The 54646-nt window shown below is 60.0% G+C and carries 57 protein-coding genes and 2 pseudogenes (2 of these 59 cut by a window edge); 32 read left to right on the top strand and 27 right to left on the bottom strand.

Going from position 1 to position 54646, the window contains the following annotated elements:
- The 6 genes from rpmA to TX24_RS14120 all read left to right on the top strand — a co-directional run.
- On the top strand, positions 1-23 hold the end of the coding sequence (rpmA, locus tag TX24_RS14145) for a 50S ribosomal protein L27 (protein ID WP_003176049.1). It extends 235 nt beyond the left edge of the window; only the last 23 of its 258 coding nucleotides appear in the window; its start codon lies beyond the left edge, outside the window; its stop codon occupies positions 21-23.
- Between the two features lie 192 nt (positions 24-215).
- The gene (gene cgtA, locus TX24_RS14140) at positions 216-1439 is read left to right on the top strand and encodes an Obg family GTPase CgtA (RefSeq protein ID WP_003194084.1); all 1224 of its coding nucleotides are present in this window, start codon (positions 216-218) and stop codon (positions 1437-1439) included.
- Between the two features lie 109 nt (positions 1440-1548).
- Positions 1549-2667, top strand: coding sequence for a glutamate 5-kinase (gene proB / locus TX24_RS14135; protein WP_003194083.1), 1119 nt, complete (start codon positions 1549-1551; stop codon positions 2665-2667).
- A gap of 16 nt (positions 2668-2683) precedes the next feature.
- A complete protein-coding gene (locus TX24_RS14130; protein ID WP_003194082.1) occupies positions 2684-3148 on the top strand; it encodes a CreA family protein in 465 nt (154 codons plus the stop codon).
- Between the two features lie 102 nt (positions 3149-3250).
- Positions 3251-3733 carry a glutathione peroxidase gene (locus tag TX24_RS14125; RefSeq protein WP_003194081.1) on the top strand — a complete coding sequence of 161 codons (483 nt, stop codon included), beginning with the start codon at positions 3251-3253 and terminating at the stop codon, positions 3731-3733.
- A 186-nt stretch (positions 3734-3919) separates the two neighbouring features.
- Positions 3920-5023 (top strand): NADH:flavin oxidoreductase, encoded by a 1104-nt coding sequence (locus TX24_RS14120; protein WP_057710539.1) that lies wholly within the window; start codon positions 3920-3922, stop codon positions 5021-5023.
- Between the two features lie 47 nt (positions 5024-5070).
- On the opposite strand, the gene TX24_RS30845 is transcribed toward TX24_RS14120, so the two are convergent.
- The 3 genes from TX24_RS30845 to cysZ form a co-directional block, all read right to left on the bottom strand.
- Positions 5071-5250, bottom strand: coding sequence for a hypothetical protein (locus TX24_RS30845; RefSeq protein ID WP_003194079.1), 180 nt, complete (start codon positions 5248-5250; stop codon positions 5071-5073).
- A gap of 147 nt (positions 5251-5397) precedes the next feature.
- The gene (locus tag TX24_RS14115; protein ID WP_057710538.1) at positions 5398-6576 is read right to left on the bottom strand and encodes a glycosyltransferase family 4 protein; all 1179 of its coding nucleotides are present in this window, start codon (positions 6574-6576) and stop codon (positions 5398-5400) included.
- A gap of 54 nt (positions 6577-6630) precedes the next feature.
- Positions 6631-7395, bottom strand: coding sequence for a sulfate transporter CysZ (gene cysZ, locus TX24_RS14110; RefSeq protein WP_003194077.1), 765 nt, complete (start codon positions 7393-7395; stop codon positions 6631-6633).
- 294 nt (positions 7396-7689) lie between these two features.
- Between cysZ and trxB the strand changes: the two genes are divergently transcribed.
- On the top strand, positions 7690-8652 hold the full coding sequence (trxB, locus tag TX24_RS14105; RefSeq protein ID WP_003194076.1) for a thioredoxin-disulfide reductase: 963 nt from the start codon (positions 7690-7692) through the stop codon (positions 8650-8652).
- Between the two features lie 167 nt (positions 8653-8819).
- On the opposite strand, the gene TX24_RS14100 is transcribed toward trxB, so the two are convergent.
- From TX24_RS14100 to TX24_RS14075, 6 genes are read right to left on the bottom strand one after another with little or no spacing between them, the layout of a single operon-like run.
- Positions 8820-9158 carry a HopJ type III effector protein gene (locus TX24_RS14100; RefSeq protein WP_057710537.1) on the bottom strand — a complete coding sequence of 113 codons (339 nt, stop codon included), beginning with the start codon at positions 9156-9158 and terminating at the stop codon, positions 8820-8822.
- Positions 9151-9447, bottom strand: coding sequence for a DUF1244 domain-containing protein (locus tag TX24_RS14095; protein WP_003194074.1), 297 nt, complete (start codon positions 9445-9447; stop codon positions 9151-9153). Before TX24_RS14095 ends, TX24_RS14100 begins: the two co-directional genes overlap by 8 nt.
- 15 nt (positions 9448-9462) lie before the next feature.
- Positions 9463-9834: a dihydroneopterin triphosphate 2'-epimerase gene (gene folX / locus TX24_RS14090; protein WP_003194073.1), complete on the bottom strand. Its 372-nt coding sequence runs from the start codon at positions 9832-9834 to the stop codon at positions 9463-9465.
- Between the two features lie 2 nt (positions 9835-9836).
- Positions 9837-10397 (bottom strand): GTP cyclohydrolase I FolE, encoded by a 561-nt coding sequence (folE, locus tag TX24_RS14085; protein ID WP_003194072.1) that lies wholly within the window; start codon positions 10395-10397, stop codon positions 9837-9839.
- A 20-nt stretch (positions 10398-10417) separates the two neighbouring features.
- Positions 10418-11128, bottom strand: coding sequence for a dihydromonapterin reductase (gene folM, locus TX24_RS14080; protein WP_057710536.1), 711 nt, complete (start codon positions 11126-11128; stop codon positions 10418-10420).
- 57 nt (positions 11129-11185) lie between these two features.
- A complete protein-coding gene (locus tag TX24_RS14075) occupies positions 11186-11743 on the bottom strand; it encodes a putative antibiotic biosynthesis monooxygenase (RefSeq protein ID WP_057710535.1) in 558 nt (185 codons plus the stop codon).
- Positions 11744-11956: 213 nt separating this feature from the next.
- Here TX24_RS14075 and TX24_RS14070 point away from each other — a divergent pair, with 213 nt between their 5' ends.
- Complete coding sequence (locus TX24_RS14070) at positions 11957-12925, top strand: MerR family transcriptional regulator (RefSeq protein ID WP_057710534.1); 969 nt, start codon at positions 11957-11959, stop codon at positions 12923-12925.
- Here the strand turns inward: TX24_RS14070 and TX24_RS14065 are convergent.
- Together TX24_RS14065 and TX24_RS14060 are read right to left on the bottom strand one after the other, a co-directional pair.
- Positions 12916-13521 (bottom strand): hypothetical protein, encoded by a 606-nt coding sequence (locus TX24_RS14065; RefSeq protein ID WP_003194068.1) that lies wholly within the window; start codon positions 13519-13521, stop codon positions 12916-12918. The genes TX24_RS14070 and TX24_RS14065 overlap by 10 nt on opposite strands.
- Positions 13522-13579: 58 nt before the next feature.
- On the bottom strand, positions 13580-14047 hold the full coding sequence (locus tag TX24_RS14060; protein ID WP_003194067.1) for a PAS domain-containing protein: 468 nt from the start codon (positions 14045-14047) through the stop codon (positions 13580-13582).
- A gap of 129 nt (positions 14048-14176) precedes the next feature.
- On the opposite strand from TX24_RS14060, the gene TX24_RS14055 reads away from it, so the two are divergent.
- From TX24_RS14055 to TX24_RS14025, 7 genes are all read left to right on the top strand, one after another.
- Positions 14177-14632 carry a flavodoxin gene (locus TX24_RS14055; RefSeq protein ID WP_003194066.1) on the top strand — a complete coding sequence of 152 codons (456 nt, stop codon included), beginning with the start codon at positions 14177-14179 and terminating at the stop codon, positions 14630-14632.
- Between the two features lie 175 nt (positions 14633-14807).
- Positions 14808-15590 carry a class II aldolase/adducin family protein gene (locus TX24_RS14050; RefSeq protein ID WP_003194065.1) on the top strand — a complete coding sequence of 261 codons (783 nt, stop codon included), beginning with the start codon at positions 14808-14810 and terminating at the stop codon, positions 15588-15590.
- Positions 15590-16492 carry an alpha/beta fold hydrolase gene (locus TX24_RS14045; protein ID WP_003194064.1) on the top strand — a complete coding sequence of 301 codons (903 nt, stop codon included), beginning with the start codon at positions 15590-15592 and terminating at the stop codon, positions 16490-16492. Before TX24_RS14050 ends, TX24_RS14045 begins: the two co-directional genes overlap by 1 nt.
- A 118-nt stretch (positions 16493-16610) precedes the next feature.
- A complete protein-coding gene (locus TX24_RS14040) occupies positions 16611-17522 on the top strand; it encodes an SDR family oxidoreductase (RefSeq protein WP_057710533.1) in 912 nt (303 codons plus the stop codon).
- Positions 17523-18002: 480 nt separating this feature from the next.
- The gene (locus TX24_RS14035) at positions 18003-19793 is read left to right on the top strand and encodes a DUF1302 domain-containing protein (protein WP_003194062.1); all 1791 of its coding nucleotides are present in this window, start codon (positions 18003-18005) and stop codon (positions 19791-19793) included.
- Between the two features lie 27 nt (positions 19794-19820).
- Entirely contained in the window at positions 19821-21179 is a 1359-nt protein-coding gene (locus TX24_RS14030) for a DUF1329 domain-containing protein (RefSeq protein WP_057710532.1), read from the top strand.
- Positions 21180-21785: 606 nt separating this feature from the next.
- The gene (locus TX24_RS14025; protein ID WP_057710531.1) at positions 21786-24281 is read left to right on the top strand and encodes a LuxR C-terminal-related transcriptional regulator; all 2496 of its coding nucleotides are present in this window, start codon (positions 21786-21788) and stop codon (positions 24279-24281) included.
- Here the strand turns inward: TX24_RS14025 and TX24_RS14020 are convergent.
- Positions 24278-25153 carry a helix-turn-helix domain-containing protein gene (locus tag TX24_RS14020; protein ID WP_057710530.1) on the bottom strand — a complete coding sequence of 292 codons (876 nt, stop codon included), beginning with the start codon at positions 25151-25153 and terminating at the stop codon, positions 24278-24280. The two genes, TX24_RS14025 and TX24_RS14020, sit on opposite strands and share 4 nt — an antisense overlap.
- Before the next feature lie 136 nt (positions 25154-25289).
- Here TX24_RS14020 and TX24_RS14015 point away from each other — a divergent pair, with 136 nt between their 5' ends.
- Entirely contained in the window at positions 25290-26228 is a 939-nt protein-coding gene (locus tag TX24_RS14015) for a DMT family transporter (RefSeq protein WP_003194058.1), read from the top strand.
- 63 nt (positions 26229-26291) lie between these two features.
- Here the strand turns inward: TX24_RS14015 and TX24_RS14010 are convergent.
- The 3 genes and pseudogenes from TX24_RS14010 to norR form a co-directional block, all read right to left on the bottom strand.
- Positions 26292-26531: pseudogene (locus TX24_RS14010) on the bottom strand (helix-turn-helix domain-containing protein); the annotation flags it as partial.
- A 130-nt stretch (positions 26532-26661) separates the two neighbouring features.
- Positions 26662-26901, bottom strand: a pseudogene (locus TX24_RS14005) (helix-turn-helix domain-containing protein); the annotation flags it as partial.
- Positions 26902-27031: 130 nt separating this feature from the next.
- The gene (gene norR, locus TX24_RS14000; protein ID WP_003194057.1) at positions 27032-28579 is read right to left on the bottom strand and encodes a nitric oxide reductase transcriptional regulator NorR; all 1548 of its coding nucleotides are present in this window, start codon (positions 28577-28579) and stop codon (positions 27032-27034) included.
- 147 nt (positions 28580-28726) lie between these two features.
- Here norR and hmpA point away from each other — a divergent pair, with 147 nt between their 5' ends.
- From hmpA to queC, 8 genes are all read left to right on the top strand, one after another.
- Positions 28727-29908, top strand: coding sequence for an NO-inducible flavohemoprotein (gene hmpA / locus TX24_RS13995; RefSeq protein ID WP_003194056.1), 1182 nt, complete (start codon positions 28727-28729; stop codon positions 29906-29908).
- A gap of 222 nt (positions 29909-30130) precedes the next feature.
- Positions 30131-30637 (top strand): disulfide bond formation protein B, encoded by a 507-nt coding sequence (locus TX24_RS13990; RefSeq protein ID WP_003194055.1) that lies wholly within the window; start codon positions 30131-30133, stop codon positions 30635-30637.
- 794 nt (positions 30638-31431) lie between these two features.
- Entirely contained in the window at positions 31432-32373 is a 942-nt protein-coding gene (gene cyoA / locus TX24_RS13985; RefSeq protein ID WP_003194054.1) for a ubiquinol oxidase subunit II, read from the top strand.
- A gap of 3 nt (positions 32374-32376) precedes the next feature.
- Positions 32377-34395, top strand: a complete 2019-nt coding sequence (gene cyoB, locus TX24_RS13980) for a cytochrome o ubiquinol oxidase subunit I (RefSeq protein ID WP_003194053.1) — start codon at positions 32377-32379, stop codon at positions 34393-34395.
- A gap of 3 nt (positions 34396-34398) precedes the next feature.
- Positions 34399-35025, top strand: coding sequence for a cytochrome o ubiquinol oxidase subunit III (locus TX24_RS13975; protein ID WP_057710527.1), 627 nt, complete (start codon positions 34399-34401; stop codon positions 35023-35025).
- Entirely contained in the window at positions 35025-35360 is a 336-nt protein-coding gene (gene cyoD / locus TX24_RS13970) for a cytochrome o ubiquinol oxidase subunit IV (protein WP_003194051.1), read from the top strand. The genes TX24_RS13975 and cyoD overlap by 1 nt, the downstream gene beginning before the upstream one ends.
- Before the next feature lie 11 nt (positions 35361-35371).
- Positions 35372-36259, top strand: a complete 888-nt coding sequence (gene cyoE / locus TX24_RS13965; RefSeq protein WP_003194050.1) for a heme o synthase — start codon at positions 35372-35374, stop codon at positions 36257-36259.
- 135 nt (positions 36260-36394) lie between these two features.
- A complete protein-coding gene (queC, locus tag TX24_RS13960) occupies positions 36395-37093 on the top strand; it encodes a 7-cyano-7-deazaguanine synthase QueC (protein ID WP_044268318.1) in 699 nt (232 codons plus the stop codon).
- A 107-nt stretch (positions 37094-37200) separates the two neighbouring features.
- Here queC and TX24_RS13955 read toward each other — a convergent pair whose 3' ends face one another.
- Both TX24_RS13955 and TX24_RS13950 read right to left on the bottom strand, forming a co-directional pair.
- The gene (locus TX24_RS13955; RefSeq protein WP_003194048.1) at positions 37201-38064 is read right to left on the bottom strand and encodes a queuosine precursor transporter; all 864 of its coding nucleotides are present in this window, start codon (positions 38062-38064) and stop codon (positions 37201-37203) included.
- The gene (locus tag TX24_RS13950; protein WP_003194047.1) at positions 38051-38656 is read right to left on the bottom strand and encodes a helix-turn-helix transcriptional regulator; all 606 of its coding nucleotides are present in this window, start codon (positions 38654-38656) and stop codon (positions 38051-38053) included. Before TX24_RS13950 ends, TX24_RS13955 begins: the two co-directional genes overlap by 14 nt.
- A 212-nt stretch (positions 38657-38868) precedes the next feature.
- On the opposite strand from TX24_RS13950, the gene ptaA reads away from it, so the two are divergent.
- The 3 genes from ptaA (at position 38869) to TX24_RS13935 (ending at position 42119) form a co-directional block, all read left to right on the top strand.
- A complete protein-coding gene (gene ptaA / locus TX24_RS13945; protein ID WP_003194046.1) occupies positions 38869-39951 on the top strand; it encodes a pyoverdine biosynthesis transaminase PtaA in 1083 nt (360 codons plus the stop codon).
- Between the two features lie 121 nt (positions 39952-40072).
- Positions 40073-40744, top strand: coding sequence for a helix-turn-helix transcriptional regulator (locus TX24_RS13940; RefSeq protein ID WP_186354260.1), 672 nt, complete (start codon positions 40073-40075; stop codon positions 40742-40744).
- A 175-nt stretch (positions 40745-40919) separates the two neighbouring features.
- On the top strand, positions 40920-42119 hold the full coding sequence (locus TX24_RS13935) for an MFS transporter (protein ID WP_169878756.1): 1200 nt from the start codon (positions 40920-40922) through the stop codon (positions 42117-42119).
- A gap of 49 nt (positions 42120-42168) precedes the next feature.
- Here the strand turns inward: TX24_RS13935 and TX24_RS13930 are convergent, their stop codons facing one another.
- The 9 genes from TX24_RS13930 to TX24_RS13885 all read right to left on the bottom strand — a co-directional run bounded on the left by TX24_RS13930 (position 42169) and on the right by TX24_RS13885 (position 51853).
- Positions 42169-42885, bottom strand: coding sequence for a hypothetical protein (locus TX24_RS13930; RefSeq protein ID WP_003194043.1), 717 nt, complete (start codon positions 42883-42885; stop codon positions 42169-42171).
- A 100-nt stretch (positions 42886-42985) separates the two neighbouring features.
- Positions 42986-43240, bottom strand: coding sequence for a Txe/YoeB family addiction module toxin (locus tag TX24_RS13925; protein WP_057710526.1), 255 nt, complete (start codon positions 43238-43240; stop codon positions 42986-42988).
- On the bottom strand, positions 43237-43491 hold the full coding sequence (locus tag TX24_RS13920; protein WP_003194039.1) for a type II toxin-antitoxin system Phd/YefM family antitoxin: 255 nt from the start codon (positions 43489-43491) through the stop codon (positions 43237-43239). Before TX24_RS13920 ends, TX24_RS13925 begins: the two co-directional genes overlap by 4 nt.
- A 144-nt stretch (positions 43492-43635) precedes the next feature.
- Positions 43636-44889 carry a 2-aminoadipate transaminase gene (locus TX24_RS13915; protein WP_003194038.1) on the bottom strand — a complete coding sequence of 418 codons (1254 nt, stop codon included), beginning with the start codon at positions 44887-44889 and terminating at the stop codon, positions 43636-43638.
- 110 nt (positions 44890-44999) lie between these two features.
- The gene (locus TX24_RS13910; RefSeq protein ID WP_003194037.1) at positions 45000-46013 is read right to left on the bottom strand and encodes a sensor domain-containing diguanylate cyclase; all 1014 of its coding nucleotides are present in this window, start codon (positions 46011-46013) and stop codon (positions 45000-45002) included.
- Between the two features lie 135 nt (positions 46014-46148).
- Complete coding sequence (locus tag TX24_RS13905) at positions 46149-48050, bottom strand: alkaline phosphatase D family protein (RefSeq protein WP_057710525.1); 1902 nt, start codon at positions 48048-48050, stop codon at positions 46149-46151.
- Between the two features lie 388 nt (positions 48051-48438).
- Positions 48439-50667 (bottom strand): ATP-binding protein, encoded by a 2229-nt coding sequence (locus TX24_RS13895; RefSeq protein WP_057710524.1) that lies wholly within the window; start codon positions 50665-50667, stop codon positions 48439-48441.
- Complete coding sequence (locus TX24_RS13890; RefSeq protein ID WP_019817490.1) at positions 50664-51278, bottom strand: biliverdin-producing heme oxygenase; 615 nt, start codon at positions 51276-51278, stop codon at positions 50664-50666. The genes TX24_RS13895 and TX24_RS13890 overlap by 4 nt, the downstream gene beginning before the upstream one ends.
- 212 nt (positions 51279-51490) lie before the next feature.
- Positions 51491-51853, bottom strand: a complete 363-nt coding sequence (locus TX24_RS13885; RefSeq protein WP_003194033.1) for a response regulator — start codon at positions 51851-51853, stop codon at positions 51491-51493.
- A 163-nt stretch (positions 51854-52016) separates the two neighbouring features.
- Between TX24_RS13885 and TX24_RS13880 the strand changes: the two genes are divergently transcribed.
- The 4 genes from TX24_RS13880 (at position 52017) to TX24_RS13870 (ending at position 53478) form a co-directional block, all read left to right on the top strand.
- Positions 52017-52448: a bleomycin resistance protein gene (locus tag TX24_RS13880; protein WP_057710523.1), complete on the top strand. Its 432-nt coding sequence runs from the start codon at positions 52017-52019 to the stop codon at positions 52446-52448.
- 30 nt (positions 52449-52478) lie between these two features.
- Positions 52479-52853, top strand: coding sequence for a c-type cytochrome (locus TX24_RS13875; protein WP_003194031.1), 375 nt, complete (start codon positions 52479-52481; stop codon positions 52851-52853).
- A gap of 200 nt (positions 52854-53053) precedes the next feature.
- Positions 53054-53248: a T6SS effector amidase Tae4 family protein gene (locus TX24_RS30820; RefSeq protein WP_235369362.1), complete on the top strand. Its 195-nt coding sequence runs from the start codon at positions 53054-53056 to the stop codon at positions 53246-53248.
- Positions 53245-53478 carry a hypothetical protein gene (locus TX24_RS13870; RefSeq protein WP_057710522.1) on the top strand — a complete coding sequence of 78 codons (234 nt, stop codon included), beginning with the start codon at positions 53245-53247 and terminating at the stop codon, positions 53476-53478. The genes TX24_RS30820 and TX24_RS13870 overlap by 4 nt, the downstream gene beginning before the upstream one ends.
- Before the next feature lie 152 nt (positions 53479-53630).
- Here the strand turns inward: TX24_RS13870 and TX24_RS13865 are convergent, their stop codons facing one another.
- A complete protein-coding gene (locus TX24_RS13865; RefSeq protein ID WP_003194030.1) occupies positions 53631-54002 on the bottom strand; it encodes a PH domain-containing protein in 372 nt (123 codons plus the stop codon).
- A 155-nt stretch (positions 54003-54157) separates the two neighbouring features.
- On the opposite strand from TX24_RS13865, the gene TX24_RS13860 reads away from it, so the two are divergent.
- A protein-coding gene (locus tag TX24_RS13860; protein ID WP_057710521.1) for a LysE family translocator crosses the window boundary here: on the top strand, positions 54158-54646 show its 5' portion. The gene runs 147 nt beyond the window's last position; 489 of the gene's 636 nt are visible here — the first part of the coding sequence; its start codon is at positions 54158-54160; its stop codon lies beyond the right edge, outside the window.

Genomic DNA, 54646 nt, shown 5'->3' with positions numbered 1-54646 from the left:
ACGTGAGCGTTGTCGCAGCTTAATTGCGAGATCGCTGGAAAAGCCCTGTCTTGCGACGGGGCTTTTTCGTTTGTGGAGTGAGTCTCTTGCAAAGCTGTCTGTGATGAGCTCAGGCGCTGGTTTGCGGTCGCTGATTGAGGTCGCTGCGCTCATTTTTGCAAGAGTCTTATGTCTTGGTTTCTTAAGCTCGTCCATGCGGCGAGAGGCGTTTTGTTATGAAGTTCGTTGATGAAGTTTCCATCCGAGTAAAAGCAGGCGACGGCGGTAACGGTTGCATGAGTTTCCGTCGCGAAAAATTCATCGAAAACGGTGGCCCGAACGGCGGTGACGGCGGTGACGGCGGTTCCATCTACATGATGGCCGACGAGAACCTCAACACTCTGGTCGACTACCGTTACACCCGGCACTTCGATGCCGAGCGTGGCTCCAACGGCGGCAGCACCGACTGCACCGGTAAAAAAGGTGAAGACCTGGTACTGCGCGTACCGGTCGGCACCACGATCATCGACTCCGCGACCCAGGAAGTAATTGGCGACCTGACCAAGGCCGGCCAGAAACTGATGGTTGTGCAGGGCGGCTGGCACGGTCTGGGTAACACCCGCTTCAAGTCCAGTACCAACCGTGCACCGCGCCAGACCACGCCGGGCAAGCCCGGCGAGCAGCGTGACCTCAAGCTGGAAATGAAAGTACTGGCGGACGTGGGCCTGCTGGGCCTGCCGAACGCGGGTAAAAGTACCTTCATTCGCTCGGTATCGGCCGCCAAGCCGAAAGTTGCCGACTACCCGTTCACGACCCTGGTGCCAAACCTGGGTGTGGTCAGCGTAGACCGCTGGAAAAGCTTCGTGGTTGCCGACATTCCTGGCCTGATCGAAGGCGCTTCCGACGGCGCAGGCCTGGGTATCCGCTTCCTCAAGCACTTGTCCCGCACCCGTTTGCTGCTGCACCTCGTCGATATGGCGCCGCTGGATGACACCAGTGCCGCCGATGCCGCCGAAGTCATCGTCAGCGAACTGACCAAGTTCAGCCCGGCCCTGGCCGAGCGCGATCGCTGGTTGGTACTGAACAAGTGCGACCAGATCCTGGAAGAAGAGCACGAAGAGCGCGTCAAGGAGATCGTTGATCGCCTGGAGTGGGAAGGTCCGGTCTACGTCATCTCGGCCATCGCCAAAGAAGGCACCGAGCGCCTGACCCGCGACATCATGCGTTACCTGGAAGACCGTGCCGACCGCCTGGCGGCCGACCCGGTGTACAAGGCCGAACTCGCCGAGCTCGACCAGCAGATCGAAGACGAAGCCCGCGCCCAGTTGCAGGCCCTGGACGACCAGCGTGCCCTGCGTCGCAGCGGCGTGAAGTCGGTCCACGACATCGGCGACGATGATTGGGACGAAGAAGACGTGGATGATGAAGACGGTCCGGAAATCATTTACGTGCGTGACTGATCCGTTGCGATAAACTTGAACGCCGCTCCCTGGAGCGGCGTTTTGGTATCCGGGTATAACGTTATGGGCAGCGCTGGGTCGCGCGGCCCTCACTCTAAGGTTGAAGATGATGCGGAGCAAAGTGACAGGTGCGCAGCGTTGGGTCGTGAAAATCGGCAGTGCGCTGTTGACGGCGGATGGCAAAGGTCTGGATCGCGCAGCCATGAGCGTCTGGGTCGAGCAGATGGTGGCCTTGCATGAAGCAGGCGTTGAGTTGGTGCTGGTGTCGTCCGGAGCGGTTGCCGCCGGGATGAGCCGCCTCGGCTGGACCGCGCGACCCAGCGCGATGCACGAACTGCAAGCCGCCGCCGCCATCGGCCAGATGGGCCTGGTGCAAGCCTGGGAATCCAGCTTTGCCGAGCACGGCCGCCACACGGCGCAGGTGCTGCTGACCCACGACGACCTGTCCGACCGCAAGCGCTACCTCAACGCCCGCAGCACCTTGCGCGCGCTGGTGGAGCTCAAGGTCATCCCGGTCATCAACGAGAACGACACCGTGGTCACCGACGAAATCCGCTTCGGTGACAACGACACCCTGGCCGCCCTGGTGGCCAATCTGGTAGAGGCCGACCTGCTGGTGATCCTCACCGACCGCGATGGCATGTTCGACGCCGACCCGCGCAACAACCCCGATGCCCAGCTTATCTATGAAGCCCGCGCCGATGACCCGGCGCTGGATGCGGTCGCCGGCAGTGTCGGCGGTGCCCTGGGTCGCGGTGGCATGCAGACCAAGCTGCGCGCTGCGCGCCTGGCCGCGCGTTCGGGGGCCCACACCATCATCGTCGGCGGGCGCCTGGAGCGCGTGCTCGATCGCCTCAAGGCCGGTGAGCGCATCGGTACGTTGCTGTCGCCGGAGCGCGGCATGCTGGCGGCGCGCAAGCAATGGCTGGCCGGTCATCTGCAAACCCGTGGCACCCTGGTGCTGGACGCAGGCGCAGTAGCGGCGTTGTCCCAAGGCAACAAGAGCCTGCTGCCGGTGGGTGTGAAGTTGGTGCAGGGCAGCTTCCGCCGTGGCGAGATGGTGGTGTGCGTTGCGCCAGACGGTCGCGAGATTGCGCGCGGCCTGGCCAACTACAGCGCCCTGGAAGCACAGAAGATTATCGGACAACCCTCCGACGCCATTGTCGGACTCTTGGGTTATATGGCAGAACCGGAACTGGTTCACCGCGACAACCTGATCCTGGTCTAACCATAGGAAATACACGATGCGCGTGATGAAGGGATTGCTCGGCCTGCTGTTGGCCATGCCACTGCTGGCCTCGGCCGAAGAGGTCGGCCAGGTGTCGACGGTGTTCAAGTTCGTCGGCCCCAACGATCGGATTGTGGTCGAAGCGTTTGACGACCCCAAGGTCGATGGCGTGACGTGCTACCTGTCCCGCGCCAAGACCGGCGGCGTAAAGGGCGGCCTGGGCCTGGCCGAAGACCGTGCCGAAGCCTCGATCGCCTGCCGCCAGGTGGGCCCGATCCACTTCAAGGGTGAGCTCAAGGACGGCGACGAAGTGTTCAAGGAGCGCACCTCCCTGGTGTTCAAGACCATGCAGGTCGTGCGTTTCCTCGACAAGAAGCGCAACACCTTGGTGTATCTGGTCTACAGCGACCGGCTGATCGAAGGCAGCCCGCAGAATGCGGTGACGGCGATTCCGATTTTGCCCTGGCCGACCGCTCAGTAACCTGCAGGCGAGTTTCGTCATCGGCGTCTATGATTGCAGCTTTGCCGGTTGTAAGCTCCGAAGGGCTGCAATGCAAAGAACATGGGATATCTGGAGTTCGTCATGAGTGCTTTCCACGATCTGAAACTCAAAGCCTTGGACGGACAAGCGCTACCGCTGGCGCCTTTCAAGGGCCAAGTCGTGCTGGTGGTCAATGTGGCGTCCAAATGTGGTTTGACCCCGCAATACGCGGCGTTGGAGAACCTCTACCAGCAGTACAAGGGCCAAGGGTTTACGGTGCTCGGCTTGCCGTGCAATCAGTTTGCCGGTCAGGAACCGGGCAGCGAGGAAGAAATCCGCGAGTTCTGTAGCCTGAACTATGGCGTGACCTTTCCACTGGGCAGCAAGATCGACGTCAACGGCCCTGATCGGCACCAGTTGTACCGCTTGCTGGCGGGCGAGGGCGCTGAATTCCCCGGGGATATCACCTGGAACTTCGAGAAATTCCTGTTAGGTAAAGATGGCCGCGTACTTGCGCGCTTCTCACCCCGTACGCCCCCAGAAGATCCCTCCATCATCCAGGCCATCGAAAAAGCCCTGAGCTGACGCCAGTGACGGCCTGATCGTTCCCACGCTCTGCGTTGATCGTTCCCACGCTCTGCGTGGGAATGCCACCCTGGACGCTCCGCGTCCCGCTTTTACCCCTTAATCATTTAGATCAATAGTGCTACTCAGCGCTGCAAGCTCTCCATATTATCCGCATCATAAATTCAGTCCCCCGTGGAGCGTTCCATGCCCGTCCAAGCCTTGTTCAAACCCTTCCAGCTCGGTGCATTGCAACTGTCGACCCGCGTGGTCATGGCGCCCATGACCCGTTCGTTCTCCCCAGGTGGCGTACCCAACTCCAAAGTCATCGAGTACTACCGTCGCCGTGCCGCTGCCGGTGTGGGCTTGATCATCACTGAAGGCACGGTGGTCGATCATCCAGCCTCCAACGGCTACCCCAACGTGCCGCATTTTTACGGTGAAGCCGCCTTGGCTGGCTGGAAGAAAGTGGTCGATGCGGTCCACGCTGAAGGCGGCAAGATTGTCCCGCAGCTGTGGCATGTGGGCAGTGTGCGCCGTATCGGCACCGAGCCTGACGCCAGTGTGCCGGCTTATGGCCCGATGGAAAAGCTCAAGGACGGCAATGTCGTTGTGCACGGCATGACCAAACAGGACATCAAGGAGGTGATCAACGCCTTCGCCCAAGCCGCCAAGGATGCCCAGGCCATCGGCATGGACGGCGTGGAAATCCACGGTGCCCACGGCTACCTCGTCGACCAGTTTTTCTGGGAAGGCAGCAACCAGCGCACCGACGAATACGGTGGCAGCCTGGCCAACCGCTCGCGCTTTGCCATCGAACTGATCCAGGCGACCCGCGCCGCTGTCGGCCCGGATTTTCCGATCATCTTGCGTTTCTCCCAGTGGAAGCAGCAGGACTACACCGCGCGCCTGGTACAAAGCCCTGAAGCGTTGGGTGAGTTCCTCAAGCCATTGTCTGACGCTGGCGTGGATATTTTCCACTGTTCCACCCGTCGTTTCTGGGAGCCGGAATTTGAAGGCTCGGACCTCAACCTGGCCGGCTGGACGCGTCAGCTCACCGGCAACCCAACTATCACGGTGGGCAGCGTGGGCCTGGATGGCGAGTTCCTGCAGTTCATGGTCAACACCGACAAAGTCGCCCAGCCTGCCAGCCTGGAGAAACTGCTGGAGCGCCTGAACAACGATGAGTTCGACCTCGTGGCAGTGGGCCGTGCATTGCTGGTGGACCCGGATTGGGCGGTGAAGGTGCGCGAAGGGCGCGAGGGTGACATCTTGCCCTTCAGTCGTGAGGCGCTGACAACGCTGGTGTAAGGGAAGTGCTCCCTGTGAGGGTCACAGGGAGCACTTCGCCTCAGTGATTAATACTCTGGGCGCTTGTTCAGCTCTTTGCTGTGATCAGTCTTGAGTGCGTCTTTATGCCCTGGCTGGCCGTAAGTTGACGGCTCTGCGCGGGATTGATCCAGCCATTGTTGCTGTTGGGTCCATTGTGCCGTTGGCATGTTCACGCCATTGCGTACACCCATTCCATAAATTGCCATTTCGCGGTCTCTCTATTCGTTGAAAGGCCTGCTCTATTGCAGGTGCTTCTGATTGGCACCGCACGGCTGCTGGTTCCTATTTTAAATATTAGGCAAAACTTAAAGGGCGTACCCCAGGCGCTTCCCTGCCTGTTGCGAAATACGCCTTCAAGGCACGTAAGGTTGCGCTGAGAGGGCATAACGCTGCGCACACACACCGCGTAACTGCTGCTCGAATTGCTCGATAATCGCCGGCCAGCCCTGGCGGCTGGCATGCTGGCGGGCGTTCAGTCGCATACGGCGTAAACCTTCTGCATCCTCTAGTAGCCAGTTGGCGGCTTCGCAAAACGCACGCTCATCCCCTGGCATCGCCAGCACGCCGTTGTAGCCGTGGCGTAGATGCTGGCTTGCGGCAGCCTGGTCATAAGCTACTACTCCAAGCCCCGACGCCATGGCTTCCAATACCACGTTGCCGAAGGTTTCGGTCAGGCTGGGGAACAGGAACATATCGCCGGATGCGTAGTGCCGCGCCAGTTCCTCACCGCGCAAGGCACCGCAGAAAACCGCTTCGGGCAGGTCCTTCTCCATCATGGCCCGCTGCGGGCCATCGCCGACGACGATCAGTTTCATCTGGCGTAGCGGGTACCTGTCCTGCAGGGTGTCGAAGCAGCGTTTGAGCAAGCCCAGATTCTTTTCCTGGGCCAGTCGCCCGACATGCAGTACGGCGATCTGGTTACTGCTCAACCCCCAGCTTTCACGTAGTGTGTTATCGCGCTTGGCCGGGTGGAACAATTGGCTGTCGACCCCCCGGGACAACAGGTCCAGGCGCTCAAAATGCCGGCGCTCCAACTCCAGGCGCTGGCTGGCACTTGGCACCAGGGTCAGGCTTGAGCGGTTATGAAACCAGCGCAGGTAATGGGTGACCACGCGGCTCAACAGGCTCAAGCCATACTGGTTCGAATACTGCTGGAAATTGGTATGAAAGCCGCTGACCACGCTGATGCCCAAGCGCCGTGCGGCGCGCAACGCCGAGAGCCCCAGCGGCCCCTCCGTGGCGATATACAGCACATCGGGGCGCTGGCGCGTCCAGCGTCGCAATAACTTACGCATTGACGATTGGCCCCATTGCAGCCCTGGGTAGCCCGGCAGTGGCCAGCCGCGGCACAGCAGCAGTTCATCGTCGCTGGGGCGGGTTTGGTCGGCACTCTGGCGTGGGCGTACCAGCTCGACCTGATGGCCGCGTGAGCGCAAGCCCTCGCACAGGCGGCCAAGGGTATTGGCCACCCCGTTGATTTCCGGCGGGAAGGTTTCGGTAATGAGGGTGATGTGAAGCGAGGCTGTCGTCATGACCCACAGTGTCGGCGTGGGCCATGTCGCCATTGTGTCAGTGCGATGATGGATTTATGACTTGACCACCGCTTGCTGCGCCATCGCTTCGGCGCCTTGCTCACGCACCCAGAACAACGTCGCCCCGGCCACCGCCGCTGGCATCATTAACAGGTTGACCACCGGCACCAGCAGCACCAGGTAAACAATGCCGCCAAAGCTCATGCTCTGCCAGCGCTTCTGGCGCAGCCAGGCGAGCATTTCGTTCCAGCCCAGCTTGTGGTTGTCGGCCGGGTAGTCGATGTACTGGATCGCCATCATCCACACGCCAAACAACAGCCACAACGGCGCCGCGATCAGGTTGACCACTGGGATGAACGACAGGATAAACAGGCCGATGGCACGTGGCAGGAAATAACCCAGCTTGCGCATCTCCCGCGCCAGGGTGCGCGGAACCATAGCGGCCAGTTCAGCCCAACTGAACGGCGGGAAGTCATCGGTGCCACGTACCACGACCTCAACCTTCTCGGCGAGAAACCCGTTGAACGGTGCGGCGATGATATTGGCGAGCATGGTGAAGGTGAAAAACACCATCAGCACCACCAGCACCACAAACAGCGGCCACAACAGGTAATTCAAAAAACCTAGCCAGTGGGGCAGCGTCGGCATCAAGCTATCGACCCACAGGCTGAACTGATGGCCGGCAAAATAGATCAACCCGACGAACAGCACCAGGTTGATCGCCAACGGTAGCAACACGAACAGGCGCAGGCCAGGGCTCAACACCAGTTTGAGGCCTTCACGCAGGTATTGCGGGCCAGAAAGGGCAGGGGCGGGCATGGAATACTCCGAGCAAAATGGCGAACGCGCCGACCTTACCGGCTTTGCACCTGATGTGAAAGCTCCGGCAGGTAGGCGACACCCAGGGTTACAAAGGGGTCGATTAACTCAATCGCGCGCATAGAGAACACCTATGAGCTGGATTGTTAATGCGTATTTCCTTAATCTTGCCCCCCTCGATACGCTGCACCCATTATTTTTCAGGACCTGGCGAGTCAAAGCCTTCCCCAAGTGCTTCGCCGTCCTTTTTTATTCCCGCCGCCCTGTGGTCTGGGCGGTCGGTAGGAGTGAGTCATGTCTGATACCCGTCATTCCCGAGTGATTATTCTCGGTTCCGGCCCTGCCGGTTACAGCGCCGCTGTCTACGCTGCCCGGGCCAATCTCAAGCCGCTGCTGATCACCGGCATGCAGGCGGGCGGTCAGTTGACCACCACTACTGAAGTCGACAACTGGCCTGGCGATGTCCACGGCTTGACCGGCCCGGTGCTGATGGAGCGTATGAAAGAGCACGCCGAGCGCTTTGAAACCGAGATCGTCTTCGACCATATCAACAAGGTCGACTTCTCGAAAAAGCCTTATAGCCTGACCGGTGACAGCGGTGTGTACACCTGCGATGCGCTGATCATCGCCACCGGCGCCAGTGCTCGTTACCTGGGCCTGCCGTCGGAAGAAGCGTTCATGGGCAAGGGCGTTTCGGCCTGCGCCACCTGCGATGGTTTCTTCTACCGCAACAAGCCGGTTGCCGTGGTCGGCGGTGGCAACACTGCCGTTGAAGAGGCGCTGTACCTGGCCAACATCGCCAGCACCGTGACCCTGGTTCACCGCCGCGAGACCTTCCGCGCCGAGAAGATCCTGATCGACAAGCTGCACGCCCGTGTCGCCGAAGGCAAGATCATCCTCAAGCTCAACGCCACCCTGGATGAAGTCCTGGGCGACAACATGGGTGTGACCGGTGCCCGCCTGAAAAACAACGACGGCAGCTTCGACGAGCTGAAAGTCGACGGCGTGTTCATCGCCATCGGCCACACCCCGAACACCTCGCTGTTCGAAGGCGTGCTGGAAGCCAAAGACGGGTACCTGGTGGTGCAAGGCGGCCGTGAAGGCAATGCGACCGCGACCAACATCGAAGGTATCTTCGCTGCGGGCGACGTGGCAGACCACGTTTACCGCCAGGCCATCACCTCGGCCGGCGCCGGTTGCATGGCGGCCCTGGATGCCGAGCGTTACCTCGACGGTTTGAAGGACGCTTCGTTCTAAACCCGCTGACTAAAAAAAACCGGCGAAAGCCGGTTTTTTTATGGTGCGATCTAACCTACTCCGCTAAACAAATGTGGGAGCTGGCTTGCCTGCGATAGCGGTGTGATAGTCACCACCGCCATCGCGGGCAAGCCCGGCTCCCACATTGAGCGGGGTTGGTTATGAAATCAGCGGCGGGTCAGAGGCTGTTCAGCAAATTTCACTGCGGCCAACCCATGGGCAATCAACGCTCGAATATTGCCATGGTCACTGCCCTCAGGCGTCGCCACCACCGACCGGTAATGCTCACCAAACGCCAGCAGTGCTTCCTTATCACTCAACCCTTCCAGCAGCGCCAAACCCAGGGTCTTGCACGAACCTTCGTTCTGCCCGGCAGCGTTTTCCACACCGCCGTTGGTGAAAGCTTGCGGCTGGTAGTCATAACCGGCAGCGACAAATGCCAACGTGTCGGCAAAAACGTGTTCGCCACTGTTGAGGCTGGCGCGCAGGGTGTTCAAATCAGTCATGAGGCTTTCCTTTGGCAAACGCGGCCTGTTGGTCGGCGTTGGCTTCTTGCTGGTATTGGGCTTTCCACTCGGCGTACGGCATGCCGTACACCACTTCACGGGCGTCATCGAGGCTGAGCTCGATCTGGCGTTCGTCGGCTTCGGCCTTGTACCACTTGGACAGGCAGTTGCGGCAGAAGCCGGCAAGGTTCATCAGGTCGATGTTCTGCACATCCTTGCGGCTGTCCAGGTGGGCTACCAGTCGGCGAAAGGCGGCGGCTTCGAGTTCGAGGCGTTGTTGGTCGTTCATAGGGCTCACTTGCTATCAGCGGCTGGCGGCCAGAGTGATCGAAACCGACTCGGCAAAACGCAGCGCGTGGGGTTTGTCTACTTCGACTTCGGCGTACAGCACCGATTCGTTGCTCATCACCAGGTCCAGCAGTTCCTGGGTCAGGCGCTCCAGCAGGGCAAAGCGATTGCCTTCGACGTGAGCGATGATGGCCTTGGTGATGGTGCGGTAGTTCAGGGCGTGGTCGATGTCGTTGTCACGTACGGCTTCCTGGGCGGCATACAGGATGGTCAAGTTGATCAGCACATCCTGCTTGTTGAGGATCTCGTCCTCGTTGATGCCGATAAAGGTGCGCAGGCACAGGTCCTTGACCCGGATACGCGCCATGCCTGGTTGAAGTTGTGGCATTGCTACTTGCTCCGTCCAATCAGTTGCAGGAACTCCATGCGGGTGGTGTTCGACTCGCGAAAGGCGCCGAGCATCACCGAGGTGTTCATGGTTGAATTCTGTTTCTCTACGCCGCGCATCATCATGCACATGTGCTTGGCTTCGATCACCACCGCCACGCCGGCGGCCTGGGTCACGTCCTGGATGGCGTCGGCGATTTGCCGCGTGAGGTTTTCCTGGATCTGCAGGCGTCGGGCGAACATGTCGACAATGCGCGCCAGTTTTGACAGGCCCAGCACCTTGCCGGTCGGAATATAGGCCACATGGGCCTTGCCGATAAAGGGCAGCAGGTGATGCTCGCACAACGAATACAACTCGATGTCCTTGAGGATCACCATCTCGTCATTGTCCGACGCAAACAGCGCGCCGTTGACGATTTCTTCCAGGTTCTGCTCATAGCCATGACACAGGTACTGCATGGCCTTGGCCGCGCGCTTGGGCGTATCGAGCAGGCCCTCGCGCTGCGGGTCTTCGCCCAGGCCCTTGAGGATTTCGCGATAGTGGTGGGGCAGGGATAAGGTCATACAACATCCTCAAAAACGGCTTACTTGATATGCCGCCCACCGTTGACGGTCAGGGTGGTACCGGTGACATAGGGGTTGTCCAGCAGGTAACGCACGCTCTGGTAGATCACCTCGGGCCCGGGCTCGATGCCCAGGGCCGACTTGGCCAGGACCTTGGCGCGATAGGTTGCGTCATCGCCTTCGTTGAACATCACCATCGCCGGGGCAATGCCGTTGACCTTGATCAGCGGCGCAAACTGCGCGGCAAACGATAACGTGAGGCTGTCGAGCCCGGCCTTGGTGGCGCAATAGGCGATGTGCTGCCGGCTGCCCTTGCGCACCACGTCATCGCTGATATGCACGATATCGGCGGGTGTCGAGCGTTGCAGCAAAGGTGAACAATGCAGGTTGATCAGGTACGGCGCAAGCATGTGCACGCTGAACATGTCGATAAAGGCACGGCTTTCGTCGCCCGGGGTTTCGGCGACCCAGGCGGAAGCGTTGTGGATGATCGCCCGCAAGTTTTGGGTATGGGTTTTGACGGCGCCAATGAAAGCCAGCACTCCGGCTTCGCTGGAGAAGTCGGCAAACACGCCGATGGCGCCTCGCTCACGCAGCGCCTGCACGCCGGGGCGTTCGCTGCGGTAGCTGAACATCACCGATTGGCCCTCATCCAGCAGGCGCTGGGCGCAATGCAGGCCGACACGCTGGCCGGCACCGGTGATCAGGATCGGAGCGTTGGTTGCATTCATGGGAGGCTCAAGTCGCTGGCAGGCTCAAACTATACCAGCGCCCCGGCCTCCCTGTACTCAAGCGGCGGCTTCGGTGACCTTGCGAGGGGGCGAGGGGTGCAGCCAGTTCGCCAGCAGGTGGGTCGACAGCGGTATAAAAAGGTAAACCATCAGCGGGGTCAGGGCAGCGGTGCTCACCAGTACACGGCTGAACAGGTCCAGCTCATTGAGCAGCGAGCCCAGGCCGAAGTTGAACAGCAGCGATACCGGGAAAAATGCCAGCCAGATGGCCACGGCCTGTTTCCAGCGTGGCGGGCGGGCACCTACTGCGCCAAACCAGCCATCGATACCGCTGACACGGTGCTCCGACGGGTCGGCAAACAGCTCGCTGCCACGGCTTAGCCACGCGCCGCGCGAGGCTGAGAATTCCCACGCATGCAGGGTTTTTTCATCGGCAAAGCGGAAGATGATCTGGAACTCATCATCATGAGGCGGCGGGGCCAGCACGCCGGAACCCAGGTAACCGGGGAAGTCAGTCGCCAATTGCTCGCCTTCGCGCAGCCAGGCCATCAACTCTTCGTAGCGACCCTTGGCCACGCGGCGCGCAACCATCAAGGTGACGGGTGAGGTAGACATCGTATATCTCCAAATCAGCAAGTGCGCCGAGCCGGGTAGGCTGTGCACGGACGAAGCTGCGGGGTGGTGCAGCGACGCAAAAGAACAGGCAAGGATTATTCCGGATTTGCCCAAATACGCCAGAAACTTCGGATGGATCGCCGTAGATCTTGAATCATGCAGTTCAATCGGCGTTAAATGGTATTCAAATTCATACAAGTTTTTAGACCGCTGATGCCCGAAATCACTGCGCCTCTTCGCGAAACGACACCCGACAGCCACACTGACTGCGAGGGGCTGTTTCCGATTCGTGAAGTGGCAAGACTCACAGGTGTGAACCCGGTGACGTTGCGTGCGTGGGAGCGTCGCTACGGTTTGATCCAGCCTTTACGCACCGAAAGTGGGCACAGACTTTACTCAAGCACCGATATTGAAACCGTGCACCGCATCCTCGACTGGATCGAGCGGGGCGTGGCGGTGAGCAAAGTCGGCAAGCTTTTGGCACGCGACCCACAGCCCAACGAGCCGGCTACCGCGTCACGCAGCGATACCGAACTGGAGTGGCGCCAATGGCAGGCGCAACTGCGGCAGGCCATCAGTGCTTTTGATGATCGTGAGCTCGACCGGTTGTACGGCCAGATCTTCAGCGTCTATTCGACGACCGTGGTGTTCCAAGACATTTTGGTCCCGCTGTGGAAGCAGTTGTTACGTCACCAAGGCCGCTTTGGCCAAGCCAGCGAGTGGCTGTTCTTCGACAATTTCCTGCGCTCGCGCGTCGCACGGTGCCTGCAAATGGCCTGTGCCTCGCCAGCGCCCCGGGTATTGCTATCAGCCATTGGCGGAGAGTGCCGTGAGCTGGAGTTGCTGGTGGCGGGCTTGTTGATGTCGAGCGATAAACTGGCGGTCAAGGTCTTGGGCGTTGGTCAGCCACTGGATGAGTTGACGCTGATCTGCGAGCGCACTCGACCGCAAGCCCTGGTGCTGTTTTCCAACCATGCCCCTGGCGCAGAGTTGGCGTCACGGCTCAATCGTCTGGCCTTCACCCTCGATTGCCCGTTGTTGCTGGCTGGAGAGGCGTCGGACCTGGCAGAGCACAGCCTGGCGGATTCGTCGATTGGTTGCCTGGGCAATGACGGACGCTTGATGCCGCGCCGCTTGCAGCAACTGCTCAGCGGCCATCTGGAGCCCGAGTCTCAGGCGTGAACGTGCGGATGCACCAGGCGGTGTTGGTGCAGGATGAACTGGCGTAGCCGTTCGATCTCATCGGCATCGCTTTGGCTCAGGCGATAGGCGAACAGGCCGCGGGCGGTTACCCGCTCCAGCGTACCGCGCAGGGCGATGCGTTCGTAGCCGGAAGGGCTGAACCACAAAGAAAAGGTCTTTGGCGGTTTGACCCGGCCACGCACTTCTACCAGCACCCCTTTGAATGACACTTCGTGCACCCACAGCGCGCTGGGGTAGCCCTTGATGTTTTCCAGCGCCACCGGCGTTTCAAGCGCCAGGCGCCATGGGCGGATCATCGGCCCATCTTCAAAAATACTCGGTACGCCCAGGCGCAAATGCACAGCATGAAACTCATCTTCCACCAGGTGCAACGGGAAGGTGAGTTGCTGGTTGTCGAACTGCGCCTGGATGGTGACCTGGTCGTGGGCGGCCAGCCGCGTGAGCAAATCGCGAATCTGTGCGCCGCCATTAACCGTCAGGCTCGACCATGCATCCCGCAGGTTGAGCTGCGGGTTGTGTGTCATGTCCTGGATAAAATCCAGCTCGTCCTGCGTCAATAGCGTGTCGCGTTGCATTGATCTAGCTCAAGGCTGAGGCATTAAAAAGCCATTATCGCTCTAAAGACCGCGTTTTTTACAGTTTGTTAAATCCACTCGTCGCCTTGAGTGTGGCGATCTCACTTTTGAGCTCGGCTAACTGGGCTTCCAGTTGGGCGACGCGCTGCTGTGCCTTGACTTGGGTGGTGACGTCTTTTTGCACACCAACGAAATAGGTTTGCTTGTCGACCTCGTTGTACACGGTTGAAAGCGATAGCTCGTTCCAGAAAGGCGTGCCGTCCTTACGGTAGTTACGCAGTATCTCTCGGCAGGCGCCGCCGCTGTCGAGCGCATCACGAATGGCGATCAAGGCCGGTTGGTCGCGGTCCCCCGCCTGCAGGAAGCGGCAGTCCTGATAGAGGATCTCGTCCAGCGTGTAGCCGGTCAGCCGTTCGAAGGCAGGGTTGACGTAGATCAGCGGTTTTTCCCGGCCTTCGCGCTCGGCAACAACGATTCCGTCGTTGGACGCATTGACGACCATTTGCAGCAGTTTGGCGTTAATCATAGAGCGGTCCCTGGCCTGGTTTTGACCCTGCCAGTTTATGGCAAGTCTTGAATGTTGCACGGTGCGCACTGAAATATTGGCACAGGCTGCTAATATCCCACGCTTTCACTCAACTACAGGATCAGATTGATGAAAGTCGCCATCCTCTCCGGCTCGGTCTACGGTACGGCTGAAGAAGTCGCTCGCCACGCGGAAAAAATCCTCAAGGACGCAGGTTTTGATGCCTGGCACAACCCTCGTGCCACGCTGGCAGACGTGCAGGCCTTTGCTCCCGATGCATTCCTGGCAGTGACCTCGACCACCGGCATGGGCGAGCTGCCCGACAATCTGCAGCCTCTGTACTCAACCCTCCGCGACCAACTGCCCGCCGCCTGGCGCGGCCTGCCGGGAGCGGTCATCGGCCTGGGCGACGCCAGCTATGGCGATACCTTCTGTGGCGGCGGTGAACAAATGCGCGAATTGTTCGCCGAAATGGGCATCCGCGAAGTGCAGCCGATGCTGCGCCTGGATGCCAGCGAGAGCGTTACCCCGGAAGCCGACGCCGAGCCTTGGCTGGCCGATTTGATCACCGCGTTGCGCGGTTGAATCCCAAGGAGCGCCGTTGTTGACGGCGCTTGTCTGACACGTATTTGTACTATTCTCTTGACTGACTCGCTCAGTCATCAAGCTGGCTGCTAAGGAAACTCCTTACGCCTCGGCGTCTGACTAGACTGGCTCTCACTTTAGACACCATAAGAAGTGCGCCAAGGAGGTCATTGCCATGAGCCTAGCCCCTGCTCCATCGCCACAAAACGTCAAAGCCCAGGTCAGCCCCGCTGAATGGCAAACCCGTGTGGACCTGGCGGCCTGTTATCGGCTGGTGGCCATGCACGGCTGGGATGACCTGATCTTCACGCATATTTCGGCGAAGGTGCCGGGCACTGAAGATTTCCTGATCAACCCCTATGGGCTGATGTTCCACGAGATCACCGCGTCGAGCCTGGTCAAGGTTGACCAGGCCGGCAATAAGCAAATGGACAGTTCCTACGAGATCAACCCCGCGGGCTACACCATCCACAGCGCCATCCACGAAGTGCGCCACGACGTGACCTGCGTGCTGCACACCCACACTGCTGCGGGCGTGGCGGTGTGTGCGCAAAAGCAGGGTGTGTTGCCCATCAGCCAGCAATCGCTGTTCGTGCTGTCGAGCCTTGGCTATCACGCCTATGAGGGCGTGGCGCTCAATCACGAGGAAAAGGCCCGGCTGCAAGCGGATCTGGGCCAGAACAATTTCCTGATGCTGCACAACCACGGCCTGCTGACCTGCGGCGGCACCATCGCCGATACCTTCCTGATGATGTTCACCTTCCAGCGCGCCTGCGAGATCCAGGTGCTGGCCCAGAGCGGCGGCACCGAGTTGATTGCCATCGAGCCGCAGATTCTCGCCGGTGCCAAGGCGATGGTGGCAGCTGTCACAAAAAGCGCCCAAGGTATGGGTGGTGCGCTGGCCTGGCCGGCGCTGCTACGCAAATTGGACCACCAGGACCCCGGGTATAAAAGCTGATGCCACTCGCCGAGATACCGCTCAGAGCCTGGCGCAAGCGGGGCCAGGACTTCGTCTTTCGTGGTCACTCCGTGCGGTATTGGGTGGCCGGGCAGGGCGAGCCGTTGCTGCTGATTCATGGTTTCCCCACGGCCAGTTGGGACTGGCATTACCTGTGGCAGCCCCTGGCCCAGCGCAACCTGGTAATTGCCTGCGACATGCTCGGCTTTGGCGACTCGGCCAAACCCTTGAACCACGACTATTGCCTGCTGGAACAGGCCGACTTGCAACAGGCGCTGCTTGAGCACCTGCGGGTAGAGCAGCCAGTGCATGTATTGGCCCACGACTATGGCGACAGCGTCGCCCAGGAATTATTGGCCCGGCATTACGAGGGACGATTCCAGATGGCGAGCTGCGTATTTCTCAACGGCGGCCTGTTTCCCGAAACCCATCGGCCGACGCTGGTGCAAAAGCTGCTGCTCAGTCCTCTGGGCTGGATGATCGGGCGGGCCTTTGGGCGCAATGCCTTGGCCAGCAGTTTCAACCAGATCTTCGGCCCCCAGACGCGGCCCAGTGAAAGCGTGCTGGATGACTTCTGGAGTTTGATCAGTTGCAATGACGGCCCGCGTATCCTGCACAAACTCATCGCCTACATTCCCCAACGCCGCCGCCTGCGCGAGCGCTGGCTGGCGGCCATGCAGCAAGGCGAAGTGCCGCTGCGGGTGATCGACGGCGAGGTAGACCCGATTTCCGGTGCCCATATGGTCGAGCGTTATCGCCAACTGGTGCCCGATCCCGACACGATATGGCTGGCCCATATCGGCCACTACCCGCAGATCGAGGCGCCGGTCCAGGTGCTCAGGCACTACCAAACGTTTCGTGAGCGCATCGGCCAGCCTTCACCGCGTGCGGCCTATTCCTGAGCCTGCGCATCATCCCGCTGCCTTATCAGGCACCATTCAGCCGTGGGCGTCTTTATTGTGACCAAAGGCTGCGTGCGTGACACTCTGCCTATTCCCATTGTCGCCAGCGGAGTTCGGTATGAGTGAGTCAGTGCAGTTCCAGGATAAGGTCGTGATCGTCACCGGCGCCGGTGGTGGCTTGGGCCAGGCCCATGCGCTGCTGTTCGCCAAGCACGGGGCCAAAGTGCTGGTCAACGACCTGGGTGGCTCAACCCAAGGCGAGGGGGCCAATGCCTCGGCGGCTGACCGGGTGGTGGCGCAGATTCGCGCGGCGGGCGGCATTGCCGAAGCCAACCATGACTCCGTCACCGACGGCGACAAAATCGTACAGAACGCCTTGGATGTTTTCGGCCGGGTCGACGTGGTGGTCAATAATGCCGGGATCCTGCGCGACAAGACTTTCCACAAAATGGACGACAGCGACTGGGACCTGGTTTACCGGGTGCATGTCGAAGGCGCCTACAAAGTCACCCGCGCCGCCTGGCCGCATTTGCGCGAGCAGGGTTATGGCCGGGTGATTTTCACGGCGTCGACGTCCGGTATCTACGGCAACTTCGGCCAGTCCAACTACGGCATGGCCAAGCTGGGCTTGTATGGCTTGACCCGCACCCTGGCGCTGGAAGGGCGCAAGAACAACATCCTGGTCAACGCGATTGCTCCTACCGGTGGCACGCGCATGACCGAAGGGCTGATCCCGCCGCAAGTGTTCGAGCGCCTCAAGCCGGAACTGGTCACCCCATTGGTGGTGTTTTTGGGCAGTGAAGCCTGTGAAGAAACTGCCGGCTTGTTTGAAGTGGGGGGCGGCTGGATCGGCAAGACCCGCTGGGAGCGTAGTCTGGGTGTGGGTTTTGATCCAGAGGCCGGTTTTTCGCCGGAAGATGTGGCCGCGCACTGGCAGCAGATCTGCGATTTCGAAGGGGCTGCGCACCCCAAGGACAACATTGAGGCGTTGAAGGAAATGATGGCTAACTTGCAGAAGTTCAGCCTCTGATCATTGCCGGTAAATCAATGAATCCCACGGGGCGTCGATGACGCCCCGTTTTATTTGGGGCATAAAAAAGGCCGCTGCATAGGCAGCGGCCGAAGTAAGACGTTGGATCAAGGAGCGACAAATCAACGTCAGTGAACACCGGGAACAGACTGATTACTGGATCAATCCGTTATAAATCGGCTTTTCTCCCCGATGCGGGAGCGGGCGTTTGCCCTGAAAGCCAAGTAAGAATAATCGGTTGTAACAGAATGAGTAATAGCAGTTCGGGACAAGGACTGTTACCAAATCGACAATAATTGCTCGTCGCCATCGATTCCTCTGATAAGCCTTCATCCATCCCATGCATGGCCCCGGCCGAGCGCCCTGCCATCGAACCCCTTCATCCTTTCGAGCGACAACACGAATACCTCCTTGGTGCGCTTATCGCTCCTCAAGGGCGGCAGTAGGGTGGGGCCTTCTGTCACTCACCGGGGAAGACGCATGACAAAAACAATAATGCGCGCCATCTTCACGCCACAGGCGCTGGCCACTGCGGTTGCGCTGGGCTGCTGTGCCCAGGCGCAGGCTGTTTCGTTCAATATCGGCGAGATCGAAGGGCAATTCGACTCCTCGCTGTCCGTCGGCGCCAGTTGGGGCATGCGCGATGCCGATAAAAGCCTGGTCGGCACGGTCAATGGCGGGACGGGCCAGGCGTCCACCGGGGATGACGGGCGCCTCAACTTCAAGAAGGGCGAGACCTTCTCCAAGATCTTCAAGGGGCTGCACGACCTTGAGTTGAAGTACGGCGACACCGGCGTATTCGTGCGTGGCAAGTATTGGTACGACTTCGAGCTCAAGGACGAAGGCCGCGAGTTCAAGCCCATCAGCGACCACAACCGTAAGGAAGGCGCCAAGTCCAGCGGTGCGCAGATCCTCGATGCCTTCGTCTACCACAACTACTCCCTGGGCGACCTGCCCGGCACCGTGCGCGCCGGCAAGCAGGTGGTCAGTTGGGGCGAAAGTACCTTCATCGGTAATTCCATCAACAGCATCAACCCGATCGACGTGTCGGCGTTCCGCAGGCCCGGTGCCGAGATCAAGGAAGGCCTGATCCCGGTGAACATGCTGTTTGCCTCCCAGAGTCTGACCAATCAACTGACCGTGGAAGGTTTCTACCAACTGGAATGGGACCAGACGGTGCTCGACAACTGCGGCACCTTCTTCGGCGGGGACGTGGCGGCGGACGGCTGCACCAATAACTACACCGTCGGCAGCCCAGCGATCCGACCGCTGCAACCGGTGGCGGCTGCCTTTGGCCAAGGGTTTGGCGTGACCAATGAAGGGGTGATTGTACGGCGTGCCGGTGACCGCGATGCGCGCGACTCCGGCCAGTTCGGCGCGGCGCTGCGCTGGTTGGGCGATGACACTGAGTACGGCCTGTACTTCATGAACTACCACAGCCGCACACCGACCGTCGGCACCCTGACCGCCAATACCAACCTGGCGACCATCGGGCGCATCATCAACACCGCCAACGCCCTGGCGCCTGGTTCCGGGGGCGGTTTGGCGCAAAGCACCATGCTTGGCCGTGGCCAGTACTACCTGGATTACCCCGAAGACATCCGCCTGTTCGGCGCTAGCTTCTCCACCACGTTGCCCACGGGCACGGCGTGGACCGGCGAGATCAGCTATCGGCCCAATGCGCCGGTGCAGCTCAACACCACTGACCTGACCCTGGCCCTGGTCAACCCCATCGCGGGCCAACTCGCTTCACCCATCCGCAGCAATTTCGGCGATGACAACAAAGGCTACCGCCGCAAGGAAATCACCCAGATCCAGAGCACCATGACCCAGTTCTTCGACCAGGTACTGGGCGCCGAGCGCCTGACATTGGTGGGCGAAGCGGCGGTGGTGCACGTCGCCGGCCTGGAAGACAAAAGCAAACTGCGCTACGGCCGAGACTCGGTATACGGCGCCTATGGTTTTCAAGGTGACACCGACGGTTTTGTCACCTCCACCTCATGGGGCTACCGGGCGCGGGCGATCCTTGACTACAACAACGCCATTGCCGGTGTGAACCTCAAGCCCAACCTGTCCTGGTCCCATGACGTGGCCGGTTACGGCCCCAACGGCCTGTTTAACAAAGGCGCCAAGGCCATCAGCGTCGGCGTGGATGCGGACTATCGCAGCACCTACACCGCAAGCCTGAGCTACACCGATTTTTTTGGCGGTGACTACAACACCCTGACCGACCGCGACTTCCTCGCCCTCAGCTTCGGCGTGAACTTCTGATCTGGCTTAAAAGAAGGACAAGACCCTATGCGTAAGATGATTGCAGTGTTGGCCCTGAGCGTATTGGCCGCCAACGTAATGGCGGCAGTATCGCCCGAAGAAGCCGCCAAGCTCGGCACCACCCTCACCCCGGTCGGCGCCGAAAAAGCCGGCAATGCCGACGGCTCGATCCCGGCCTGGACCGGCGGAATCCCGAAAAACGCCGGCGCGGTGGACAGCAAGGGTTTCCTGGCTGACCCCTTCGCCAACGAAAAACCGCTGTTCGTGATCACCGCCGCCACGGTGGACAAGTACAAGGACAAACTCTCCGACGGCCAAGTGGCGATGTTCAAGCGCTACCCAGAAACCTACAAGATCCCGGTGTATCCCAGCCACCGCACGGTCAACTTGCCGGCGGACATTTACGAGTCGATCAAGCGCAGCGCCGTGAATGTGAAGGCGATCAACGATGGCAACGGCCTGGAGAATTTCACCGGCAACCGTTACTACGCGTTCCCTATCCCCAAGAATGGCGTGGAGGTGCTGTGGAATCACATCACCCGTTACCACGGCGGCAACCTGCGGCGCATCATCACCCAGGCCACGCCCCAGACCAATGGCAGCTACACGCCGATCCGCTTCGAAGAAGAAGTGGCGGTGCCCCAGGCCATCCCGGATATCGACCCGGCCAAGGCCGCCAACGTGCTCAGCTATTTCAAGCAGTCGGTCACCGCCCCGGCGCGGCTGGCAGGCAATGTGCTGCTGGTGCATGAAACCCTTGACCAGGTGAAGGAACCCCGCCTGGCCTGGATCTACAACGCCGGCCAGCGCCGTGTGCGGCGCGCGCCGCAGGTGTCCTACGACGGCCCAGGCACCGCCTCCGATGGCCTGCGTACCACCGACAACTTCGATATGTTCTCTGGCGCGCCCGACCGTTATGACTGGAAACTGGTGGGCAAGAAGGAGATGTACATCCCCTACAACAGCTACAAACTCGATTCGCCGAGCCTCAAGTACGACGACATCATCAAGGCCGGGCATATCAACCAGGACCTGACCCGTTATGAACTGCACCGCGTGTGGGAAGTGGTCGGCACCGTCAAGCCCAACGAACGGCACATCTACGCCAAGCGCCACATGTATATCGACGAAGACAGCTGGCAAGTCGCCCTCGTGGACCACTACGACGGCCGCGGCCAACTGTGGCGCGTCGCCGAAGGCCATGCGCAGTTCTACTACGACCACCAGGTGCCGGCCTACACCGTGGAAACCCTGTACGACCTGATAGCCGGGCGCTACATCGCCCTGGGCATGAAGAACGAAGAGAAAAGCAGCTTCGTGTTCGGCTTCGCGGCCAAGGCGGCGGACTACACCCCGGCGGCACTGAGGACGGAGGGTGTTCGCTGACTCCGCATCGAAGTAGTGAGGTTGAAAAGGTAGGAGCTGGCTTGCCTGCGATAGCCATAGGTATCTACACAACGCTGTAACGGTGGACGGTAACCACGATGCGAAGCGAGTCGCTCTTGATTGGCTCTTGATCTTGATCTTAGGCGCCCCGTTAAACCACGCTGGCGGATTACGGGCACACCGAGCCTAAGCGAGGTGCCGAGTGGTGGGGCAAGAGCGCTTTGCTTACTTTTGTCTGGGCCGGCATTCCGGCTTTTCGAAAGTGAGCCGCCGTCAGGGCGGAACCCTAGGTGGCCGTTACCTAAATAACGGATATGTACCCGGTCCAACTGTGTTGACTGTTAGGCCGTCTTCGCAGGCAAGCCAGCTCCCACATTTGGACCGCGGCGCGTCAGCTAGATCAGCGTCGGCTATTAGGCCGCCACAGGATCAGCGTCGTACCGAAGTGGTGTAGATACCGATGGCCATCCCAGGCAGCCCAGCTCCCACACTGAATGGTGTCTACCGCGATTTTTATGGTCTTCAATCACCCCGCTGAATACTTCTTCAACAACCGCCAACCACAGGTCTAGGGTGACGCAACAATAAAAACAGCAGGATGCAGCAATGACCGCCATGACCCGCTGCCTGGACCGTCCTGGATGCATGCCACGGCTGTCCGCCCACCACCTGTTGCGTCCGCGCTTGTCACAGCCTTTGCTCGCGGCGCAGGCGCGTGTGAGGTTGCTGTGCGCGCCGGGTGGCTGCGGCAAGAGTGCGCTGCTCGCCGAGTGTGCATTGCAGGCGCCGGCGGGATGCCTGGTTCATTGGATGCCGCTCCATGGCGCAGCACTCAGCCCATTGGAGTTGTGCACACGGCTGGCGCAACAGCTGGGCCTGGTGTTTATCGATGAAGCCACCTTATTGCTCGACCTCAGCCGCTGGCCCAATCCTGCGTGGCTGTTTCTGGATGACTTCTGCCGCCTGCCGGGCCCCGAATTGGACGCGTTGCTCGACCGTCTGCTCAGCGCCAGCAGTGCGCAACTGACGTGGTGGCTGGGTGCGCGGCGGCGCCCGGTGTGCAACTGGCCGCGCCTGTTGCTGGAGGATGAATTGCTGGAGTGCAGTGAGTTGTCGTTCAGCGCTGCGGAGGTCCAGGCGCTGCTCGCCCCAGGGCAGAACGTCGACAGTGTGATGCAATTCAGCGGCGGTTGGTGTGCCGGTGTGCGCATCGCCGCGCTGGGCGATAACCACCCTGATAAGACCTTGCTGGATTACCTGCAACACGAACTCTTCAGCACCTTGTCGGCGCCACTGGCCGAAGCCTGGCGTGTACTGGCTCACTTGCCGCGTTTTAACCTGAGCCTGTGCGAACACCTGTTCGGCTATGGCGACGGCGATCAGTACCTGCGCGAGCTACAGGCGCTCGGGGCGTTTATCCAGCCCTGGGAAGACACCAGCGACTGGCTGCACATCTTCCCGCCGTTGGCGCGCCTGCTGCGCGACGAACCCTGGCCGGCCAAGCGTTCGTGGCACCGCCGCGCCTGCCAGTGGTTCAGCGCCGAGCGCGACTGGCAAGCCGCCTTCGAGCAGGCGTTGCTGGCGCAGGAATATGAAGTGGCGGTGAGCCTGTTGCAGCACTTCAGTTTCGAGGATTTGTTTCGCCAGCAGAACGCCGTGTTGCTGTTACGCCTGCATGAACAGCATGGCGATGAGTTGATGTTGGGTTCCGCGCAGTTGGTGGGGCTGCTCACGGCCGCGTTGTTGTTCGCCGGGCGATTCGAACAGGCGGCCTTGTGCATCGAGCAACTGGCCCGCTTTGCCCCGCAACCGACGGCCGCCGCGCAACGCTATCTGCTGGCGCGCTGGCAGGCGCAATGGGGCTGGTTGCTGCATTTGAGCGGCGATGCCGAACGCTCCCGTGAGCACTTTCTCGAAGCCCTGCAAGCGCTGCCTGACAGCGCCTGGACATCACGGCTGATGTGCCTGTCGGGCCTGACCCAGCAAGCCTTGCTGCGCGGTGAGTTGGAGGCCGCCCAAGGCTTGAACCGTGAAGCGCTGTGCCTGGCCCGGGCTCACGGTTCGCTGGTATTGGAGGCCCTGCTGGAGTTGGACCACGCCCAGTTGCTGGAGCAGCGTGGCGCGCCGTACCGGGCACAGAGCCTATTGGAGAAGGTGCAGGCGATGTTGGCCGGGCAAAGTCTCACCGCCGGGCCGTTGGTGGGGCGTATTGTCCTGCGGCGCGGGCATCTAGCCTTGCGTCAGGGCCAGGACGGTTTGGCCGCTGAATGTTTCGAGGCTGGCTTGAGCATGTGCCTGCAGAGCCAGGACAAGCGCGTGCTGTATGGCTTTCTGGGCCTGGCGCTGTTGGCAGCCAATCGTGGCGACTACGCCCAGGCGTTCATTCAATTGCGCGACGCCGAGCGCCTGATGCAGCAGCGTCAGGTACCCGACACGGTGTACCGCGCGGTACTGCTATTGGTCAGTGGGCACTTCTGGTTGCAGCAAGGCCGCGCTGAATTGACGGTGCAAGCCGTGCGCCGGGTGTTGCGCCACTTTCGCGGGCCTTGCGCCAAGCAGGCACCGCCGGCCACCTTGGAGCTGATCCCGCGCCTGGAGTATTTGCTGGTGCTGGCCGAGGTCAAGCTGGGCTGCGCCGAGCAACCCATTGCGCGGCTCAATGCCTTGCTCGACACCTCACGGCAACGCGGCATGCTTTGCCTGGAAACCGAATTGCACCTGGTGCTCGGTGAAGTGACCTGGCAGCTTGGCGACCCGGCGTTGGCGCGCCGGTCGCTGCAAGCGGGCTTGGCGCTGGCAGAGCGTTGCCAGGTGCAGCAGGCGGTCCGCGAGTTGCGTTTACGCGCGCCGGGGCTTTTGAGTGAGCTGGGCCTGGAGCCCCAGGCCGCGCCTGCCGGGGCGGCGCAAAACCCGCTGAGCCAGCGTGAGCTGGAGGTGCTGCAACTGATCGCGCTCGGCAACTCCAACCTGGAAATCGCTGATCGCCTGTATATCTCCCTGCACACCGTCAAGACGCATGCGCGGCGTATCCACAGCAAACTGGGGGTAGAGCGACGCACCCAGGCGGTGGCCAAGGCGAAGACGTTGGGCTTGATGGTCTAGGCGCAGAATGCCTGGCGGTATTGGCTCGGCGTGGCGCCCATGGCGTGGCGAAAGCGCTGGTTGAAATGGCTGGCGCTGGAAAAACCGCACAGCAAGGCCACCTCACTGATCGCTAAAGCACTGCTGCGCAGCAGGTTTTGCGCGCGCGCCAGACGCCGTGCCAGCAGGTATTGATGGGGCGGCACACCGAAGCTTTGGCGGAACATCCGGGCGAAATGGTATTCGGACAGCGCGCACATGGCGGCCAACTGGCCGAGGCTGATGGCGTCTTCCATATGCTGGTCGATGTACTCTACCAACCGCCGCCGTTGGTGCGCGGCCAACCCGCCTTTCAAGCGCAGGCCTTCGCGGGCGCCGACCTGGCTGAGCAAGGTATGGCTGAGCAGTTCATGGGCCAGGCTGCTCGTCAGCAGTCGCTCGCCGGGCTCGTGCCAGTTGAGGCTGACCAACTGGTGAAAACGCCGGGCCTGGAAGGGGTCTTCAAGGAAGGTGCCCTCACGCAATTGCAACTCCCGTGGCTCACGGTCCAGCAGGGTGACGCAGCCGAGGGCAAATTGTTCCGGGCTGAAATACACATGGGCCAGGCGTATCTCGCCATTGATCACCCACGCCGACTGGTGCTCGGCCGGCAGTATGCACAATTTGTCGGGGCCGCCCTTGGTGCCTGGCCGGTCACGGCGAAAGGTGCCCGTGCCGCCGCCGATATAACAGGACAAGGTGTGATGGCTGGGCGCCTGGTAGTCCTGGGCATCGTGGTGGTTGCTCCACACGGCCGCAGACAAACCGTCACCGAGCTCGGCGCAGGCTTCCAAGCGTGCGTGAGGCGAGCGGTTGAGGGATTGAAAGACGTGCAGCGATTCCAGCTCTGGCATGGTGTGTTCTCCGACGTCTTGCATCCTACTCCCGGCGGCGGGCGCTGTGAGCCCATCGCCCGACAAAAGCGCAAGAATGTGCAAGAACCTCAGGGTGGTTGAAGGCAACACTGTGGCTCAAACGACGGAGCCTGCTATGAACCTCTTCCTGTATTTACTCACGGTGCTGATTTGGGGCACCACCTGGATTGCGCTCAAATGGCAGCTGGGCGTGGTGGCGATTCCTGTGTCGATTGTCTATCGCTTCGGCCTGGCCGCTCTGGTGCTGTTCGTGCTGTTGCTGCTCAGCCGCAAGTTGCAGGCGATGAACCGGCGCGGGCACCTGATCTGCCTGGCGCAGGGGCTGTGCCTGTTCTGCGTCAACTTCATGTGCTTTCTCACCGCCAGCCAATGGATCCCCAGTGGCCTGGTGGCGGTGGTGTTCTCCACGGCGACCTTGTGGAACGCGCTCAATGCCCGGGTGTTTTTCGGCCAGCGGGTGGCGCGTAACGTGCTGATGGGCGGCGCGCTTGGGCTGCTGGGGCTGGGCTTTTTGTTCTGGCCGGAGCTGGTTGGGCATACCGCCAGCCCGCAAACCTTGTTGGGCCTGGGCTTGGCCCTGCTGGGCACCCTGTGCTTCTCGGCGGGCAACCTGTTGTCTAGCCTGCAACAGAAGGCCGGGCTCAAGCCGCTGACCACCAATGCCTGGGGCATGGCCTATGGGGCGGCGATGTTGGCGACCTATTGCGCGGTGCGTGGCATTCCCTTCGAGATGGACTGGAGTGCACGGTATATCGGTGCGCTGTGGTACCTGGTGATCCCGGGCTCGGTGATTGGTTTTACCGCTTACCTCACCCTGGTGGGCCGCATGGGGCCGGAGAAAGCGGCGTATTGCACGGTGCTGTTTCCGGTGGTGGCGCTGAATGTGTCGGCAGTGGCTGAGGGGTACCAGTGGACGGCGCCGGCGTTGATGGGGCTGGTGCTGGTGATGTTGGGGAATGTGCTGGTGTTTCGTAAGGCCCGTGCGCTCGATTGTTCCCACGCTCTGCGTGGGAATACCGCTCGGGACGCTCCGCGTCCGCTCTCGAGGCCATGACGCGGAGCGTCGGGTGAGGCATTCCCACGCGGAGCGTGGGAACGATCAACGGAGGTGCCCGCTTTATTTGAGGCCTAGCCGCTTGGCCATGCGCCCCAGGTTGGCGCGGTCCAGGCCCAGTTCGCGGGCGGCGCTGGCCCAGTTGTGCTGATGGCGTTCCAGGCAGGCGCTGATGAGTTGGCGCTGGTAGTGCTCGGTGGCCTGGCGCAGGTCGCCGCTGACCATGGTCAGGGCTTGGGCCGGTGCTTCTTCGGCCACCGCCGCAGTCACGTCGGGCAAGTCCAGGTCCAGGGCGCTCAGGCTCGATTGTTCCCACGCTCTGCGTGGGAATACCGCTCGGGACGCTCCGCGTCCGCTCTCGAGGCCATGACGCGGAGCGTCGGGTGAGGCATTCCCACGCGGAGCGTGGGAACGATCAACGGAGGTGCCCGCTTTATTTGAGGCCTAGCCGCTTGGCCATGCGCCCCAGGTTGGCGCGGTCCAGGCCCAGTTCGCGGGCGGCGCTGGCCCAGTTGTGCTGGTGGCGTTCCAGGCAGGCGCTGATGAGTTGGCGCTGGTAATGCTCGGTGGCCTGGCGCAGGTCGCCGCTGACCATGGGCAGGGCTTGGGCCGGTGCTTCTTCGGCCACCGCCGCAGTCACGTCGGGCAAGTCCAGGTCCAGGGCGCTCAGGCTCGATTGTTCCCACGCTCTGCGTGGGAATACCGCTCGGGACGCTCCGCGTCCGCTCTCGAGGCCATGACGCGGAGCGTCGGGTGAGGCATTCCCACGCGGAGCGTGGGAACGATCAACGGAGGTGCCTGCTTTATTTGAGGCCCAGCCGCTTGGCCATGCGCCCCAGGTTGGCGCGGTCCAGGCCCAGTTCGCGGGCGGCGCTGGCCCAGTTGTGCTGGTGGCGTTCCAGGCAGGCGCTGATGAGTTGGCGTTGGTAATGCTCGGTGGCCTGGCGCAGGTCGCCGCTGACCATGGGCAGGGCTTGGGCCGGTGCTTCTTCGGCCACCGCCGCAGTCACGTCGGGCAAGTCCAGGTCCAGGGCGCTCAGGCTGAGAATCTTCGGGCGCTCGCGGCAGTTGCCCAGGGCTTTCAACGCGCTGCGTCCGATCAAGTGCTCCAGCTCGCGCACATTGCCCGGCCAGCTGTAGGCCAGCAGGGCCGCCTGGGCATCAGTGGTCAGGCGCAGGCTGCCCAGGCCCATGCGCGAACGGTTCTGTTCGAGGAAGAAGCCCGCCAACAGCAGCACATCACGCCCGCGCTCGCGCAGCGCTGGCACTTGCAGCGGGTAGACGCTCAAACGGTGGTAGAAGTCGGCGCGGTAGCGGCCATTGCGCACCTCTTCGGCGAGGTCGCGGTTGGTGGCGGCAATCAGGCGCACGTCCACCTGGTGCTCCTTGTCCGAGCCCAGTCGCTGTAACTGGCCGCTTTGCAGCACGCGCAGCAACTTGGCCTGCACGGTCAACGACAACTCACCCACTTCATCCAGAAACAAGGTGCCGCCATTGGCCAGTTCGAACTTGCCCCGGCGCTCGTTCAACGCGCCGGTAAAGGCGCCGCGCACATGCCCGAACAGTTCGCTTTCGACCAAGGTCTCGGGCAGGGCGGCGCAGTTGAGGCTGATCAGCGGTTTGTCGGCGCGCGAAGAGGCGGCGTGGATCGCCTGGGCCACCAACTCCTTGCCGACCCCGGTTTCGCCGGTGATCAGCACGGTCAGGTCGCTGCCGCCGACCAGCTTGATTTCCTCGACCAGGCGCTTGTGCGCTTTGCTCTGGCCGATCATTTCCTTGTGCTGCTGGCCGCTGGCCTGGCGATAGATCTCGGCGCGCTGGTGCTCGTCTTCGGCCCGCAGCGCCAGGCGCTCGATGCGCTCAGCCACGTTGACGGTGGCCGCGGCGAGGCTGGCGAAGGCTTGCAGGGCGTCCAGTTCGACCCGTTCAAACCGCTCGGTATCGAGGGCGTCCAGGGTCAGCAGGCCCCAGGGCTGGTCGTCGATAAACAGCGGGCAGCCCATGCAGTCGTGGACTTCCAAGTGGCCGTGCAAGCCGGCGACCAGGCCGTCATAAGGGTCGGGCAATTCGCTGTCACTGTCGAAGCGGGTAGGGCCGGGGCTGCTCAGCAGGATCTCGAAGCGCGGATGTTCGCTGACCTTGAAGCGTCGGCCCAAGGTATCGGCGCTCAAGCCGTCCACCGCCAACGGCACCAACCACTCGCCATCCAGGCGTAACAACGCGGCGGCGTCGCAGGGCAGCAGGGCGCGCATGGCTTGCAGCAGGCGTCGGTAGCGCTCGCCTTCGGGCAAGTCCCGGGACAGGTCAGCGACCAACGGAAGCAAGGTGGTGAGCAGGGGTTGTGCAGTCATACTGACTCCTTGTAGTCCTTATGACTATAAAGTCTAGGAGGTCATACTGACTACAGAATATTTAACTCGTTGAAATTAAAGGATTTATAAGTTGGCATGATTGCTGACTGCTTTAAGGCAATCAGTAAGAAGACCCAGGAGTCTCCCATGCTTAGTGCCCAAGACCGTGCAATCATCAAATCTACCGTGCCCCTGCTGGAAAGTGGCGGCGAAGCGCTGATCACCCATTTTTATCGCATGATGCTGTCCGAGTACCCCGAGGTGCGCCCGCTGTTCAACCAGGCCCACCAGGCCAGCGGTGACCAGCCTCGCGCCCTGGCCAATGGCGTGCTGATGTACGCGCGGCATATCGACCAGTTGGACCAACTGGGCGATCTGGTGGCCAAGATCATCAACAAGCACGTGGCCTTGCAGATTCTGCCGGAGCATTACCCCATCGTTGGGGCCTGCCTGCTGCGGGCTATTTCCGAAGTGCTGGGCAGCGAGATTGCCACCCCCGAGGTCATGAGTGCCTGGGGCGCGGCCTACGGCCAGTTGGCGGACATTCTGATCGGCGCCGAAGCGGCCATCTACGACGAAAAAGCCCAGGCGCCCGGCGGCTGGCGGGGTGCGCGGCCGTTCCTGTTGGTCAAACGCGTGGAGGAGAGCGACGAGATCATCTCCTTCTACTTCGCCCCGGTGGACAACGGCCCGATCCTGGCCGCAGCGCCCGGCCAGTACATCGGCCTGAAACTGGTACTCGATGGCGAAGAGGTGCGTCGCAACTATTCCCTGTCGGCCCTCACTGACACCGGGATGTACCGCATCAGCGTCAAGCGCGAAGCGGGTGGGCGGGTCTCCAATTACCTGCATGACCAGATGCACGTCGGCGCGACCATTGACCTGTTCCCACCGTCGGGCGAGTTCACCCTGGCCGCCAGTGATAAACCGCTGGTGCTGATCAGCGGCGGGGTAGGCATTACGCCCACACTGCCGATGCTCGAAGCCGCCCTGGCAACCGAACGCCCGGTGCACTTCATCCACTGCGCTCGTAACGGCGGGGTACATGCCTTCCGTGATTGGGTGGACACCCTGGCGGCCCAGCATCCGCAGCTCAAGCGTTTCTACTGCTATGCCGAGGATGACGGCATCAGCCCGGCGGCAGACAAGGTCGGCATGCTCAACCAGGAGCAACTGGCGGCCTGGTTGCCCGAGCAGCGTGATATTGATGTCTACTTCCTGGGGCCCAAGGGCTTCATGGCGGCGGTTAAGCGGCATCTCAAGGCGCTGGGTGTGCCGCAGAAGCAGGCGCGCTATGAGTTCTTTGGGCCCGCGGCGGCGCTGGAATAGAGTTTGGCCAGTTGACCGTATCGGCATCATCGCGGGCAAGCCCGGCTCCCACAGAGGATCGCATTCCAATGTGGGAGCCGGGCTTGCCCGCGATGGCGTCCGCACAATCGCTACATTTGCCACGATTAATCCGCTGTTAACCCCTCTCTGTTTTAACCACTGCCTGTGTGTAAACTTGTTGCCATCAGGCACAACCATAATCAGAGAAAGGGAAAAACGGGGATGATTGACGACATGCGTTTAGGCAGGGAGCGGCGCTTTCTGGTGTTGCTGGGCATCATCTGCCTGGCGCTGATTGGCGGGGCGCTGTACATGCAAGTGGTGCTGGGCGAAGCACCGTGCCCGCTGTGCATTCTGCAGCGCTACGCCTTGCTGCTGATTGCGCTCTTCGCGTTCATCGGCGCCGCCATGCGCACCAAGGGCGCGCTGACGTTCTTTGAAGGGTTGGTGGTGCTCAGCGCCTTGGGTGGCGTGGCTGCGGCCGGCCATCACGTGTACACCCAGTTCTTCCCCCAGGTCAGCTGCGGTATCGATGTGTTGCAACCGATCGTCGACGACCTGCCCCTGGCCAAGGTGTTTCCCCTGGGCTTCCAGGTCGACGGCTTCTGCAGCACCCCCTACCCACCGATTCTCGGCCTGTCTCTGGCCCAATGGGCACTGGTGGCATTCGTGCTGACGGCGATCCTGGTGCCCCTATGCATCTATCGCAACCGTCACCCCAAAGCCTGAGTCGCCGAGCCTGCCAAACGCTCCGTTCCTTTTGAATGAAGGCCGGAGCGTTTTTGTTTGTAGGGATTTGTGAAAGCACCGTGACGAGGGGAAACGGAAGGTGCGCGCAGCGTGCGACATGTTGTCACACGGACGCTGTCGCAGGACGTTTCTGACCCGCCGAATCAGCCCTTAAATTTGCACCCGGCGCACAAATTGTGCTGTCAGTTCGTGGTTCGTGCGGAGGCCCGATTTGTGTGCGGCCCCAACCCCTGCTGCCTCTATGAATGCCTTGTTTTATGGGGACTTGGACGGCATCCGCATGCCCTTACAAGCCGTAAGGGAAGTGGCACTGTGCCCAATAACACGGCAATTTTTGTGGTTTTTGTTGAGAATCGAACACGATAAGATCGCGAATCTTTGCAACTTTGGTGAAGGATTGTTGCTGGAATCGATAAAAATTATTTCTTTATAAGACATGGTTTATACATCGCTAGCTAACTACAATCGCCCGCACTGAATGTCCGGTGCTGTTCAATATTTGAGCATTGGAGCGGTCGAGGAGCAGATGGAAGGCTCAATGCGACCCCAGGTTCCGGCAGCCTTTCAACTATCCGCACCAAATGGAATTGGTCTGTAACAAGGCCTTTAGCCACGAAATCGAATAAGAACTCACTGCAGGTCCGTGAAACGTACAGTCATGACGTGTCGGGCAGGCTCTTATTCAATCGAAGAGAAATGCCAACCCTTGGCAGGGTGAAGTGTTGGCGATCAAAACCCAACTGCATTGCGCAAGCTGCTTTAGAGGTCGTGAGATGAGTAAAAACAGGTACCCCCGATTACTAGGCTTTTTGCCGCTGCTTGGCATGATGTTAATGCTGGGAGGCTGCAAGTGGACCTTGCTCGACCCAAAAGGACAGGTCGGTCTGGATGAACGAAACCTGATCATCACCGCTACCCTGCTGATGCTGCTGGTTGTGGTGCCTGTGATCGTGATGACCTTCGCCTTCGCCTGGAAATACCGCGCGTCCAACACCAGCGCGACCTACGCGCCGAAGTGGTCGCACTCCACCAAGATCGAGATCGCGGTGTGGCTGGTTCCGATCCTCATCATCATCGCCCTGGGTTACATCACCTATAAGTCGACCCACGCGCTGGACCCGTACCGTCCGCTGGAATCCGACGTCAAGCCTGTGAACATCCAAGTGGTCGCGCTGGATTGGAAGTGGCTGTTCATCTACCCGGACCTGGGTATCGCCACTGTCAACGAGATCCGCTTCCCTGAGCACACCCCGCTTAACTTCCGGATCACCTCCGACGCCGTGATGAACTCGTTCTTCATCCCTGCACTGGGTGGCCAGATCTACGCGATGGCAGGCATGCAGACCCGCCTGCACCTGATCGCCAACCAGAAAGCTGAAATGGAAGGCATCTCCGCCAACTACAGCGGCGCTGGCTTCACCGGCATGAAATTCAAAGCGATCTCGACAAGCCAGGAAGATTTCGACGCCTGGGTAGCTGCAGTCAAGGCCGCACCTAAACAGCTTGATCAAGCTGAATACGACGCTCTGACCAAACCGAGCCAGAACAACCCTGTCGCCTTGTACTCCGCGTATGAGCCGGACCTGTTTCAGAAAATCGTCGACAAGTACGAAGGTATGAAGCCAGGCAAGCCGGTCAAGCACGAGAAGAAAGAAGTGGCCGTGGTTGAAGGTTCTGATACGGGCGCGCATTCAACTGCTGGGGCAGAGGAGTAAACGATGTTTGGTAAATTAAGTTGGGACGCGGTCCCATTCCACGAGCCGATCGTAATGGTGACTATCGCCATGATCGCGCTGGGTGGTTTGGCGCTGGTTGCGGGTATCACCTATTTCAAGAAGTGGTCCTACCTGTGGACCGAGTGGTTGACCTCGGTCGACCACAAGAAAATCGGCGTCATGTACGTCATCGTTGCCATGGTCATGCTGCTGCGTGGTTTTGCCGACGCCATCATGATGCGTACCCAGTTGGCCATGGCCACCGAGGGTTCGCCTGGCTACCTGCCACCTGAACACTATGACCAGATCTTCACCGCCCACGGTGTGATCATGATCATCTTCATGGCGATGCCTTTCTTCACCGGCTTGATGAACCTTGCCTTGCCGCTGCAGATTGGTGCGCGTGACGTTGCCTACCCGTTCCTGAACTCCCTGAGCTTCTGGCTGCTGGTGTCCGGCGTGGTGCTGATCAACGTTTCCCTGGGCGTCGGCGAATTCGCCAAGACCGGTTGGGTTGCGTATCCGCCATTGTCGGGGCTGCAATACAGTCCGGGCGTGGGTGTGGACTACTATATCTGGGCGCTACAGTTATCAGGGCTCGGGACGACATTGACGGGGGTCAACTTCCTGGCCACCGTCCTGAAAATGCGCGCCCCTGGCATGAAACTGATGGACATGCCGATCTTCACTTGGACTTGCACCTGGGCAAACGTACTGATCGTGGCTTCGTTCCCGATCCTGGCCGCTACCATGGCGCTGTTGTCGCTTGACCGTTACCTGGATTTCCACATTTTCACCAATGAACTTGGTGGCAATCCAATGATGTACGTGAACCTGTTCTGGGCATGGGGTCACCCTGAGGTGTACATCCTGATCCTGCCAGCGTTCGGTATCTTCTCTGAAGTGATCTCGACCTTTACCGGCAAGCGCCTGTTCGGTCACCACTCGATGGTCTACGCATCGGGCGCGATCTCCGTACTGGGCTTCATGGTGTGGCTGCACCACTTCTTCACCATGGGTTCGGGGGCCAGCGTCAACGCCTTCTTCGGCCTGGCGACGATGCTGATTTCCATCCCGACGGGGGTGAAGCTATTCAACTGGCTGTTCACCATCTACCACGGTCGTCTGCGCATGACCAGCCAGGTCCTGTGGACCCTGGGCTTCATGGTGACCTTCGCCATCGGCGGCATGACCGGCGTACTGCTGGCCATCCCGGGTGCTGACTTCGTGCTGCACAACAGCCTGTTCGTGATCGCCCACTTCCACAACGTGATCATCGGTGGCGCGGTATTCGGCTACATCGCTGGTTTCAGCTTCTACTTCCCGAAAGCGTTCGGCTTCAAGCTGCACGAAGGCTGGGGCAAGGCTGCGTTCTGGTTCTGGATCTCGGGCTTCTTCGTCGCGTTCATGCCGCTCTATGCACTGGGCTTCATGGGCATGACCCGTCGTCTGAACGCCACCACCAACCCTGAGTGGGTACCGTACCTGTACGTTGCCATGTTCGGTGCGGTGATGATCGCTGTGGGTATCGCCTGCCAGCTGATCCAGCTGTACGTCAGCGTGCGTGATCGCAAGCAGAACATGTGCGAATCCGGCGACCCATGGAACGGCCACACCCTGGAATGGTCGACTTCGTCGCCACCACCGTTCTACAACTTCGCCGTGATCCCTACTGCGAACACCATTGATGCGTTCACCGAAGCCAAGGAAGACGGTACTGCGTACCAGAAGCCCAAGCACTACGAACCGATCCACATGCCAAACAACACCGCCACTGGCGTGGTGATGGGTGCGCTGTTGACCGTGTTCGGTTTCGCGATGATCTGGCACATCTGGTGGCTGGCAATCGCGAGCCTGGTGGGCACTATCGGTTACTTCATCATTCACGCTGCCCGTGATGATCAAGGCTACATGGTGCCGGTCGAAACGATCGAACGCATCGAAGCCGAGCAGCACGCTCGCCTGGTAGCCGAGAAGAAGATCCCGGCCAACCGTGTAGAAACCTCGTTGGAACAGGCTTAAACCATGTCGAACTTAGTGACCAATGCTGGACACGCCCATGTCGATGACCATGGGCACGATGACCACCACCACGACTCGGGGCCGATAACCGTCTACGGTTTCTGGCTCTACCTGATGACCGACTGCATCTTGTTTGCGTCGATCTTCGCGGTGTACGCGGTACTGGTAAACAACGTAGCGGGTGGCCCGTCGGGCCACGACATCTTCGAACTGCCTTACGTGCTCGGCGAAACCGCCTTGCTGTTGTTCAGTTCGATCACCTACGGCTTCGCCATGTTGGCCTTCTACAAGGGCAACAAGAAGGGCGTACTGAGCTGGCTGGGCCTGACCTTCCTGTTCGGCCTGGGCTTCATCGGCATGGAGATCAACGAGTTCCACCTGCTGATCTCCGAAGGCTACGGCCCGCACCGTTCCGGTTTCCTGTCGGCGTTCTTCACGCTGGTCGGCACCCACGGTCTGCACGTAACCGCAGGTTTGCTGTGGATGGCGGTGATGATCTATCAGGTCAATAAGCACGGCCTGACCAACACCAACAAGACCCGCCTGAGCTGCCTGAGCCTGTTCTGGCACTTCCTGGACGTGGTCTGGATCTGCGTATTCACCGTCGTTTACTTGATGGGGACTCTGTAATGGCTAATGCACACTCCCATGACAGCCACGATTCAAGCCATGGCAGCGTAAAGTCTTACGCCATCGGCTTCATCCTGTCGGTCATCCTGACCCTGATCCCGTTCGGCCTGGTGATGTACCCAACCTTGCCGAAGTCGATCACCTTGATGATCGTCCTGGCGTTCGCGGTGATTCAGGTGCTGGTTCACCTGGTGTACTTCCTGCACCTGGACCGCTCCAAAGAGCAGCGCGAGAACGTGATCGCGTTTGTGTTCGCAGGCCTGGTGATCGTTCTGCTGGTTGGTCTGTCGCTGTGGATCATGTTCAGCATCCACACCTACATGATGGCGAAGTGAGGTAAGACCCGATGTCGCTTAAGCACTTTATCCAAATCACCAAACCGGGGATCATTTTCGGTAACGTGCTTTCTGTGGCGGGCGGTTTCTTCCTGGCCTCCAAGGGACATGTCGATCTGGCCATCTTCCTGGCGGCAATGATCGGTACGTCCCTGGTGGTTGCTTCCGGTTGCGTATTCAACAACTGCATCGACCGTGACATCGACATCAAGATGGAGCGCACCAAGAATCGCGTGCTGGTCCAGGGCCTCATCTCCCTGAAGCTGGCACTGATCTATGCGACCGTCCTGGGTGTTGCCGGTGTGGCCCTGTTGTACAAGGTGGCCAACCCGTTGGCGGCGCTGTTTGCCGTGATCGGTTTTGTCATCTACGTCGGTCTCTACAGCCTGTACCTCAAGCGCAAGTCGGTTCACGGCACGCTGGTGGGCAGTCTGTCGGGGGCGATGCCGCCGGTGATTGGTTATGTGGCTGTGACCAATAGCTTCGACATGGCCGCGCTGACGCTGCTGGTGATGTTCAGCCTGTGGCAGATGCCGCACTCCTACGCCATCGCGATTTTCCGCTTCAATGACTACCTGGCTGCGTCGATTCCGGTATTGCCGGTCAAGCGTGGCATCCAGGTGGCCAAGAAACACATCCTGCTCTACATCCTGGCCTTCCTCGTGGCGACCTTGATGTTGACCTTCAGTGGCTACGCCGGCATGAGCTACCTCGCCGTCGCCGCCGCCATGGGCATGTACTGGTTGTACATGGCCTGGACCGGCTACAAGGCTGTGGATGACACCGTCTGGGCGCGCAAGCTGTTCGTGTTCTCGATCTTCACCATCACCGCGCTCAGCGTGATGATGTCCCTGGATTTCCAAGTGCCGAAAGAGCTGTTGCTGACCTACGCCCACTGAGTGGTCTTGCAGTAAAAAAAGCCCCGCCTTCGAAAGTCGCGCGGGGTTTTTTATTGAGCGCTGCGTTATCGTTGACGTTTTTCGCGAGCGAGCGCGCTCCTACCTCCCAATTCTACAAATGCAGGAAGCAATGCAATGAGTAAAAAAGCCGTAATGGTCTTCAGTGGCGGGCAGGATTCGACCACCTGCCTGATCCAGGCCCTGCCGCTGTATGACGAAGTGCACTGCATTACCTTTGATTACGGCCAGCGCCATGTGGCAGAAATCGAAGTGGCCCAGAAATTGGCCAAGCAGTTGGGTGCCACTGTGCACAAAGTGATGGATGTGTCCCTGCTCAATGAGCTGGCAATCAGCAGCCTTACCCGTGACAACATTCCGGTGCCGACCGTGAACAGCTCGGGTGAAAGCCTGCCGAGCACCTTTGTGCCGGGGCGCAACATCCTGTTCCTGACCCTGGCTGCGATCTACGCCTACCAAGTCAAGGCCGAGACCGTCATCACCGGCGTGTGCGAAACCGACTTCTCTGGCTACCCCGATTGCCGGGATGAGTTTGTCAAAGCGCTGAACCAGGCCCTCAAGCTGGGCATGGAATACGACGTGCGCCTGGACACGCCGTTGATGTGGCTGAACAAGGCCGAGACCTGGGCCCTGGCCGATTACCACGGCCAACTGGAGCTGGTGCGCGAGCAGACGCTGACCTGCTACAACGGCATCATCGGTACCGGCTGCGGTGAGTGTGATGCGTGCAACCTGCGCGCTCGGGGCTTGAATGACTACCTGCAGAACAAGACACCTGTCATGCAGAGCCTCAAGCACAAGTTGCAACTCAAATAACCCTTGTAGGAGCGAGCTTGCTCGCGAAAAACCTGAGAGCGCCGCGTTCCACCAGATGCGCTGCGTGATCGTTGACGTTCTTCGCGAGCAAGCTCGCTCCTACAGGATTATTGATAGCGTTTGAACAATGAGCGTGCGCCATAGGCAGGCAGGATGTTGAAGAACGCAAAGCCGACTTTGATCGCGATTTGCACGTAAATCATGCTGAGGATATCGCTGGTCTGCATCGCGCCGTAGAAGGCAATGAAGCAGAACAGGAAGCTGTCGATAATCACCGCGAAGAACGTACTGAGGAATATCCGCAAGTACAGGTACCTGGAGTTGGTCAGCTCCTTGATCTTGCACAGCAGGTAGGAGTTTATATTCTCCGACACCAGAAACGACACCGAAGAGGCCACCAGCACCGACGACACTTGCAGGATCACGTCGGTATAAGGCCCATCCAGCTTCCAGCCCGGCAGCCCCGGCAGGAACGTCGAGCCATACAGCAGGATGATGATCATCGCGTTGCTGGCAAACGCAAACAGAATGGCCCGCCTGGCCAGGCGCAAGCCGAAATTCTCGTTGAGCAAGTCCACGATCAAAAAGGTCAGCGGGTACAGGAACGTGCCCGGCGTGACGATGATGCCCAACGACTCCAGGTAAATCGGCTTGGTCGCGGCAATGCTGGTGAAGATATAGAAGGTGAACAGCAGCAAGTTCAGGATGATGTAGATCATCCAGGAGTTTTCATTGCGGTCGTTTATCTCGTAAGCGGTCAGTGCTCCGCCTTGGGAATAGAACTTCTTGTACAGGTTCTTGATTTCCATCTTGTTGAAGTTGTCCATCATTTCACTGCTGAGCACTTCACTCAGCTTGATCTTGAGGACCTTGCCCGTGGCGATCACCATGATCACCGCCAGGCGCTTGTCGTTTTCAAAGCCCAGCAACTTGTATTTGCTGTTTTCAACGGCGCCCTCAGACGTTGTCATTGAAGCGCTCCTCAAGGATGTCGCCGATGACACACAAACGCTCTGAGTTCCCACAGGGTTCGAGGGTGATGAACAGCTTCTTGGTGGCGCGGTCGTACACCAGCTTTTCTTTATCGTCGCTCGACGAGCCTTTCTGCACGATCAGCAAGTCCCCCGGTTCATTGAGGCCCGGAATTCCGTGCTCAAGGCGCACGCCGATCAAATTGCAGGCGCTGCCGAAGTAGTACGTCAGCGGGTGCAGCGTGGCCAGTTCACCGATGCGCTTGCCCAGGTTCTGCATGAGCAGGCTTTCCTTGAGCACAGGTACTGCTGCCGGGTTCTTGTTACCCAGCGGGGAAACATTGCTCTCGATGACTTCCTTGGCCTCAAAACTGATGGTCTCGATTTCTTCGTAGGAGACGCCAAAGAAGTCCGAGATCTTGCGAATCGTCGACTGCTGTACGTTAACGACCTTGCCTTCCAGGATGTTGTAGATGGTGGTCCTGGTCAGGCCGGCAGCACTGCTTAACGAAAGCTGGGTTTCGCCACGACTCTTGATCAAGTACTTGATGTTGCTCTTCAAGTGCTCGGTTTTTTCCCGTCTGTGTATCAAGTGCTCACCACTTCCATTTAGTCATCAGTCCATGCCGGCAGAACCCAATGTTGCGGGTTTGGCGGCAGTGAAAGTGTTGCATGCGCCCGCTATAACAATAAAGTACTGAGTGCAGGGATACGCCTTGGTGGTAAATCAGGCAACGGCTTTCTCGTCATACTCTTCTGAACGGCCCGCGCGAATCCCTCGCGCCTCTACAAGGAGTAGCCATCATGGTGCGTGTCAGTCGTCGATCCCTTCTCGCCCTGGGCGCGGCCCTGCCTGTGATGGGGCAGCTCAATTGGGCCCTCGCCAGCCCGGCGCCGACGAAATCTGACAAGGTGCTGCTCAATTACAACGAAAGCCCCTACGGCCCTTCAGACGCGGCTCGCCAGGCGATGCAGCGTGCGATTGCAGCCTCCGGGCGTTACCCTTACCCGGACATGTATGCATTGGCCGCGCTGTTCGCCCAACAACAGGGCATAGCCGAAGACAACGTCGGAGTGTTTGCCGGCTCGATGGCCGCCCTGCGCTACGCGGTGCTGGCGTTCACCAGCCAGACCCGCGGTCTGGTGATGGCCACGCCGTCCTACGAAGTACCGCGCCAGGCGGCCGAGTCGATCAAGGCGCCGGTGCAAGAAGTGAACCTCGACGCCCAGCATGCCCACGATGTGCCTGCCATGCTCGCGGCGGACCCACAGGCCGGCATGCTGTACCTGTGCAACCCCAACAACCCGACCGGTACGCTCACCTCGACCGAGGCCATCCGTCAGGCCCTGGCGCACAAACCCAAGGGCAGCGTGCTGGTAGTGGACGAGGCTTATATCGACTTCTGTGACGCCCCCAGTTGCGTGAGCTGGGTCAACGACCATGACGACCTGCTGGTGCTGCGCACGTTCTCCAAGATCTACGGCATGGCCGGTGCGCGCCTGGGCCTGGCAATCGGCCACCCGGCGCTGCTGGAGCGGTTGGCGGTGTTCGGTGGCGACAACGTCCCGGCCGGCGCCAGCTTGCTGGCCGCCCGTGCCAGCCTGGAAGATTCGCAGCTGGTGGGCCAACGCAAAGCGCGAAATGCCAGGTTGCGCGATGAGACGATCGCCTGGCTCAAGGGCCGGGGCTTTACCTGCACCGCTTCCCACAGCAATTGCTTCATGATCGACGTGAAGCGCCCGGCAGAGCGGGTGATCGAGCGGCTGGCAGCACAGAATGTGCTGGTGGGGCGGGTATGGAAGGACTGGCCGCAGTGGGTACGGGTGACCGTGGGCAACCCGCAGGAGATGCAGCGCTTTCGCGAGGCGTTCGCGGCGCAAGTCTAGCCCCTGTGTTTGTCATCCGCTGCCTGGACAGACAAGCCAGGCATGCTTCATGCTCGACCGGGTCGAATGCTCAAGGAAGATACCCGTGCGACCTAATGGCCAACCCGATAAGAAATCGCCCATGCTGCCCGAGGATATGCGCCGCTTGCTCGATGCCGAGCTGAGCCGCCGTGGCCTGGGGCACTTTGAGGTCTACCAGTGTGGGCCGTCGATGGACCAAGCGCAGATTGTGTCCAATTACCCAGAAGCCATGGAGCCTTCCGACACGGCCGACGATTTCTACCGGCGTGGCGAGCTGGTTTCATTGACCCGCACCCGGATCAAACCGTTTTTCTGGAGTGATGAACACCTGCTGGCCGTGGCCGATGAGGCGGTGCCGGTGCCGGGCCCCTACAAACCCGTTGGCGAGGGCGCCAGTTTTATCGTGCATGGCAATCGCGGTTTCTACTCGGTGCTCAATCTGTGCAGCTTCGGCGAGGACCAGCAATTTCGCGAGACCGTGCTGGCCCATCAAAGTGAACTGCAGATGCTGTTGGTCTCGATGTACGACGAGGCCCTGGAAGAGCACGCCGCGCCGGTCGCGCAACAGACGGTGCTGACCCCACGGGAAACCGAAGTATTGTCCTGGGTGAGCCTGGGCAAGACCTACAACGAAGTGGCGCTCCTGACCTCGATGACCTCCCATACGGTCAAGTTTCATATGAAGAATATCTTCGGCAAATTGCAGGTCACCAACGGCAAGTCAGCCATCGGCAAGGCCCTGCAATTGGGCTATATCCGTCACCCGGCCTGAGGCCGCAATCACCGCCTACCTGTCCAAATGGGTAGCTTGTTCGCCGCACAGTGCTGCATTAGGTTGCCCAGCTATGGAGTTTGGCGCCGGACACACCGGCGCCGCCATTGAGAAAGGACATCCGGATGAGCCGCTCTGTAGCTTTGCTCCACGCCTGTGCCAGCGTGCCGCGCTGATGGGGACTTTTCACGCGTTGCGCAGCCTGAATACGCGGTTGCAAGCACTGTTCATGATCACGCTGGTGTTCCGCATGGGCACCCTGGCGTTTCCTTTTTACGCGGCGTACCTGATTCATCAACACGCGATATCGGCGGGCACGGCTGGCCTGTTGGTCGGTGTATATGGTGCGGGCGCCCTGTGTACCGACCTGATCATCGGCGCCGTGATCAAGCGGTTTTCGGCCAACCGGGTCATCCTCGGTTCGTTGGTGTTCAACGCTGCGTTGCTGCTGGTCATTCCCTCGGTGGAAAACCTGCTCGCGCTGTTCCTGTTGTCGTTTCTCTGGGGCGCTTGTTACGAAGCATTCACACCGGCCGCGTTCTCCGAGACGGTGGCTCACAGCAGCCTTGAGTCGCGCAAGGTGGCGTTTTCCTGCAACCGGCTGGCGATCAACATCGGCATGGCCATCGGGCCATTGCTGGGCAGCTTGATCTTCCTCAGCAATGCCGACGCGGTGTTCTACATCAATGCCGTGCTGTCCCTGCTGGCCTTCGCCGCCTGCCTGCGGTTCGGTCGGCCCCGGCCGGCCACCCAAGACGCGCCCTTCGCTGGCAAGGGCGAGGGCTTGCCCGAGGTGGCGGCTCATGAGCGTTCGCGACTGCTGGTGATCCTGTTGGCGGCGCTGCCGGTGCACGTGGCATACGCACTGCCGCCGACTTTTCTGTCGGCGTACATCATCAACTACACCCAATTGCCGGCCTATTACGTGGGCATCATTTTCTTTATCAATGCTTTGCTGGTGATCGTGTTTGAAGTGCCGATCAACCTGCGCATGGCGCACTTGTCGAGCAGCCGCTCGCTGATCATCGGCTTCTTGCTGGCAGGCAGCGGTTTCTTCTTGATGGGCTTTGGTCAGGTCGGCGCGCTGTTGATGCTTGCTACGGTGTTGTGGAGCCTGGGCGAGATGATTGTGTTCCCCGCGATCACCCACTATGTCAGCAGCATTTCCAGCCACGACAGCGTGGGCCGCAACCTTGGCTACTACTCGGCAGGCGTCAACATCGGCGTGATGATCGCGCCATCGTTGGCGTTCATGTTACTGGCCCGGCCCACCTTGCCGTCACCGTGGCTGCTGACAGGCTGCGTGTTGGTGCTGTTGGCCATCGCCGTGGGGATGATGAAAAGCTCGGCGATGTTGTGGAACAAATCGGCGTAGACGGCAACCGGCGCTGCGCCTTGCACGCGCGCCGGGTTGCGTCAGCTACTTACTGGGCGGCGATGGCGTAGCCGTCAAAGGCGCTTTGCTGTTGCAGCGCGGTCACGATGCTCTTGCGCGTGACCGGCTGCTCGGCACCGCTGTTGTCGATGAAGGTTTCGCTCGCAAGCTCCGCCTCGCTGCCTTCGCCCACAAAGGTGAAGCCCAGGAATTCCAGCGCCTCGCGGTCCACATTGAGCTTGGAGCGCGGGGTGCGCAGCGGCAGGGTGACGCTGATGCCATCTTTGCTGATCACAAACACTTCGTTGTCTTTCTTGGCGCGTGCAGCTTTGCCCTTGCCGGCGCTCGGGTTGCTGATGGCCTGGTGCGACTGGTTAAGCACCTTGAGGGCCAGGCCGTAGACCAGTTCCTGAAACTCTGGGTCGTCCTTGAAGCTGGATAGGATGCGGCTGATCGAGAACTGGCTGCTCAGGTGTTCCAGGGCGGCGTTGTCTGCGGCTTCGGCGTCTTTCAATTGCTTGAGCTGGCCCATCAGCTCATAGGCTTTGTCATCATCGAAGGCATCGTGGGCCTGGCGGATGGCAACGCGCAGCTCGCGGATTTGGTCGCTTTCCTTGGAGGTGTGAAACGCGTCCAGCACCATCTCGCTGATGATCTTGGCGGCCGGCACATGCTGTGAAAGATTGATGGCGTTTTCGTATTCGGCTTTGGCGTGCAGGGCGACTACGGATTCTTCGGCGGATTTTTCGGTGTAGGAATCAGGCATTAAAATTTCACTGCGTAGTATGCGGAGAGACAAAAAAACGTCGGGCATTTTCAGCGGGTGGGGGGATCAGGTCAAGGTTGGCTCGGGCGTCAGAACAATTTCAGTAGTGGTAGCGGCACATCAATATTTGTACTTCATCATCCTCGATGCCATAAACCAGACGATGCTCCGCGGTGATTCGCCGAGACCAGAAACCACTCAGATTATGTTTGAGAGGTTCAGGCTTTCCCACGCCGTCGAAGGGGGCTCTCTGTATGGCCTTGATCAAGAGGTTGATGCGCTTGAGCCCGGCTTTGTCGTTCTGTTGAAACCAGAGGTAGTCGTCCCAGCCTTCAGGGGTAAAGAGTATGTTCATTCTTCAATCAACCGCCTTGGCTTGGCTTTGCCTGCTCGTAAGCTGTTGACTGAGTTAATGAGACGTTCGGCATTTTTAGGTGAGCGCAGCAGGTAAGCCGTCTCTTCCAGAGCATTGAACTCTGATAACGAGATCATCACCACGGGCTCGCCTTTTTGTCGAGTCAGTAGAAGTGGGACGTGATCATCGTTGACGCGGTCCATCGTTTCGGACAGATGGGCTCGGGCGTTGGTGTAGTTGATAGTTTCCATGGGAACTCCTTGTTGGGTGGGTTTAACGTACAGAAATACGTACATATCCACAACGGGAATCTTATCAACGGTCATCCACCTCGCCCGGACTTCACGAACAAGCTCAACGACTGAGTGGAGCAGCGTCAAACCTGTTGATACATTTTACTCGTCCAGTTCTTCGAGACACGCCTGGAGAATATCCAGGCCTTCCTCCAACACCGCGGGTTCAATGGTCAGCGGTGCCAGCAAGCGCACAATGTGCCGCGACTTGCCGCTGGGCATCAGCAGCAAGCCGGCCTCTCGCGCCAGCTCCAGCAGTTGCGCCAGTTGCTTGGGGGCGGGTGTGCCGTCGGCATGGGCCAGTTCAATGCCTCGCATGGCGCCGACACCGGTGAGGCGGCCCAGGTAGGGCGACAGTTGCTGTGCGCGCCAGGCTTGATAGCGGCCCACAATCGCGGCTTCCTGCGCGGCGCCCCACGCGTGCAGATGTTCGTCGCTCATCACCTCAAGGGTCGCTAGCGCCGCGGCACAGGCGATGGGGTTGCCCGAGTACGTACCGCCCAGCCCACCTTTAGGCAGGTTGTCCATCAGCGCCTTGCGCCCGACCACCGCCCCCAATGGCATGCCGCCGGCGATGCTTTTGCCGAGCAGCAGCAGGTCCGGCTCGATGCCCAGGCGCGAGAAGGCGAAACGCTGGCCGGTGCGCCCAAAACCCGACTGGATTTCATCAATGATCAGCAGGATGTTGTGCTGGTCGCAGAAGCGCCGCAGCGCCTGGGCGAACTCAGTGTCCAGGGCGAGAAAACCGCCTTCGCCCTGCACCGGCTCGATGATGAAGCACGCCACGTCGTTTACGTCGATTTCAACGCTGAACAGACGCTCCATAGCCTTCAGCGCTTCGGCGCAGGTCACGCCGTTATCGGTACTGGGGTAGGGCAGGTGATACACAGGGCCGGGCAGTACACCGACCTTCTGCTTGTAGGGCGCGACCTTGCCGTTGAGGTTGAGGGTCGCCAGAGTGCGCCCGTGGAAAGCGCCGTCAAAGGCGATCACCGCCGTGCGCCCGGTGGCACCACGGGCGATCTTCAGGGCGTTTTCGGCCGCCTCGGCGCCGCTGTTGGTGAGCATGCCGCTGACCGGGTATTCCACCGGGATAAAAGCGCTGAGACGTTGCATCAACTCGATGTAGGGCGTATGCGGTGCGGCGTTGAACGCGTAATGGGTGAGCCGGGTGGCTTGCTCGCATATGGCCGCCACCACGGCCGGGTGGCAATGGCCCAGGTTGAGTACGCCGATACCGCCGACAAAGTCGATATAACGTTTACCCGCCGTGTCCCAGACTTCTGCGTTTTTACCGTGGCTCAGGCTGATGGGGTGAACGATTGAAATCGACTGGCTGATGCTAGCGTGGCTCATGACTCTTGGACTCGGCAGTGGTGGGCGCAGCGCTATCTAAGCCGCGCGCCTGGCCTTGCCGCAAACGAAATAAAGTTGCCGGGTCATTCCACCTTGGAAGGAGCTGCGGTCTATTCCGACACCCCATCCTTGCCCGCCGCCTTGGACCGATACAAGGCTTGATCGGCCCGCGCCATCAGCGCCGCCGGAGATTCCCCCATGCGCCGCTCTACTACGCCCAGGCTCAGGGTAACGTTCAACGCGCCCAAGGGGGCCGCCGCCTTGATTTTATGGCGAATCCTTTCGGCCAGCTCTTTGGCCGTGTCCAGGTTGCTTTTGGGCAGCACCACCATAAATTCATCGCCGCCCCAGCGCGCGAGCAAGTCGCTTTTACGTACGCAGGCTTCCAGGTGTTCCACTACCCGTATCAGCGTCTGGTCGCCGACGCCGTGGCCGTATTGGTCATTGATGGGCTTGAAGTCATCGACATCCATGGCCACCAGTGCCAGGGGCAGGCGGAAGCGCTCGGCGCGGTCGCATTCCTCCAGCAGCACTTTTTCCAGGCGGTACCGGTTGGCGATGCGCGTCAGGGCGTCGCGCTCGGCCAGGGAGCGGTTTTCGTCCAGCTGCAATTGCAGTTGCTGGTTGACGCGCGACAACTCAAGGGTGCGCTCTGCGACCAGCGCTTCCAGAGACTGGTTGCGTTTTTGCAACTGTTCGATGGAGCATTTGCGCGTATGAATATCGCGGTGTGCGCCGACCATGCGCGCCACTGAACCGTCGGGGTTACGGGCAATGACGTAGCCACGGTCCTCGATCCAGAGGTACGTACCGTCTTCTTTTCGGCAACGGTATTCGGCCCGGTAATGAGCGGCGCGTTGGCAGATGTAGTCATCAAACACCGCCATCACGCGGGGGTAATCCTCGGGGTGGATCACGTTCTCCCAAGTGAACACGCTGTTTTCCAGGGAGTGGTGGGAGTAGCCAAGCATTTCGTACCAGCCGGGATTGCGGTAGACGAAGCCGGTATTGGCGTTCCAGTCCCAGATGCCATCACTGACCAGTTCCATGATGGCGTGCAACAGGTCGACGTTAAGGTCGGACACCTCATTGCGTAGCGGTTCTTTGCCGGATGTATCGTCCATCTGCGCTTCCTGCGGGGGCTGGCGCCCAAGGCCAGTCATGGTTGACGCCGATACTCCGTGGCTGGCGCTACTGTACATCGGCGCTTGCGCGCTTTGAATAGGGCAGGTGTGCTGCTTTTGACGAGTGGCGAAACGCTATTTTTCTGGCGCCATCATCTTTGTCCGAGGCCTTCCATCCGCGTTGTGCTGGTAAATGGCCTGCGGTTGGCCCTGCTCATTGAAAAACACCTGGCCAATGCCTGCCGAGTTCCACAGCCGTTCGCCCGCTTCGGCGTGCTCGGGAATATAGGGCACCACCTGCATGGTGCGCCGGCGGGTAAACCAGTTGAGCGGCGAACGCGGGGAGTAGAGCCAGCGGTTGAGGCGGTCGAACCATTCCAGCAAGCGCGGCGGGAACTCGTTCTTGATGCCGCTGCTGGTGATTTGCCAGATCTTGGGGCCGCCGTTGCGGTGGCGGATCAGCACTTGGTAGACAAACGAGTAATGCACATCGCCGGAGAGGATCACGTAGTTACCCGGCGTGCGTGAGTGGCGGAAGATATTCAAAATCACTTGGGCGGCGCCGCGGTGAGCCATCCAGTTTTCGGCGTCCACCAGCAGTGGGAAGCCACACCAACTGAAGACCTTTTGCACCGTCTCGATCAGCTTGACGCCAAAGACCGGCGCGGGCGAGACAATGATGGCGGATGGGTGGTCCATCAGGGCTTGTTGCAGTTCGCTCAAGGCTTCCCAGTCCAGCAGGCCGGAAGGTTGCTTGAGGGTGAACTCGCTGCGCCAGCGTCGAGTGCGGGTGTCGAGTACCACCAGCGCCGGGGTGGTGGGCAATACGTAGTGCCACTGCTGGAATTTCAGCAAGGCCTCCAGCAACGCGTCTTGCGCCGTCGCGTCGAGATGATTGGCCTGTACCTGGCCGGTCAGTGCCTGGGTTTGACCCAGCAGTTCGCCAAATACCTGGGGCTGGTTGCCCCAGCCTTGGCATAGCAGATACGCCAGCAAGGCATTGCCGATGATGCGCTTGGAGAAGGGATGGCCGTAGGCGGTTTCTTCCCACTGGGCGCTGAGGTTCCAGTCGTCAGTGATGTCGTGATCGTCGAACATCATCAGCGTCGACAGGTGCGCGAACACCCGTGCTACCCCAGGCAGGCCGTCGCGGAACTGATCGATATGAACCTGTTCGCGGGCGTAGCGTTGTTGCTCTTGCGCACTCAGCGGCGGCGGTTCTGGTGTGATCAGCGTCCAGGGTGTCGGCGACCAGGCCAGCAGGTACATGGCGATCACTTCGGCAAAGGTCACCAGGTGATTGTCGGCGGTGCTGCTGGTGAAGATTGGTTTCTTCACGCCGCCGAAAAAGCGTTCGCGCAAGGTCTCGTTACTGTCCAGTGCGGGAAGCAGGTCGGCCCGGTGGTAGTAGCTGGCGCGATGCCCATAAAGGCTGGGGCTGTCGCTCACCACCGCGCCCTCCAGGTACTCATCGAACAGGCCCAGGCGCGTAATCAGCCCATGAATGGCCCGCAGCATGGGCCCTGCGACGTCGTCGGCGTAGATCTGGTCGCCATTCATCATCAACAAGGCTGGGCGTTCGAGCGGTGTGCGGGCGTCCGCCAACAGACGGTCGACACACAGCAAGCCTTCGTCGGCACGGTGGTGGGGTTTGCGGCACGAGCCATGCACCAAGTGATGGATGCGGCTATGCAGCACGAAGCTTGGCGTAGTCGCGTCGCCATACAGCAAGTGCGGTGCCCACTGTGCAATGCCGAGGCCGTCGATCAACAGGTCGTAACCGATGATTTCGTCCTGCGGCAGGGCGTGGCTCAGGGCTACGTCGATCAGGTGGATAAAGGCATGGCGCCCTACGGGTACGACTTGACAGTGCGTCGCATCGAGCAGGATATCCAGCGCCTCGCCCGAGGGTAATTGCAGCGTCAAGGACATTGGCAGCGTACGGCTGCCCACCAACCAGATAACCAGGCGCTGCGGCTCCAGGCGCCTTAGGAGGGGGCCCGCAATGACCGCGGGCAAAGTGTCGGGTTGAAGCATCGACGGAGTGGCTCACACGAAATAGATCGTAAAGAGTAGCGCAGTGGATGTCGGTGTTTTGTCAACGCAGTGCAGCGTCGGATGTTAGTCAGGTCAGTCGGCCCTGTCCGAGGGCGTCCATGGAGGGGCGCCTTGGCCGCGGTGGCGGTTCGGTCTGGCTGTTTGTGTGGGGTGAAGGCTTGACGACCGCCTGCTGGGTTTGCGCGTTTTGGTGGGCGTAATAGGTGTAAAAGGCGTGGCTGATGATCATGGTGAACCCCTTACTCAAATGGAGGATTGTTTCCGCATCAATACTCCCTTTGAGTGCGCACTGTTTCAGTGGCATTGGCCGGATTGTTCGTTCCCGGCCAAAGGTATCCGCATGTTGGGTTTAGAGAGAGGTCGCGTTTCAGGCGGGCTTTGGCACCGTAAACCTGAACTCACTACCGCACCCCAACTCACTTTCGGCCTCGATGCGCCCACCATGGGCCTGGACAATCCCCTGGCTGATATACAGCCCCAGCCCGCTACCGGTGGGGTTGTTTTCAGTCTGGGTCCAATAGCGATCGAACACATGGGGCAAATCGTCCGGCGCAATGCCTTCACCGGAGTCGCGCACCGAAAATACAATCTCCTCACCGTTGCTCATGGCGCTGATGCCGATGTTGCCTTGGCGAGGGGTGAACTTGATCGCATTGCCGATCAGGTTCGACAGCACCTGGAACAAGCGCTCCGGGTCGGCCTTGATCTGCAGGCCGGGCTCGACATTGAACGACAGGTCGATGCCTTTTTCCGAGGCCAGTGGGGCCAGCAACGAATACGCCTCTTCAAAGATCTGGCTGACGTCCAGCGCCACCGGCTTGACCACATAGCGCCCGGCCTCGATCTTCGAGGTGTCGAGCAAGTCTTCCAGCAACACATTCATGCGCCCGGCGGCCTGTTGCATGGTGTCGATCGCGGAAGAGATACGGCGTGAGGTGTGTGGGCCATCGGAGCTGAAGGCTTTTTGCATCATGCCGCACAGCATGGAGATGACCGTCATCGGGTTACGCAGGTCGTGAGAAACCACCGCCACCAGTTCGTCCCGCGCCCGTACCGCTTGTTGCTCGCGCAGCACCTGCCGGGACAGATCGTTCTCCAGGGCCGAGCGGCGCAAATCGTTGGCGGCAAACAGGTCGCCATGGCTCCACTTGGTGGAGATACCAGCCATTTCCACTTTCCAGATTTCAAACGAGGTGCGTGGGCGAAGGCGCATGCCCGCGTCGGATGTTTCCAGGTTCAGCGGCTTGTTCGGGTCGCCACTCCAGTGGATGTTCTCTTTGACTTCCGGGCGAAACCACAACACGCCGTTATCCACAGGCTTGGGCAAGCTCATGGCAAGCACGCCGCTGGCCACGCCCTGATACTCGGCGGCAGGCGGATAAACCGAGGCCAGGTTATGGCTGGAAAATACCGGTTCACCGTTGGCCTGCAACCACTTGTGCAGCGCGCGTATCTGCGCCGGTTCCGGGCAATTGCCGTAGCGGTGCAGTTGTTTATCTTCGATGATCGCCACGCCGCCGGAGAGGGTCAGGTCCATCAGCATTCGGCCTTGTTGGGCCAGGCCGTCGAAGACGTTATTGGCAGAGGCTTTCATCGCCAGGTCCAGCAGCGCCAGCGCTTGGACTTTCTCGTCGCGCTGGCGGGTCAGCTCCAGGGCCTCCATGGCACTGATCTGCAATGACAGCACCTGGCCTATGGTCTGGCAGGCCATGCGCAAATCGTTAGGCACCAGCAGTGGCTCGCGGTTGCCGCAGCTGATCAGGCCCCAGAGTTTGTCGCCCTTCATCAACGAAATACTCATGGACGACAACACGCCCATGTTCTGCATGTACTGGCAGTGAATCGGCGACACGCTGCGCAGGGTAGCGAAGCTCAGGTCCAGGGGCTGGCCCGTGTCCGGGCGCAATTTGGGCAGCAGCGGTACCGGTTCGTAGGACGCATTCGGGATGATGCGTAGCCAGTTGGTGCGGTACAGCTCGCGAGCCTGTTCGGGGATGTCGGACGCGGGGAAGAACAGCCCGTTGAACAACTCCATGGATGGCGCCGAAGCTTCGGCGATCACCTGGCCATGGCCTTCTTCTTCGAAGCGATAGATGAGCACCCGGTCATAACCGGTCATGGCCTGGATTTCGTTGACGCTGATGGTGTAGAGCGCCTGCAAGGTCTTTGCCGATTGCAGGCGGTGCAGCATTTTGCCCAGGTCGCTGGTGCGACCATTGTGCGCACGGGGTTTGAAATCCTTGAGCCGGGGTTCGAATTCCAGCACCAACACGCCTTGGTGGCGATGCAACAGGCCTTCGAACTGCTCACCTTTGAAGGTGATAAGCAGGGGCGGCGAGTCCAGGAATGCGCTGTCCTCGGCCATGGTTTGCACGGCCTGGGCGTACTCCTCGCCAATCAATCTGTGCAACGGTTGATCCAACAGCGCCTCGGGGGCGTGGCCGAACAACGTACCGACGTTGGCACTTACCTGAATAATGTTCAGGCCAGGTTCCGACAAAGTCAGCAGCACGCCGTGGGGCTGGATGGCCCCCGGAAAACGAATGGGTTCGTCGGCGCAGTTGGCAAGCAGCTCTTCAAAATCTTCGGGTTTCATAGCAATACCTCCTGGCTGTCGAGCCATTGCTCAAAGCCGCTGAATGTCGAACGGGCCGCCATCACCGCGCGCGCGGCGGCATCTGTATCCAGTGGCTGGCGGCTCAGATAATCGAGGAAATCTTTCCAGCGCCGTCCGGTCTCGGCGCCGTATACATTGAGAAAGGCACCGCCGTTGTCGGCGTTCACATCCAGGCGCAGGGCCATTTCCCGGCGCAGCACTTGGCCACCCAGGGTGGCGCCTTCCAACACATACAGGGCGCCGAGACACGCAGCCGGCGTGTCTAATACGGGGAGTTGGGCACAGCGAGGCAGGGCATGGATGGCGTGGTCAGTCAGGCCGAGTGCGTGCAGGTCATGGACCAGTGTTGGCGTTTTCACACGCAACACAGGCTCATATCCATCGGGAATCAAACCGCTGTCATACAGCGCCGCTTCCATCGGCTGATAAAAGCCGTAGTACGCTTGCAGCAGGCGCCGATACCACTGGGCATCCAGGCGCTCGGAAAAAAACGGCAGGCGCTGTTCCAACGCTACATGCAGCAGGCCCGTGCCCGTGCGCAACGTTTCCAACAAGGAGGGCGCACTAACGTCATGGGCCTGTGAATGCATTCAATGAGCTCGAACTGTGGGCCTGTCGGCCATGAATGACGCGTGAAAATGGGCGACGATTCTACACAACTCATTGTCGTCAGCTGAACGCAGAAGCGAAAAGGCTGACCAGCGGATCAGAAAAGTCGCTCCCTGCACCTTACATGACCGCAGAACTGGCCCTCAAGTTCGGTTGAAATGATATCGCGCTGCTATCAATGCAGGGGCAGGCCCTAGTGCGTCAATGCTGTCTGCACGCACTCAAGCAAGTGGTCGGTACTCCAGGGCTTGGGCAGAAACCGCACGGAACTGCCCAACTCGGCGGCGATTTTCGTATTACCTGAGGTCAGCACTACTTGTACTTCAGGCCAGCGGTGGGCGACCACACGGCTCAAGTCATAACCATTGAGCAAGCCGGGCATTTGAATATCACTGACAATCAAATCCACCGGGTCATCGCCGCGCTCCAGGTAAATCATCCCTTCGTCTGCCGATGCAAACGATGTCACCACCGCACCAAAGTCTTCCAGCACATCTACCATCAACGCCCGAATGATCTCGTCGTCTTCCAATACCAAAATCGATGGCTGAGCCATGATCCTTACTCCACCATCAGGGGGTTCAGTAAGGTGGAGTGGAAGGTGGCCGGATAGGTTCGATTGGATGTTTTTTAATCGATGGGTGGTCGTTTGACTGCTTGTGAGCCATGGCACGACAATCCGTTAAGGTGAACGCCACCCCGCCGTCCCAAGGAATGCCATGTTTAACCGTAACCCGCTCGTGCCGGAACTGATCGTCACTCGCCTCAGTGTCAGCCTGGCGTTCTGGGTCGAACAGTTAGGCTTCACCATCGCCTACCAGCGCGCTGAAGAAGGCTTTGCCTACCTTGACCTTAACGGCGCGCAAATCATGCTCGAACAATACGACCCCGACGCCGGCCAGTGGCTGACCGCACCGTTGCAGCCACCGTTCGGGCGCGGCATCAACCTGCAAATCGATGTGCCCGCCGTGACGCCTATCCTGCAACGGTTGGCGCACATTGGCTGGCCATTGTTCCGCGATGTTGAAGATGCCTGGTACCGAGCCGGTGACGTGGAGGCCGGGCAGCGCCAGTTCATCGTGCAAGACCCGGACGGTTATCTGGTGCGTCTGGTGCAGCGGCTGGGGGAAAGGCCGGTCGAACAGGCATAATCCACGGCAACAGCCGATAGGGAGACCTGAATGAAGTATGTGTTATTGACCCTCGCCCTCACCGTTATCGCTGCCCCCGCGCTCGCTGCGGGCGACGCCGAGGCGGGCGGCAAACTCTTCTCCAAGACCTGCGGCGGCTGCCACAGCATTGGTGAGGGTGCGCGGGGTGGTTTTGGCCCGGAACTGAACGGCATCATTGGCCGGCCTGCCGGTACCACCACGGACTACCAGTATTCGGATGCGATGAAGAACTCGGGCGTGGTGTGGACGCGGGAAAAACTGGCGGCCTACATTGAAGACCCGAAGTCGGTGGTCAGTGGCACGCGGATGATCTTCTGGGGGATCAGTGACCAAGAGAAGATTGAAAATATCCTGGCGTACTTAGCGACATTCCAGCCCAAGTGAGGCGCCCAGGCTGACGGCTACCACCGGGCACAACGCGATCAGAGGCGGGGGCCTGCCTTCATGCTCGTCAGTTAAACGCAGCCCCTTGTGGGAGCGGGCTTGCTCGCGAAAGCGGTGGGCCGGTGACTGAATAGGTGACCGATACAAAGCATTCGCGAGCAAGCCCGCTCCCACATTGAGCTGGGTTCGGCTCAAGGTATATCTTTTTCAAAGTTTTTTGGCGCCGAGGGAATGAGACGTTTGGCAATCGCAGCGGTGACCACATTGACCTTTGGAATGGACGGCGGTTGACGGATTGGCTGAGTTATCCGCGTATCCAGCTGGGGTTTTCGATTGAGGGGACGTTCTCGGACTATCACGAGTCCAGGGAGATCTGGTTTTGGAAGGTCATATGAAGTTGATTAAGGGCGTGGTGTTTGTCGTCGGGGTGGTTGTAGTGGCGCTCGGAGTGTTTAACGGTTTGGTGGTGGTCGTGTCTGCGTATTTTGGGCCGTTTTATCAAGGGGATGCGGATCAGAGCAGGAATTTTGGGCTTTGGTTGGTTGGGAATGGGGTTGTGGTTTTGGGAGCAGCGTTCAGTGGGGCGGTTTGGTATTGCAGGCGTTTGAGTAGGTGGCGGGAATGAAAATGTGTCCGAGTATTAAGTGAATCAGCGGCTGTGATTTTTCCTTAAAGGGCATCGCAGGCAAGCCAGCTCCCACATTTTGAGCGATGTGTATCAGTTGAGCCGCAATAAAAAAGACCTTGAAGCACCAAGGTCTTTTTTGTGCCTGCGGATCAACTCAGCAGGTGCTTGGAAATCAGCCGGGAGATTTCCACGATCGAGGTCTTGCCGGTGAATTCAAATTTTACCTTCCCCAACGACGAAAAATAAATCTCCAACTCCGAATCCAAGTCAAACGACCCTGAAGTTTCCACCGAGTACGCCACGATGTTCTTGTACGGCAATGAGGTGAAGTCCTTCTTGCTGCCGGTAATCCCCTGCACGTTCACCGCGATGATGCGTTTAGTGGTGAACACGACGCCGTCGCGCATGGCCTTGTAGGCGTCGACCACTTCTTCGCCGTCCAGCAGCAGGGCTGCTACGCGTTCGGCGTATTCGTTGTTTTGCTTGAGTTTGAAGAAGCCTTTGTTGTTGAAGTCGATCATGTGCCTGTCCTGGGTAAGGGGTGCCGCCGGTGTATGACGTTTTGCTTGCGGATCTGTATCTAACGCCTGGGCCTTCAAGCCCCTAGCATGACGCTCAACACGACCGCGTCGGCGAAGGGTTTCACGCTGGCAGCATAAAAAACAGGAGCCAATCCATGCCTGATATATCCAGCTTGCTCGCCTACGGCCTGATTTCACTCGGCATGGTACTGACACCGGGGCCGAACATGATCTACCTCATTTCCCGCTCCATCTGCCAGGGGCGCACGGCCGGGTTGATTTCCCTGGGTGGGGTGGCGCTGGGGTTTGTGGTGTATATGGTGTGCGCGGCGCTGGGTATCACGGCGTTGGTGATGGCGGTGCCGTTTGCCTACGACGCGCTGCGGCTCGGCGGGGCGCTGTATCTGGTGTACCTGGCCTGGCAGGCGGTCAAGCCGGGTGGGCGCTCGCCATTTCAGGTGCGCGACTTGCCCAAGGACAGCCCGCGCAGGTTAGTGACCATGGGCTTGGTCACTAACCTGCTCAACCCCAAAGTGGCGGTGATGTATTTGTCGTTGCTGCCCCAGTTCATCGACCCGAACGGTCATGGCAGTGTGCTGGTGCAATCCCTGGCGCTGGGCTCCCTGCAGATTCTTATCAGCGTG

It is taken from the genome of Pseudomonas lactis, assembly GCF_001439845.1.
Taxonomy (GTDB): Bacteria; Pseudomonadota; Gammaproteobacteria; order Pseudomonadales; family Pseudomonadaceae; genus Aquipseudomonas; species Aquipseudomonas lactis.
This window is presented reverse-complemented; position numbering and strand designations above follow the sequence as displayed.

What these genes read in the sequence shown, in the direction of transcription:
- TX24_RS13890 (WP_019817490.1), bottom strand. Translation starts at nt 51,278, where the DNA reads ATGCATTCACAGGCCCATGACGTTAGTGCGCCCTCCTTGTTGGAAACG.
- TX24_RS13940 (WP_186354260.1), top strand. Translation starts at nt 40,073, where the DNA reads ATGCTGCCCGAGGATATGCGCCGCTTGCTCGATGCCGAGCTGAGCCGC.
- TX24_RS14045 (WP_003194064.1), top strand. Translation starts at nt 15,590, where the DNA reads ATGCCACTCGCCGAGATACCGCTCAGAGCCTGGCGCAAGCGGGGCCAG.
- norR (WP_003194057.1), bottom strand. Translation starts at nt 28,579, where the DNA reads ATGACTGCACAACCCCTGCTCACCACCTTGCTTCCGTTGGTCGCTGAC.
- TX24_RS13925 (WP_057710526.1), bottom strand. Translation starts at nt 43,240, where the DNA reads ATGAACATACTCTTTACCCCTGAAGGCTGGGACGACTACCTCTGGTTT.
- TX24_RS14100 (WP_057710537.1), bottom strand. Translation starts at nt 9,158, where the DNA reads ATGACTGATTTGAACACCCTGCGCGCCAGCCTCAACAGTGGCGAACAC.
- cyoB (WP_003194053.1), top strand. Translation starts at nt 32,377, where the DNA reads ATGTTTGGTAAATTAAGTTGGGACGCGGTCCCATTCCACGAGCCGATC.
- folM (WP_057710536.1), bottom strand. Translation starts at nt 11,128, where the DNA reads ATGAATGCAACCAACGCTCCGATCCTGATCACCGGTGCCGGCCAGCGT.
- TX24_RS14070 (WP_057710534.1), top strand. Translation starts at nt 11,957, where the DNA reads ATGCCCGAAATCACTGCGCCTCTTCGCGAAACGACACCCGACAGCCAC.
- TX24_RS13865 (WP_003194030.1), bottom strand. Translation starts at nt 54,002, where the DNA reads ATGATCGACTTCAACAACAAAGGCTTCTTCAAACTCAAGCAAAACAAC.
- TX24_RS14025 (WP_057710531.1), top strand. Translation starts at nt 21,786, where the DNA reads ATGACCGCCATGACCCGCTGCCTGGACCGTCCTGGATGCATGCCACGG.
- TX24_RS13875 (WP_003194031.1), top strand. Translation starts at nt 52,479, where the DNA reads ATGAAGTATGTGTTATTGACCCTCGCCCTCACCGTTATCGCTGCCCCC.
- cyoE (WP_003194050.1), top strand. Translation starts at nt 35,372, where the DNA reads ATGTCGCTTAAGCACTTTATCCAAATCACCAAACCGGGGATCATTTTC.
- folE (WP_003194072.1), bottom strand. Translation starts at nt 10,397, where the DNA reads ATGACCTTATCCCTGCCCCACCACTATCGCGAAATCCTCAAGGGCCTG.
- TX24_RS14040 (WP_057710533.1), top strand. Translation starts at nt 16,611, where the DNA reads ATGAGTGAGTCAGTGCAGTTCCAGGATAAGGTCGTGATCGTCACCGGC.
- proB (WP_003194083.1), top strand. Translation starts at nt 1,549, where the DNA reads ATGCGGAGCAAAGTGACAGGTGCGCAGCGTTGGGTCGTGAAAATCGGC.
- hmpA (WP_003194056.1), top strand. Translation starts at nt 28,727, where the DNA reads ATGCTTAGTGCCCAAGACCGTGCAATCATCAAATCTACCGTGCCCCTG.
- cysZ (WP_003194077.1), bottom strand. Translation starts at nt 7,395, where the DNA reads ATGCCCGCCCCTGCCCTTTCTGGCCCGCAATACCTGCGTGAAGGCCTC.
- TX24_RS13975 (WP_057710527.1), top strand. Translation starts at nt 34,399, where the DNA reads ATGTCGAACTTAGTGACCAATGCTGGACACGCCCATGTCGATGACCAT.
- TX24_RS13870 (WP_057710522.1), top strand. Translation starts at nt 53,245, where the DNA reads ATGAAGTTGATTAAGGGCGTGGTGTTTGTCGTCGGGGTGGTTGTAGTG.
- folX (WP_003194073.1), bottom strand. Translation starts at nt 9,834, where the DNA reads ATGCCACAACTTCAACCAGGCATGGCGCGTATCCGGGTCAAGGACCTG.
- TX24_RS13895 (WP_057710524.1), bottom strand. Translation starts at nt 50,667, where the DNA reads ATGAAACCCGAAGATTTTGAAGAGCTGCTTGCCAACTGCGCCGACGAA.
- TX24_RS13910 (WP_003194037.1), bottom strand. Translation starts at nt 46,013, where the DNA reads ATGGACGATACATCCGGCAAAGAACCGCTACGCAATGAGGTGTCCGAC.
- TX24_RS13990 (WP_003194055.1), top strand. Translation starts at nt 30,131, where the DNA reads ATGATTGACGACATGCGTTTAGGCAGGGAGCGGCGCTTTCTGGTGTTG.
- cgtA (WP_003194084.1), top strand. Translation starts at nt 216, where the DNA reads ATGAAGTTCGTTGATGAAGTTTCCATCCGAGTAAAAGCAGGCGACGGC.
- TX24_RS13920 (WP_003194039.1), bottom strand. Translation starts at nt 43,491, where the DNA reads ATGGAAACTATCAACTACACCAACGCCCGAGCCCATCTGTCCGAAACG.
- TX24_RS13935 (WP_169878756.1), top strand. Translation starts at nt 40,920, where the DNA reads ATGGGGACTTTTCACGCGTTGCGCAGCCTGAATACGCGGTTGCAAGCA.
- TX24_RS14095 (WP_003194074.1), bottom strand. Translation starts at nt 9,447, where the DNA reads ATGAACGACCAACAACGCCTCGAACTCGAAGCCGCCGCCTTTCGCCGA.
- TX24_RS14115 (WP_057710538.1), bottom strand. Translation starts at nt 6,576, where the DNA reads ATGACGACAGCCTCGCTTCACATCACCCTCATTACCGAAACCTTCCCG.
- TX24_RS13915 (WP_003194038.1), bottom strand. Translation starts at nt 44,889, where the DNA reads ATGAGCCACGCTAGCATCAGCCAGTCGATTTCAATCGTTCACCCCATC.
- TX24_RS14015 (WP_003194058.1), top strand. Translation starts at nt 25,290, where the DNA reads ATGAACCTCTTCCTGTATTTACTCACGGTGCTGATTTGGGGCACCACC.
- TX24_RS13880 (WP_057710523.1), top strand. Translation starts at nt 52,017, where the DNA reads ATGTTTAACCGTAACCCGCTCGTGCCGGAACTGATCGTCACTCGCCTC.
- queC (WP_044268318.1), top strand. Translation starts at nt 36,395, where the DNA reads ATGAGTAAAAAAGCCGTAATGGTCTTCAGTGGCGGGCAGGATTCGACC.
- cyoA (WP_003194054.1), top strand. Translation starts at nt 31,432, where the DNA reads ATGAGTAAAAACAGGTACCCCCGATTACTAGGCTTTTTGCCGCTGCTT.
- TX24_RS14035 (WP_003194062.1), top strand. Translation starts at nt 18,003, where the DNA reads ATGACAAAAACAATAATGCGCGCCATCTTCACGCCACAGGCGCTGGCC.
- TX24_RS14060 (WP_003194067.1), bottom strand. Translation starts at nt 14,047, where the DNA reads ATGATTAACGCCAAACTGCTGCAAATGGTCGTCAATGCGTCCAACGAC.
- ptaA (WP_003194046.1), top strand. Translation starts at nt 38,869, where the DNA reads ATGGTGCGTGTCAGTCGTCGATCCCTTCTCGCCCTGGGCGCGGCCCTG.
- TX24_RS14125 (WP_003194081.1), top strand. Translation starts at nt 3,251, where the DNA reads ATGAGTGCTTTCCACGATCTGAAACTCAAAGCCTTGGACGGACAAGCG.
- TX24_RS14050 (WP_003194065.1), top strand. Translation starts at nt 14,808, where the DNA reads ATGAGCCTAGCCCCTGCTCCATCGCCACAAAACGTCAAAGCCCAGGTC.
- TX24_RS13905 (WP_057710525.1), bottom strand. Translation starts at nt 48,050, where the DNA reads ATGCTTCAACCCGACACTTTGCCCGCGGTCATTGCGGGCCCCCTCCTA.
- TX24_RS13930 (WP_003194043.1), bottom strand. Translation starts at nt 42,885, where the DNA reads ATGCCTGATTCCTACACCGAAAAATCCGCCGAAGAATCCGTAGTCGCC.
- TX24_RS14055 (WP_003194066.1), top strand. Translation starts at nt 14,177, where the DNA reads ATGAAAGTCGCCATCCTCTCCGGCTCGGTCTACGGTACGGCTGAAGAA.
- trxB (WP_003194076.1), top strand. Translation starts at nt 7,690, where the DNA reads ATGTCTGATACCCGTCATTCCCGAGTGATTATTCTCGGTTCCGGCCCT.
- TX24_RS14030 (WP_057710532.1), top strand. Translation starts at nt 19,821, where the DNA reads ATGCGTAAGATGATTGCAGTGTTGGCCCTGAGCGTATTGGCCGCCAAC.
- TX24_RS13955 (WP_003194048.1), bottom strand. Translation starts at nt 38,064, where the DNA reads ATGACAACGTCTGAGGGCGCCGTTGAAAACAGCAAATACAAGTTGCTG.
- TX24_RS14075 (WP_057710535.1), bottom strand. Translation starts at nt 11,743, where the DNA reads ATGTCTACCTCACCCGTCACCTTGATGGTTGCGCGCCGCGTGGCCAAG.
- TX24_RS14120 (WP_057710539.1), top strand. Translation starts at nt 3,920, where the DNA reads ATGCCCGTCCAAGCCTTGTTCAAACCCTTCCAGCTCGGTGCATTGCAA.
- TX24_RS13885 (WP_003194033.1), bottom strand. Translation starts at nt 51,853, where the DNA reads ATGGCTCAGCCATCGATTTTGGTATTGGAAGACGACGAGATCATTCGG.
- TX24_RS14065 (WP_003194068.1), bottom strand. Translation starts at nt 13,521, where the DNA reads ATGCAACGCGACACGCTATTGACGCAGGACGAGCTGGATTTTATCCAG.
- TX24_RS14020 (WP_057710530.1), bottom strand. Translation starts at nt 25,153, where the DNA reads ATGCCAGAGCTGGAATCGCTGCACGTCTTTCAATCCCTCAACCGCTCG.
- cyoD (WP_003194051.1), top strand. Translation starts at nt 35,025, where the DNA reads ATGGCTAATGCACACTCCCATGACAGCCACGATTCAAGCCATGGCAGC.
- TX24_RS30845 (WP_003194079.1), bottom strand. Translation starts at nt 5,250, where the DNA reads ATGGCAATTTATGGAATGGGTGTACGCAATGGCGTGAACATGCCAACG.
- TX24_RS14130 (WP_003194082.1), top strand. Translation starts at nt 2,684, where the DNA reads ATGCGCGTGATGAAGGGATTGCTCGGCCTGCTGTTGGCCATGCCACTG.